This is a genomic window from Kaistella sp. CFF1-2 (assembly GCF_059509915.1).
The window spans coordinates 634,386-691,864 of the sequence record NZ_JCAKLF010000002.1 but is presented as its reverse complement, the minus strand read 5'-3'; the positions used below and the strand labels follow the sequence as shown (position 1 = coordinate 691,864).

The 57,479-nt window shown below is 36.5% G+C and carries 58 protein-coding genes, 2 tRNA genes and 1 pseudogene (2 of these 61 cut by a window edge); 32 read left to right on the top strand and 29 right to left on the bottom strand.

Annotated elements, in window-relative coordinates; genetic code table 11:
* The 3 genes from AC5XHR_RS08365 to AC5XHR_RS08355 form a co-directional block, all read left to right on the top strand.
* Positions 1-380, top strand: partial view of a SprT-like domain-containing protein gene (locus AC5XHR_RS08365; RefSeq protein ID WP_495950321.1) — the 3' portion only. The gene continues 226 nt to the left of window position 1, outside the view; only the last 380 of its 606 coding nucleotides appear in the window; its start codon lies off the left edge, out of view; it ends in the stop codon at positions 378-380.
* Positions 367-1,449 (top strand): mannose-1-phosphate guanylyltransferase, encoded by a 1,083-nt coding sequence (locus AC5XHR_RS08360; RefSeq protein ID WP_495950320.1) that lies wholly within the window; start codon positions 367-369, stop codon positions 1,447-1,449. The genes AC5XHR_RS08365 and AC5XHR_RS08360 overlap by 14 nt, the downstream gene beginning before the upstream one ends.
* A 72-nt stretch (positions 1,450-1,521) precedes the next feature.
* Positions 1,522-3,054, top strand: coding sequence for a YifB family Mg chelatase-like AAA ATPase (locus AC5XHR_RS08355; RefSeq protein ID WP_495950319.1), 1,533 nt, complete (start codon positions 1,522-1,524; stop codon positions 3,052-3,054).
* Positions 3,055-3,098: 44 nt separating this feature from the next.
* Here AC5XHR_RS08355 and AC5XHR_RS08350 read toward each other — a convergent pair whose 3' ends face one another.
* Together AC5XHR_RS08350 and AC5XHR_RS08345 are read right to left on the bottom strand one after the other, a co-directional pair.
* Positions 3,099-4,019, bottom strand: a complete 921-nt coding sequence (locus tag AC5XHR_RS08350) for a DUF3078 domain-containing protein (protein ID WP_495950318.1) — start codon at positions 4,017-4,019, stop codon at positions 3,099-3,101.
* 61 nt (positions 4,020-4,080) lie between these two features.
* Positions 4,081-5,199, bottom strand: a complete 1,119-nt coding sequence (locus AC5XHR_RS08345) for a DUF3078 domain-containing protein (RefSeq protein WP_495950317.1) — start codon at positions 5,197-5,199, stop codon at positions 4,081-4,083.
* Between the two features lie 162 nt (positions 5,200-5,361).
* Here AC5XHR_RS08345 and AC5XHR_RS08340 point away from each other — a divergent pair, with 162 nt between their 5' ends.
* The 3 genes from AC5XHR_RS08340 (at position 5,362) to gdhA (ending at position 8,817) form a co-directional block, all read left to right on the top strand.
* Positions 5,362-6,126, top strand: a complete 765-nt coding sequence (locus tag AC5XHR_RS08340; protein ID WP_495950316.1) for a rhomboid family intramembrane serine protease — start codon at positions 5,362-5,364, stop codon at positions 6,124-6,126.
* A 32-nt stretch (positions 6,127-6,158) separates the two neighbouring features.
* On the top strand, positions 6,159-7,265 hold the full coding sequence (dprA, locus tag AC5XHR_RS08335) for a DNA-processing protein DprA (RefSeq protein ID WP_495950315.1): 1,107 nt from the start codon (positions 6,159-6,161) through the stop codon (positions 7,263-7,265).
* Positions 7,266-7,458: 193 nt separating this feature from the next.
* Complete coding sequence (gdhA, locus tag AC5XHR_RS08330) at positions 7,459-8,817, top strand: NADP-specific glutamate dehydrogenase (RefSeq protein WP_495950314.1); 1,359 nt, start codon at positions 7,459-7,461, stop codon at positions 8,815-8,817.
* Positions 8,818-8,864: 47 nt separating this feature from the next.
* On the opposite strand, the gene AC5XHR_RS08325 is transcribed toward gdhA, so the two are convergent.
* Complete coding sequence (locus AC5XHR_RS08325) at positions 8,865-9,353, bottom strand: YkgJ family cysteine cluster protein (RefSeq protein WP_495950313.1); 489 nt, start codon at positions 9,351-9,353, stop codon at positions 8,865-8,867.
* Positions 9,354-9,447: 94 nt separating this feature from the next.
* Here AC5XHR_RS08325 and AC5XHR_RS08320 point away from each other — a divergent pair, with 94 nt between their 5' ends.
* Positions 9,448-9,837: a group III truncated hemoglobin gene (locus AC5XHR_RS08320; RefSeq protein ID WP_495950312.1), complete on the top strand. Its 390-nt coding sequence runs from the start codon at positions 9,448-9,450 to the stop codon at positions 9,835-9,837.
* Positions 9,838-9,950: 113 nt separating this feature from the next.
* Here the strand turns inward: AC5XHR_RS08320 and AC5XHR_RS08315 are convergent, their stop codons facing one another.
* The 5 genes from AC5XHR_RS08315 to AC5XHR_RS08295 all read right to left on the bottom strand — a co-directional run bounded on the left by AC5XHR_RS08315 (position 9,951) and on the right by AC5XHR_RS08295 (position 15,051).
* Positions 9,951-11,027, bottom strand: a complete 1,077-nt coding sequence (locus tag AC5XHR_RS08315) for a calcium:cation antiporter (RefSeq protein ID WP_495950311.1) — start codon at positions 11,025-11,027, stop codon at positions 9,951-9,953.
* 35 nt (positions 11,028-11,062) lie between these two features.
* Complete coding sequence (locus AC5XHR_RS08310; protein ID WP_495950310.1) at positions 11,063-11,779, bottom strand: DNA alkylation repair protein; 717 nt, start codon at positions 11,777-11,779, stop codon at positions 11,063-11,065.
* Position 11,780: 1 nt separating this feature from the next.
* On the bottom strand, positions 11,781-13,052 hold the full coding sequence (locus tag AC5XHR_RS08305; protein WP_495950309.1) for a cation:proton antiporter: 1,272 nt from the start codon (positions 13,050-13,052) through the stop codon (positions 11,781-11,783).
* A 208-nt stretch (positions 13,053-13,260) separates the two neighbouring features.
* The gene (gene hflX, locus AC5XHR_RS08300) at positions 13,261-14,487 is read right to left on the bottom strand and encodes a GTPase HflX (protein WP_495950308.1); all 1,227 of its coding nucleotides are present in this window, start codon (positions 14,485-14,487) and stop codon (positions 13,261-13,263) included.
* Between the two features lie 138 nt (positions 14,488-14,625).
* Positions 14,626-15,051 (bottom strand): hypothetical protein, encoded by a 426-nt coding sequence (locus tag AC5XHR_RS08295; protein ID WP_495950307.1) that lies wholly within the window; start codon positions 15,049-15,051, stop codon positions 14,626-14,628.
* 86 nt (positions 15,052-15,137) lie between these two features.
* Between AC5XHR_RS08295 and AC5XHR_RS08290 the strand changes: the two genes are divergently transcribed.
* From AC5XHR_RS08290 to AC5XHR_RS08280, 3 genes are all read left to right on the top strand, one after another.
* Entirely contained in the window at positions 15,138-17,279 is a 2,142-nt protein-coding gene (locus AC5XHR_RS08290; RefSeq protein ID WP_495950306.1) for a S46 family peptidase, read from the top strand.
* 76 nt (positions 17,280-17,355) lie between these two features.
* Positions 17,356-17,868, top strand: a complete 513-nt coding sequence (locus AC5XHR_RS08285; protein WP_495950305.1) for a GNAT family N-acetyltransferase — start codon at positions 17,356-17,358, stop codon at positions 17,866-17,868.
* A 135-nt stretch (positions 17,869-18,003) separates the two neighbouring features.
* Complete coding sequence (locus tag AC5XHR_RS08280) at positions 18,004-18,180, top strand: BF3379 family histone-like protein (protein WP_495950304.1); 177 nt, start codon at positions 18,004-18,006, stop codon at positions 18,178-18,180.
* A gap of 47 nt (positions 18,181-18,227) precedes the next feature.
* Here AC5XHR_RS08280 and bcp read toward each other — a convergent pair whose 3' ends face one another.
* On the bottom strand, positions 18,228-18,674 hold the full coding sequence (gene bcp, locus AC5XHR_RS08275) for a thioredoxin-dependent thiol peroxidase (protein ID WP_495950303.1): 447 nt from the start codon (positions 18,672-18,674) through the stop codon (positions 18,228-18,230).
* 32 nt (positions 18,675-18,706) lie between these two features.
* Here bcp and nth point away from each other — a divergent pair, with 32 nt between their 5' ends.
* Positions 18,707-19,327: an endonuclease III gene (nth, locus tag AC5XHR_RS08270; RefSeq protein ID WP_495950302.1), complete on the top strand. Its 621-nt coding sequence runs from the start codon at positions 18,707-18,709 to the stop codon at positions 19,325-19,327.
* 1 nt (position 19,328) lies between these two features.
* Here nth and AC5XHR_RS08265 read toward each other — a convergent pair.
* The 7 genes and pseudogenes from AC5XHR_RS08265 to AC5XHR_RS08235 form a co-directional block, all read right to left on the bottom strand.
* Positions 19,329-19,562 (bottom strand): annotated as a pseudogene (locus AC5XHR_RS08265) (hypothetical protein); the annotation flags it as partial.
* Between the two features lie 236 nt (positions 19,563-19,798).
* Positions 19,799-20,485, bottom strand: coding sequence for a response regulator transcription factor (locus tag AC5XHR_RS08260; RefSeq protein WP_495950301.1), 687 nt, complete (start codon positions 20,483-20,485; stop codon positions 19,799-19,801).
* A 25-nt stretch (positions 20,486-20,510) separates the two neighbouring features.
* Entirely contained in the window at positions 20,511-22,061 is a 1,551-nt protein-coding gene (locus tag AC5XHR_RS08255) for a sensor histidine kinase (RefSeq protein WP_495950300.1), read from the bottom strand.
* A 114-nt stretch (positions 22,062-22,175) separates the two neighbouring features.
* Positions 22,176-22,547, bottom strand: coding sequence for a hypothetical protein (locus AC5XHR_RS08250; protein WP_495950299.1), 372 nt, complete (start codon positions 22,545-22,547; stop codon positions 22,176-22,178).
* The gene (locus AC5XHR_RS08245; protein ID WP_495950298.1) at positions 22,544-24,601 is read right to left on the bottom strand and encodes a S9 family peptidase; all 2,058 of its coding nucleotides are present in this window, start codon (positions 24,599-24,601) and stop codon (positions 22,544-22,546) included. Before AC5XHR_RS08245 ends, AC5XHR_RS08250 begins: the two co-directional genes overlap by 4 nt.
* Before the next feature lie 82 nt (positions 24,602-24,683).
* A complete protein-coding gene (locus AC5XHR_RS08240) occupies positions 24,684-25,424 on the bottom strand; it encodes a uroporphyrinogen-III synthase (protein WP_495950297.1) in 741 nt (246 codons plus the stop codon).
* Between the two features lie 9 nt (positions 25,425-25,433).
* Positions 25,434-26,078, bottom strand: coding sequence for a DUF4271 domain-containing protein (locus tag AC5XHR_RS08235; protein WP_495950296.1), 645 nt, complete (start codon positions 26,076-26,078; stop codon positions 25,434-25,436).
* 84 nt (positions 26,079-26,162) lie between these two features.
* On the opposite strand from AC5XHR_RS08235, the gene AC5XHR_RS08230 reads away from it, so the two are divergent.
* From AC5XHR_RS08230 to AC5XHR_RS08215, 4 genes are read left to right on the top strand one after another with little or no spacing between them, the layout of a single operon-like run.
* Positions 26,163-26,885, top strand: a complete 723-nt coding sequence (locus AC5XHR_RS08230; protein ID WP_495950295.1) for a polyprenol monophosphomannose synthase — start codon at positions 26,163-26,165, stop codon at positions 26,883-26,885.
* A complete protein-coding gene (locus AC5XHR_RS08225) occupies positions 26,882-27,262 on the top strand; it encodes a DUF4296 domain-containing protein (protein ID WP_495950294.1) in 381 nt (126 codons plus the stop codon). Before AC5XHR_RS08230 ends, AC5XHR_RS08225 begins: the two co-directional genes overlap by 4 nt.
* A gap of 1 nt (position 27,263) precedes the next feature.
* A complete protein-coding gene (gene tgt / locus AC5XHR_RS08220; protein WP_495950293.1) occupies positions 27,264-28,400 on the top strand; it encodes a tRNA guanosine(34) transglycosylase Tgt in 1,137 nt (378 codons plus the stop codon).
* Between the two features lie 6 nt (positions 28,401-28,406).
* Positions 28,407-29,501, top strand: a complete 1,095-nt coding sequence (locus AC5XHR_RS08215) for an LptF/LptG family permease (protein ID WP_495950292.1) — start codon at positions 28,407-28,409, stop codon at positions 29,499-29,501.
* Here the strand turns inward: AC5XHR_RS08215 and AC5XHR_RS08210 are convergent.
* Positions 29,495-30,205: a biotin--[acetyl-CoA-carboxylase] ligase gene (locus AC5XHR_RS08210; RefSeq protein ID WP_495950291.1), complete on the bottom strand. Its 711-nt coding sequence runs from the start codon at positions 30,203-30,205 to the stop codon at positions 29,495-29,497. The genes AC5XHR_RS08215 and AC5XHR_RS08210 overlap by 7 nt on opposite strands.
* 84 nt (positions 30,206-30,289) lie before the next feature.
* Between AC5XHR_RS08210 and rsfS the strand changes: the two genes are divergently transcribed.
* From rsfS to AC5XHR_RS08185, 5 genes are all read left to right on the top strand, one after another.
* Complete coding sequence (gene rsfS, locus AC5XHR_RS08205; RefSeq protein ID WP_495950290.1) at positions 30,290-30,658, top strand: ribosome silencing factor; 369 nt, start codon at positions 30,290-30,292, stop codon at positions 30,656-30,658.
* Positions 30,659-30,698: 40 nt separating this feature from the next.
* On the top strand, positions 30,699-32,684 hold the full coding sequence (gene ftsH, locus AC5XHR_RS08200; protein WP_495950289.1) for an ATP-dependent zinc metalloprotease FtsH: 1,986 nt from the start codon (positions 30,699-30,701) through the stop codon (positions 32,682-32,684).
* A 107-nt stretch (positions 32,685-32,791) separates the two neighbouring features.
* Positions 32,792-33,373: an LUD domain-containing protein gene (locus AC5XHR_RS08195; RefSeq protein WP_495950288.1), complete on the top strand. Its 582-nt coding sequence runs from the start codon at positions 32,792-32,794 to the stop codon at positions 33,371-33,373.
* Positions 33,374-33,384: 11 nt separating this feature from the next.
* The gene (locus AC5XHR_RS08190) at positions 33,385-34,251 is read left to right on the top strand and encodes a phosphatidate cytidylyltransferase (protein ID WP_495950287.1); all 867 of its coding nucleotides are present in this window, start codon (positions 33,385-33,387) and stop codon (positions 34,249-34,251) included.
* Entirely contained in the window at positions 34,251-34,904 is a 654-nt protein-coding gene (locus AC5XHR_RS08185; RefSeq protein WP_495950286.1) for a phosphatidylserine decarboxylase family protein, read from the top strand. Before AC5XHR_RS08190 ends, AC5XHR_RS08185 begins: the two co-directional genes overlap by 1 nt.
* A 45-nt stretch (positions 34,905-34,949) precedes the next feature.
* On the opposite strand, the gene AC5XHR_RS08180 is transcribed toward AC5XHR_RS08185, so the two are convergent.
* The 3 genes from AC5XHR_RS08180 to AC5XHR_RS08170 all read right to left on the bottom strand — a co-directional run bounded on the left by AC5XHR_RS08180 (position 34,950) and on the right by AC5XHR_RS08170 (position 37,724).
* Positions 34,950-35,294 carry a DUF1801 domain-containing protein gene (locus AC5XHR_RS08180; RefSeq protein ID WP_495950285.1) on the bottom strand — a complete coding sequence of 115 codons (345 nt, stop codon included), beginning with the start codon at positions 35,292-35,294 and terminating at the stop codon, positions 34,950-34,952.
* 54 nt (positions 35,295-35,348) lie between these two features.
* A complete protein-coding gene (locus AC5XHR_RS08175; protein WP_495950284.1) occupies positions 35,349-37,187 on the bottom strand; it encodes an ABC transporter ATP-binding protein in 1,839 nt (612 codons plus the stop codon).
* Between the two features lie 147 nt (positions 37,188-37,334).
* Positions 37,335-37,724, bottom strand: coding sequence for a DUF4293 family protein (locus AC5XHR_RS08170; RefSeq protein ID WP_495950283.1), 390 nt, complete (start codon positions 37,722-37,724; stop codon positions 37,335-37,337).
* 144 nt (positions 37,725-37,868) lie between these two features.
* Here AC5XHR_RS08170 and rho point away from each other — a divergent pair, with 144 nt between their 5' ends.
* Together rho and AC5XHR_RS08160 are read left to right on the top strand one after the other, a co-directional pair.
* A complete protein-coding gene (gene rho, locus AC5XHR_RS08165) occupies positions 37,869-39,671 on the top strand; it encodes a transcription termination factor Rho (RefSeq protein ID WP_495950282.1) in 1,803 nt (600 codons plus the stop codon).
* Positions 39,672-39,830: 159 nt separating this feature from the next.
* Positions 39,831-40,427 carry a superoxide dismutase gene (locus AC5XHR_RS08160; RefSeq protein ID WP_495950281.1) on the top strand — a complete coding sequence of 199 codons (597 nt, stop codon included), beginning with the start codon at positions 39,831-39,833 and terminating at the stop codon, positions 40,425-40,427.
* A gap of 71 nt (positions 40,428-40,498) precedes the next feature.
* On the opposite strand, the gene AC5XHR_RS08155 is transcribed toward AC5XHR_RS08160, so the two are convergent.
* Positions 40,499-42,292, bottom strand: a complete 1,794-nt coding sequence (locus AC5XHR_RS08155; RefSeq protein ID WP_495950280.1) for a DUF885 domain-containing protein — start codon at positions 42,290-42,292, stop codon at positions 40,499-40,501.
* A gap of 169 nt (positions 42,293-42,461) precedes the next feature.
* On the opposite strand from AC5XHR_RS08155, the gene AC5XHR_RS08150 reads away from it, so the two are divergent.
* The 7 genes from AC5XHR_RS08150 (at position 42,462) to AC5XHR_RS08120 (ending at position 46,518) form a co-directional block, all read left to right on the top strand.
* On the top strand, positions 42,462-42,923 hold the full coding sequence (locus tag AC5XHR_RS08150) for a hypothetical protein (protein ID WP_495950279.1): 462 nt from the start codon (positions 42,462-42,464) through the stop codon (positions 42,921-42,923).
* 121 nt (positions 42,924-43,044) lie between these two features.
* On the top strand, positions 43,045-43,728 hold the full coding sequence (locus tag AC5XHR_RS08145; protein ID WP_495950278.1) for a MotA/TolQ/ExbB proton channel family protein: 684 nt from the start codon (positions 43,045-43,047) through the stop codon (positions 43,726-43,728).
* A 7-nt stretch (positions 43,729-43,735) separates the two neighbouring features.
* On the top strand, positions 43,736-44,134 hold the full coding sequence (locus AC5XHR_RS08140; RefSeq protein WP_495950277.1) for an ExbD/TolR family protein: 399 nt from the start codon (positions 43,736-43,738) through the stop codon (positions 44,132-44,134).
* Between the two features lie 5 nt (positions 44,135-44,139).
* On the top strand, positions 44,140-45,027 hold the full coding sequence (locus AC5XHR_RS08135) for a ferric siderophore ABC transporter substrate-binding protein (RefSeq protein WP_495950276.1): 888 nt from the start codon (positions 44,140-44,142) through the stop codon (positions 45,025-45,027).
* Between the two features lie 21 nt (positions 45,028-45,048).
* Positions 45,049-46,293: a bifunctional folylpolyglutamate synthase/dihydrofolate synthase gene (locus AC5XHR_RS08130; protein WP_495950275.1), complete on the top strand. Its 1,245-nt coding sequence runs from the start codon at positions 45,049-45,051 to the stop codon at positions 46,291-46,293.
* 44 nt (positions 46,294-46,337) lie between these two features.
* Positions 46,338-46,412, top strand: a tRNA-Val gene (locus tag AC5XHR_RS08125).
* Between the two features lie 31 nt (positions 46,413-46,443).
* A tRNA-Val gene (locus AC5XHR_RS08120) sits at positions 46,444-46,518 on the top strand.
* A 31-nt stretch (positions 46,519-46,549) separates the two neighbouring features.
* Here AC5XHR_RS08120 and AC5XHR_RS08115 read toward each other — a convergent pair.
* From AC5XHR_RS08115 to AC5XHR_RS08095, 5 genes are read right to left on the bottom strand one after another with little or no spacing between them, the layout of a single operon-like run.
* Entirely contained in the window at positions 46,550-47,446 is an 897-nt protein-coding gene (locus AC5XHR_RS08115; protein ID WP_495950274.1) for a glycosyltransferase family 2 protein, read from the bottom strand.
* 3 nt (positions 47,447-47,449) lie between these two features.
* Entirely contained in the window at positions 47,450-48,412 is a 963-nt protein-coding gene (locus AC5XHR_RS08110) for a glycosyltransferase family 9 protein (RefSeq protein ID WP_495950503.1), read from the bottom strand.
* Positions 48,412-48,831 (bottom strand): SufE family protein, encoded by a 420-nt coding sequence (locus AC5XHR_RS08105; protein WP_495950273.1) that lies wholly within the window; start codon positions 48,829-48,831, stop codon positions 48,412-48,414. The genes AC5XHR_RS08110 and AC5XHR_RS08105 overlap by 1 nt, the downstream gene beginning before the upstream one ends.
* A 29-nt stretch (positions 48,832-48,860) precedes the next feature.
* The gene (locus tag AC5XHR_RS08100; RefSeq protein ID WP_495950272.1) at positions 48,861-49,970 is read right to left on the bottom strand and encodes a glycosyltransferase; all 1,110 of its coding nucleotides are present in this window, start codon (positions 49,968-49,970) and stop codon (positions 48,861-48,863) included.
* A 1-nt stretch (position 49,971) separates the two neighbouring features.
* A complete protein-coding gene (locus tag AC5XHR_RS08095) occupies positions 49,972-50,190 on the bottom strand; it encodes a uroporphyrinogen decarboxylase (RefSeq protein ID WP_495950271.1) in 219 nt (72 codons plus the stop codon).
* A gap of 163 nt (positions 50,191-50,353) precedes the next feature.
* Here AC5XHR_RS08095 and AC5XHR_RS08090 point away from each other — a divergent pair, with 163 nt between their 5' ends.
* Together AC5XHR_RS08090 and AC5XHR_RS08085 are read left to right on the top strand one after the other, a co-directional pair.
* Positions 50,354-52,879, top strand: coding sequence for an ATP-dependent Clp protease ATP-binding subunit (locus tag AC5XHR_RS08090; protein ID WP_495950270.1), 2,526 nt, complete (start codon positions 50,354-50,356; stop codon positions 52,877-52,879).
* Positions 52,880-52,994: 115 nt separating this feature from the next.
* Entirely contained in the window at positions 52,995-53,939 is a 945-nt protein-coding gene (locus tag AC5XHR_RS08085) for a Gfo/Idh/MocA family protein (RefSeq protein ID WP_495950269.1), read from the top strand.
* Positions 53,940-53,980: 41 nt separating this feature from the next.
* On the opposite strand, the gene AC5XHR_RS08080 is transcribed toward AC5XHR_RS08085, so the two are convergent.
* Positions 53,981-54,931, bottom strand: coding sequence for an isopenicillin N synthase family dioxygenase (locus AC5XHR_RS08080; protein ID WP_495950268.1), 951 nt, complete (start codon positions 54,929-54,931; stop codon positions 53,981-53,983).
* 146 nt (positions 54,932-55,077) lie between these two features.
* On the opposite strand from AC5XHR_RS08080, the gene menD reads away from it, so the two are divergent.
* On the top strand, positions 55,078-56,748 hold the full coding sequence (gene menD / locus AC5XHR_RS08075; protein WP_495950267.1) for a 2-succinyl-5-enolpyruvyl-6-hydroxy-3-cyclohexene-1-carboxylic-acid synthase: 1,671 nt from the start codon (positions 55,078-55,080) through the stop codon (positions 56,746-56,748).
* Between the two features lie 29 nt (positions 56,749-56,777).
* Here the strand turns inward: menD and AC5XHR_RS08070 are convergent, their stop codons facing one another.
* Positions 56,778-57,407 carry an aminotransferase class IV gene (locus AC5XHR_RS08070; protein WP_495950266.1) on the bottom strand — a complete coding sequence of 210 codons (630 nt, stop codon included), beginning with the start codon at positions 57,405-57,407 and terminating at the stop codon, positions 56,778-56,780.
* Positions 57,391-57,479: the end of an aminodeoxychorismate synthase component I gene (locus AC5XHR_RS08065; protein WP_495950265.1), read on the bottom strand. It continues 886 nt past the right edge of the window; only the last 89 of its 975 coding nucleotides appear in the window; the start codon falls outside the window, past its right edge; its stop codon occupies positions 57,391-57,393. Before AC5XHR_RS08065 ends, AC5XHR_RS08070 begins: the two co-directional genes overlap by 17 nt.

Genomic DNA, 57,479 nt, shown 5'->3' with positions numbered 1-57,479 from the left:
CTTTTCATCAATACGGATTCCGCATTCCACCGCATGGAACAGAATGGAAAATGGTGTTTCGAAATATGCTTCTTGAAAGCCTAGATGTGTATTCTACAGAATTACAGCAGATTCTCCTTCGGTTTTCTAAATCACCAAAAGCCAATTTTATGGCGAGTGAAGAACTGGTTCGTTATTTTCATCGAGACGAAGGCAATGAGCGTCAAACTTTTGTAGAAAATTTGGATCAAGGTGAGACTTTTGTCTATCGAAAGAAGACCTACGAGTACCAAAAGAAACTTAAAAAAAACTATCTTTGTAAGGAACTGAACAGCGGAAAAACCTATCTTTTCAAAGCGTTGGTTCAAGTTGAAAAACAAAGACTACATGACGACAAATAATAACTATTGTGTAATTATGGCGGGTGGCATCGGAAGTAGATTCTGGCCCTTGAGTACGCAAAAATTTCCGAAACAATTTCAAGACATTTTAGGAACGGGTTCTACGATGATACAGCAAACGTATCAACGAATTTCGGATACCATTCCTAACGAAAATATCTTTGTGATTACCAACAAAGAATATACGGACCTTTGTCGATCTCAACTTCCTCTGGTTCCTGCGGAAAACATCGTTGGCGAACCCATGATGAAGAACACAGCTGCATGCAATTTGTACATGATCAATAAAATTGCAGCGCAAAATCCAGAAGCCAATATTATCGTTCTACCAGCAGATCATTTGATTTTAAATGAAAAACGATTCACTGAAAAAATTGAATTAGCGTTAGAACTTGCCAAGGAAAATGATTATTTGGTTACATTAGGAATTACGCCAACGCGTCCCGATACCGGTTACGGCTATATTCAATATTTGCCGACGAAGAAAGCGCAGTATTATAAAGTAAAAACGTTCACGGAGAAACCTAATTTAGAAATTGCAAAAACCTTTCTAGAAAGTGGCGATTTCTTGTGGAATGCCGGAATTTTTATTTGGAACGTAAAAAGTATTTTAAAATGCTTCAACAAATACCTTCCGGATATGGTTCAACAATTCAATTCGTGTGAATACAATTCAAATAGGGAGGAAGAATGTATTGAGTTAATTTATCCAAAACTTTCTAAAATATCCATCGATAACGGAATTATGGAAAAAGCGGATAACGTGTATGTTATTCCTGCGGATTTAGGTTGGAGCGACCTTGGAACGTGGACTTCCGTTTATGACAATGCAGAAAAAAACGAACTGAATAACGCAATCAATTCTAAAAATATTCTTTCCTACAACAGTACGGGAAATATCGTTTTGGTAAAGAATAAAAACAAAGCGGCTGTCATTGATGGTTTAGAAAACTACATCATTGTAGACACTGATAAAGCCTTACTTATTTGCCCGCGCGACAACGATCAAATGATAAAAGAATACGTAAACGATCTTCGAAACATCAAGCGAGGCGAACGATTTATGTAAATTCAATACAAATCAAATACAAAAAAAATCTGCTTACTCGAGCAGATTTTTTTTTATCTTTAAAATAAAAACATGTTGGTAAAAGTCTATGGAAGTGCAACTTATGGAGTGAGTGCCCAAACCATCACCATTGAGGTTAATGTAGACCCAGGTGTGGGATACCATTTGGTAGGCTTGCCCGATAATGCAATTAAAGAAAGTAGCTACCGAATTTCGGCGGCGCTAAAAAATAACGGGTACAAACTTCCCGGCAAGAAAATCACCATTAATATGGCTCCTGCCGATATGCGAAAAGAAGGTTCTTCCTACGATTTGAGTATCGCTATCGGTATTTTGGCGGCTTCGGGTCAGTTAAAACCTGATTTTATTTCGGAGTATATCATCATTGGTGAGCTATCTTTAGATGGAACGCTTCAACCTATTAAAGGCGGTTTGTCCATTGCGACACAAGCAGCAGCCGAAGGTTTTAAAGGCATTATCTTACCGAAACAAAATGTAAAAGAAGCCGCAATTGTTAGTGAGTTGGATGTTTACGGTGTTGATAGTATTCTAGAAGTCGTTAAGTTTTTCGATGGAGAGCAAGAACTTCAAAAAACAACCATCGATATTGGATTAGAATTTGAAGCAAAATCATCTTCTTTTCCGTTTGATTTTTCCGAAGTGAAAGGTCAGGAATCAGCAAAACGAGCGATGGAAGTCGCTGCGGCAGGTGGACATAATATTATTTTGATTGGTCCGCCCGGCAGTGGAAAAACGATGCTTGCGAAACGTATTCCAAGTATTTTGCCTCCATTAAGTATTGGTGAAGCATTGGAAACAACAAAAATTCACTCTGTTGCTGGAAAAATCGGAACTGAAACATCACTAATGACGATTCGTCCTTTTCGGTCACCTCATCACACAATTTCGGATGTTGCACTTGTTGGCGGTGGAACTTATCCCCAACCTGGTGAAATTTCATTGGCTCACAACGGCGTTTTGTTCTTGGATGAAATGCCTGAATTCAAAAGAAGTGTTTTAGAAGTGATGCGTCAACCGTTGGAAGATCGAACTGTAACAATTTCTAGAGCAAAATTTACGATTAACTATCCCGCAAGTTTTATGTTGGTGGCGAGCATGAATCCTAGTCCAAGTGGATTTTTTCCTGATGATCCAAACAATACGAGTTCACCTTCGGAAATGCAACGATATCTCAATAAATTATCTGGACCACTACTCGATCGTATTGATATTCATATCGAAGTTCCTAAAGTGGAGTTTGAGCAATTATCCGATAAACGACATGGTGAAACAAGTTCAGAAATTCGAAATCGAGTTCTTAGCGCTCGTAAAATTCAAGAAGAACGTTTCCAAGAATCAGATATTTTCTACAACGCCCAAATGGGACGAAAGGATATTGAAAATTATTGCGCTTTAGATTCAAATTCGGAACAGCTACTTAAAAACGCCATGGAAAAACTAAATCTTTCGGCAAGAGCCTACGATCGAATTTTAAAAGTAGCAAGAACAATTGCGGATTTATCCAATTCAGACCAAATTCAATCAGCTCACATCGCCGAAGCAATTCAGTACAGAAGCCTTGATAGAGAGTTTTGGAACGCATAAAAAAACCACCTCGAAAGGTGGCTCATATTACTTAAACTAAAAAATTAGTTTTTCCAAGTTTTATGCTCTTTAGCCTCAGTTCTTTTAACTCCGTTGTTTAAGTTATATGCAAAACCTACTCCTAAAGTTTGTTTCAGCTGAGTTCTTTTAATTTGGTTATGATCGTAAAGTAAATCTAACGTAATTACGGAAGAAACGTACTTGTTAATTTTCAAATTCAAGATTCCGCCATACGATAAAACCAAACGTTCTGGGTGATCTAAATAGTTAGAAAATACAGAGGCGTTGTTTACCAACGTAATGTTTTCCATCAACTTCACTTTATACGTTGCTGTTCCCAAGAAACCGAATTGAAATAATGAAGAATCACCATCATTTTTCAATCCATAAGTTCCTGCCGTTTGCAAATCTTTATCTAAAACAAATGTCCATCTTGCGTTTGCGGGACGAAGCGTCATCGTGAAGTTATCATTCGGTCTGTATGTAAAACCTGCACCAATATTTAGGTATCCTGGTGCCATGAAGTTCGAAATTTTAGCTGCATCAGGATTGTTCCCATCTTCGTAACCCGCTGCAAATTGCGATTGCAAACCAGCTCCTGCAGATACATACCAATTATCTGAAATTTTTCTACCATAATTCGTCGAAAGATTAATCGCGTCTTGCGTTTTTCTTGTTCCGATTCCTTTCGTATTGTTCTGTCCGTAGCCTAAAACAATGACGTTTTCCCAAAGATCTTTATCTTTTTGATAGGTCATATTGTAATTAACACCCGCTAACCAACCTACGTTGTTGGCTCCACCACCAACCCAGTTAGAGAAAGCAGCTTGGTTAAGCATTAAGGTATGTTGACCTTCGATAGACCAATTTTTTACAGTGTCTGAAACAGCAACAGGTTCTGTAGCTTCCTGTGCGAAAGCATGAACGCCTGTCATTGCAAGAAGTGCAAAGAATAATTTTTTCATTAGTGCATTTTTAAATTTTCGGGTGCAAAAATAAGCAAATTATCCTAAATACTCTTTTCCTTTATTTTACAAATGGTTTTAGGAGTTTTGAGTTGGAACTTTTATTAGCTTCCAACCCCATATTATAGATTAAGCCAATTCCCAATGTTTGTTTACGTTGAAGTTTCTGAATCTGGTCGTGATCGTAAATTAAATCTATACTCACATTCGCCGTAATGTATTTGTTGAATTTCATATTCAAAGCACCCGAATACATAATATCAACCCGCTCCATATGAGAAAGATAGTTGGTAAAAAAGTTTAACTGGCTGGTGTAATTCATGTCCTTCATGATTTTCAATCGATGAAGAATATTCAACCTCGCACCAAGCTCCGAACGCACACTTTGACCATCTTTCGTTAAACCGTATTTGCCGGCTTTTTGCAAAAGCGGATCCGTCACAAAAGTAAACTGACCGTTGATTGGCCTAAAAATAATCTGTAAATTTTCTTTAGGATTGTATGAAAAACCGAGACCGAGATTTAAATATCCCGGAGCCATAAATTTCGATATGCGATTTATTGGCGTGGGATCTGGTGTTGCCGAATAATTATATCCTAACGTAAACTGTGAAATAAACTGAACTCCCGTTGATAAATAAAGGTTTCTGTCCAATTCATAACCGTAGTTCAAACTTACATTAATAACGTCCTCGGTTTTTCGTGTACTCTGCCCTTCTTGAGCCACAAAACCATAACCTAATTGAACAATATTTTCGAAATAATGCTTGTAGTTTTTATACGTTAAGTTGTAATTAACCTTGCCTAAAACGCCAATATTATTGTTTCCACCGGCATTCCAATTACTAAATGAAGCTTGGTTAAAAACCAATGAGTTTTGACCAAAGAAAAACCATCGTCTTAAGCTTTCCTTATCTTGTAAAAAGTTATAAGGTGTAATCGGTACTTGCTCATCAAGAAGATGTACCTGAACTACTTTTTCCTTAATATAAACTGTATCATTCAGTTTTTTATCAATTTTTTCAAAAACAGGATTATCCAAACTATCCAAATCAATAGCAACGCGATCCCATTTCTTCTGAGAAATAGAGTCAATTTGTCTTAAAATTTCCTTGTTTTTCTGAGCAAAAAGAAGTTGTGATGCTCCTAGTAAAATGATAGCAATAGTTTTGTTCCTCATAATCACCGTAAATCTCTTCAAAATTACAAATAACAAAAATACTAATTTGTTTGTAACCAAATCTACTGACAAAGATGTAAATTAACCCAAACAAAAAGCCAAAGGGTTTACGCCATATTTTCCGATAAAAAACATTGGCAGTCCTTTTGTAAAAGACATGGAATGATAAAAAAGTTTCTCGTAAGAAGATCGGTTTTATACCCGATCGTTATGCTCATCCTAATGTGGTTGGGTTTTGCGTTGCAACTTTCAGGCGTAGTCACTTCTTGTGATGGCGCCTTAATTCCATTTACACCAGAAGGTTTGGATGGTATTTTATTCAGTCCGTTACTTCATGGAAGTTGGGAACATTTATTGAGTAATTCGGTTCCTATTGGCGTTTTGTTATTTTTATTATTTCAGTTTTATCCGGAAATAGCACCCAAAGTTTTTTTTAGAGGCTGGCTTTTTACAGGATTATTGGTTTGGTTAATGCCTCCTTCTGTATTTTTCGATGGACGGTTAACGTGCATCATTGGAGCGAGTGGAATCGTTTATATGCTGGCGTTCTTTCTGTTTTTTAGTGGTGTATTCCGTTGGAATATGAAGTTGCTTACAATCTCTCTCCTAGTTGTCCTTTATTATGGAAGTTTAATTTGGGGAATGTTACCCGAAGAGCTCTTTTCCGAACTTCAAGAACCTAGCAATATTTCATGGCAAGCCCATTTAGGTGGTGCTGTTGTGGGAAGCGCTTTGGCTTTTATGTATAAAAAGGCAGGCGAAAAAAAGAAAAAATTCATCTGGGAATTTCCTAATTATTATAGCGAAAAAGACGATGTCATTTGGCAGGAATACGTTCGCAATAATCCTGAACATTTTGAAGAACTTCCTCATAAAAAAGAAGATAACCTTTGGGACTATTTGGAAGAAATCCGTAAACGAAAATAAAATTTCGCTACATTTGAGTAAAACACAAAACCATGTTTTCGGAAGAACATTTGTACGCAATTGCACTTCGTAGATGTGCTCACATTGGGGATATTCATTTTAGAAAACTCACTCAAGCATTTGGTTCTGCAGAAACCGTCTGGAAAGAATGCAAAATGATCTTATCCAAGATTGAAGGTTTAAAGCAAAATCGACTTTCCGAAATTGGTAAAAAAGAACATCTTGATTTTGCTGAAAAAGAACTAAAATTTTGTGCGCAGAACAACATTCAAATTCTTTTACGACATCAAAACGAGCTTCCTTATTTTCTTGATGAATGTTCTGATGCACCCGCAATTCTGTATCAAAAAGGAACAATTCACCCAAATCTAACGCCTATAAGTTTAGTTGGGACTCGAAATATGACCGCTTACGGAAAAGGATTCCTAGAAGAGTTTCATAAAAAAGCGCCAAAAAAGCAAATAATAACAGTAAGTGGTTTGGCTCACGGTGTTGATACGCAAACTCACATTTCTTCCTTACAAAATACGATTCCTACAATTGCTGTTCTAGCACATGGTTTTCACACCTTGTATCCCGCTGTGAACAAAAAGCTTGCTCAGGAAATTTTGGAAAATGATGGCGCTTTGTTGACGGAATTTAACTCTTCCCAAAAGCCAGATCGCGAAAATTTTCTTCAAAGAAACCGAATCATTGCAGGGCTTTCTCGAAATCTAATCATTGTAGAAACCGCTTTTGGTGGTGGCTCGATAAGCACAGCAACATTTGCGAATGGCTACAACCGTGATGTTTACGCACTTCCGGGAAAAATCATCGATAAGTACAGCCAAGGTTGCAATCATCTAATTTTTCAAAATAAAGCCGCTGCAATTAGCAATTTTAAAGATTTGTATCAAAATTTAGGATTAAGTTCTTCTAAAAAACAAGCGGAATTATTTCCTGAAGAAACAAAAACTCCGACGCTTTCGGATTCAGAATTGGAAGTGTATACAACCATCAAAAAAACGCCCCTAATTTCACTAGACGAATTGGCCTTAGAAATCGACAGACCTGTCTTTGAGATCTTGCCCATTTTGCTCGAATTGGAAATCAAACAATACATTAAAACCCATTCTGGACGTCAATTTTCCGTAAAATAAATTTTTATTTATTATCAAATCAAAATTATTTTTCTTAAAAATATCATTTTTTAATATTTTTTATCATTCTTTCATAAACTATTAAAAATCAATTTAAACATTTGATTCTATTTTGCGAATACGTAAAATAAATATTGTGTCGTTTGAAAAAAAAATTAAATTTGATTGAATTAAATGAATTCATCACTAACGTATGGAACAACACAATATCGACCAAAAAATCCAGGATTTTATCGCTAGAATTGAAGCAAAAAATCCCAACGAACCCGAATTCTTACAAGCTGTAAAAGAAGTTGCTGCAACAGTAATTCCTTTTATCGCTTCGAAGAAAGAATACAGCGGAATGAAACTTCTTGAAAGAATGGCTGAGCCAGAAAGAGTAATTATTTTTCGTGTTGCTTGGGTTAATGACAAAGGAGAAATCCAAGTAAACAGAGGGTTCCGTATCCAAATGAACTCTGCAATTGGACCATACAAAGGAGGAATTCGTTTCCATCCAACAGTGAATTTGTCTGTTCTTAAATTCTTAGCTTTCGAGCAAGTTTTCAAAAACTCACTAACGACACTTCCGATGGGTGGTGGTAAAGGTGGAGCTGATTTTGACCCAAGTGGAAAATCAGACATGGAAATCATGAGATTCTGCCAAGCGTTTATGACAGAACTTTGCAAACACATCGGTCCAGAAACGGACGTTCCTGCGGGAGACATCGGTGTTGGAGCAAAAGAAATTGGATATTTATTCGGTCAATATAAGAGAATCCGTAATGAATTTACCGGAGTACTTACGGGTAAAGGATTAGCTTACGGAGGATCATTAATTCGTCCTGAAGCAACAGGTTATGGCGTTGTTTACTTTTCAGAGCAAATGTTAAAAACCATCAACCAAGATCTTAAAGGTAAAACAGCATCGGTTTCAGGTTTCGGTAACGTAGCTTGGGGTGTTGTAAAAAAATTGGATGAATTAGGTGCAAAAGTCATTACGATTTCTGGTCCAGACGGTTACATCTACGATAAAGACGGGATTTCTGGTGAGAAAATTGAATATATGCTTGAGCTTCGTGCCTCTGGAAACAACAGAGCGGAAGATTATGCGAAGAAATTTCCATCTGCTGAATTCCACGCTGGAAAGAGACCTTGGGAAGTGAAATGTGATTTGGCATTCCCTTGCGCCACTCAAAATGAACTGGATTTAGACGATGCTAAAAAATTGGTTGCTAACGGAACTATTTGTGTTACCGAAGCGGCAAACATGCCTTCGACTTTAGATGCGATTAATTATTTCTTGGATAACAAAGTATTATTCTCTCCAGGAAAAGCCTCTAACGCAGGTGGTGTAGCAACTTCTGGTCTTGAAATGACGCAAAACTCTATTCGTTTGAACTGGACTTCAGAAGAAGTTGACGCTCGTTTGAAGGAAATCATGATCGGAATTCACAAAGCGTGTAAAGAATACGGCAAAGAAGACGACGGTTATGTAAACTACGTAAAAGGAGCTAATATTGCTGGTTTTGTGAAAGTTGCGGAAGCCATGCTTGCACAAGGAGTTGTATAAAACCAACTTGATAAAAATAGAAAAGCATCGAAATTTCGATGCTTTTTTTATGGTTGAATTTTCTTTTTCAAACTTTCTAGGAACTCAAAAGTTGCTGGGCAAATCGATGCATTTTTAATGGTTAAATGATTGATTTGATAAATCTTTTTTCGATCGGTATGTGGATATTCTCGACACGCTTTTGGCCGAACTTCGTAGATAGAACACGTGTTATCGTCATTCAAGAAGAAACAAGGAAGGTTCTGTAAAACCTTGTCGCCGTCCTCATCGGTCCGTAGAAATTTAGCTTCAAAATCAGATGCTTTTAGGCGAAAATGTTTGGAAATTCGCTCAATATCTTTTTCGGTATAAAGTGGCCCTGTCGTTTTGCAACAGCGCGCACATTGCAAGCAATCAATCTTTTCAAAAACCTCATCATGCGTTTCCTGAACCACATAGTCTAAATTTTTCGGCGGTTTTTTCTTCAACCCATCCAAAAATTTTTTATGTTCCTTTTGTTTCTGCTTTGCTTGGTCTTGATACCATTCCAAATTCATTTTGCAAAAATAAAATATTTCCATTGATCAACCTATGGATATTAATCATTTGAAATTATTTGACAATCAACTATATAATTTCTAATTTCGAAGAATGAAAGACATTCAAACCCAAGAGGACATTCAAAAATTGGTGGATTCTTTTTATCTGAAGGTTCAAAAAGACGAAACCATTGGTCATTATTTCACCTCCATTGCAAAAGTAGATTGGAGTCATCATTTACCAAAAATGTATCAGTTTTGGGAAACGTTATTGTTTGGAAATGTCTCCTACAAAGGAAACCCAATGGCGGTTCACTTTCCAATCAATGCGATTAAATCAATTGAAAAACGACATTTTGAACACTGGATTTCACTTTGGACACAAAGCGTCCATGAAAATTTTGAAGGCGAAATCGCCGATCTAGCCCTTTATAAAGCAAAAAACATAGCTAATCTAATGGCGTATAAAATGGAAACCGCGACGAAACTTAGAGAAGGATAGTAAATTCAAGGCTGTCAATTCGAATAAAAATCAACCAGTTTTCGATACAATTTTCTACGAAAATCACTCAAACTGACGGAGTTTCGTTTTTATAGCATCAGAATAATTTTCACCTACGGAAAAATCACATAAAAAATATACGCTGCGAGATTGACTAACAAAACGACTCCGTATAGCACATTCGTTTTTCCGCGGCTTAGTGAAAGCATTACCGTAAAAATGGATAAGGATAAAAGAATAATGGATTTTTTATCTAAACCTAAAACGAGCGGAATATCAAAAACAATACACACTACGGAAACCACTGGAATGGTCAATCCAATACTTGCCAGCGCCGAACCTAAGGCCAAATTCAACGAAGATTGAATTCGATCATTTTTAGCAGCACGAATCGCAGCCAAGCCTTCAGGAAGCAGAACGACGGCTGCAATAATCACCCCGACTAAACTTTGTGGCGCACCAAAATCTTGGACAATCTCTTCGATGGTTGGTGATAATGATTTTGCCATAAAAACGACGATTGCTAAGCAAATCACCAAAAAAAGCAAACTAATCGCTGTTTGCGAATTGGATGGCGGATCGGCCTCATGATCAGCTTCTAAATCACCTTTTACAATAAAATAATTACGATGCCGTACCGTTTGCACCATTAAAAAGGCAGAATAAATAATCAAACAAGCCAATGAGACAAAAATAAGCTGGGTATTGGTGTAGAAAGGCCCCGCATGACTGGTGGTATAATTGGGTAAAATTAAAGTCATTATTAAGATAGCAACCAAACAAATTAATGAAGTCGTGGCTGAACTTCGAGCAAATATTTGTTCGAAGTATTTGACACCACCAATCAAAATACAAATCCCAATAATCCCGTTCAAGATGAGCATAATTGCTGCAAAAACGGTATCTCGAGCATAAGTCATGGCATTTTCGCCACCAGCAATCATCAAAGAAACAATCAACGAAACTTCTAAAATCGTAATACAAACGGCTAAGATTATGGTTCCGAAAGGTTCGCCTACTTTATGCGCAACAACTTCTGCATGATGAACTGAAGAAATTACACTTCCGATTAACAAAAGCGCGCCAATACTCGTCATCAAGCCGCTGTCGTCTATCAGTCCAGAAAAATAAAATAAACCCGATAAAATCGGAACGAGGATTGTCCAGTGTAGCAAATGTTTTAATTTCATCGGTTTATCTATTTAATTTTTGGATACATATTCTTTTAGATCCTGCCTTTCAAAAAACCCTGCCTTACATCTTCATCCAGCTTTTCAATTGCGTATCGCAAAGACGTCCGTGGCATGGATTGATAATGGACTTTTAAGAAGTCGAGTAATTCTTTTTCGTTTTTATTTCCCATTTCTCGTAGCAACCAACCATTGGCTTTATGCATCAAATCATGAGGATGTTGCAAATTATTTAGCGCCATTTTCTTTGTTAATTCGTACTGTCCTTTTTTGATATAATGCATGGTTGCAACAACAGCAATTCGTTTACTCCAAAGGTTTTCTTCATCTGAAAGTTCATGTAAAATAGATGCATCTTGAGTTTCAAAACAATGACGACCTAAAATTTTATAACATGAACTATCTACTAAATCCCAATTATTTATGAACTCTTTATGTTTCAAATAAAAATCAACAATCGCCTGTTTCTCATCCTCTTTTTTTGATTTTTCATATTTGGAAACTAGCATCAACAACGCTAAATGACGATGTTCATGAACGGGAGACGACAAAAGTTCCGCAAGCTCATTTAAAGAAATTTTATTCCAATATTCCTTTCCAACCGCACGCTGATCTGGAACCGTAACACCTATAAACAAATCACCTTCGGCATATTCACCCTTTCCCGCTTTAAAAAAACGAGGGTAAAACGCTTTTTTTTCGGGCAAAGCCAGCGTTTCTAAAGCCAGTTTTATTTCATCAACTATTCTCATATTAATCGGTATAGGCTTTTTCGTCTTCTTGCTCAACAATTTTAGTTGGATTAGCCACTTTTGCAATCGCTAGCCCTTGAACTACAATTGAAAAAACGACAACACAATACGTCAAACTGATAATAACATCCGAATAATCATTCTTAGGAATGGACAACGCCAAAGCGATGGAAACGCCTCCACGAATTCCTCCCCAAACCAAAACCTTGATCGTTTGCGGTGCAAAACGATGTTTGTACGCCATAAACTTGGTCGGAATAAAAATGGAAACCCATCTTGCAAATAGCACAATCAAAATACAAATTGCGCCACCCCAAATATAATCTTCTAAATTTTTGATAATCAACAATTCTAAACCGATAAAAAGGAATAAAACAGCATTCATAATTTCATCAATCAACTCCCAAAATTTCAATAAATAATCTTGAGTTTCGGACTTCATTTTGAACTTAATATTGAAATTCCCCATGAACAATCCTGCTGCAACCATCGTAAGCGGACTCGAAAGATGCATGGAATGCGCAATTAAATAACCCCCCATCACCACAGATAACGTTACCAAAACGGAAAGAATGTAGTCGTTGACATTACGCATCGCACGAGAAGCAATAAAACCGAGAACCACACCTAGTAAAATTCCGCCGCCGGCTTCTTTCAATAAAATTCCACCGATGTTTTCAATCGTTAAATCCACATTTTTACCTGTTGCTAGCTGAAGCAATACGGCAAAAACCACAACGCCCATACCGTCATTAAACAAGGATTCTCCCGCAACTTTCGTCTCCAATTCTTTAGAAACATTGGCTTTCTTTAAAACACTTAGAACCGCAACAGGATCGGTTGGTGAAATAAGCGCACCAAAAACCATACACCATAAAAACGGAATTTTCAAGCCTAAAATAGGCATAATGTAATACGTTGCGACTCCCACAACAATGGTTGAAATAATCACACCAATAGTCGCAAAGAGCATTACGGGGCCCATTTGTTCCTTTAAATCTTTGATATTAACCCGAATGGCACCTGCAAAAAGTAAAAAATTAAGCATAGCGCCCATTAGAACTTCGGTAAAATCAAAACTTCCTAAAAGTTCGTGAACATGCTCTGTCGTTTTTGGCAACAGCGATTCTCCAAAAAATATCAAAACAACAGAAACGCAAATCGCAATAATCATAATCCCAATCGTACTTGGAAGCTTGAGCAATCGATGGTTGATGTACTCAAAAATTGTTGCCAAAACGATAAGAACCGAAAATGAATAATATAATTCCATAAAGACCTCTACATAAATAGTTTAAATGTAATTTTCATGATTAAAAATTACCAGAAAAGCAAGTTTAAAACATTTTCCTTACAAAGTTCTGAATTTTTATAGGTTTCTGAAAACGAAAACGCAATTATTTTTACTAAAAATATAGTTAAAAAAGCAAAAAAAAGACCTAAAACGATGTTTAGGTCTTGTTATTATTTTATTTTTGGATTTATTCAGAAACACTTTCGTCTTCGTCATTATCAAAATATTCAAATAGAAAATCGTTGTACGGAAATCTTGAAATGTGTATTCTCATGACTTCGTCGTAAATCATTTTCTTCATTTCTGGGAAGTTTTCCTTCGTTAACGCCGAAATAAAAACCGTTGGATGTTTTGACTTTGCCATCCACGTTTTCTTCCATTCCTCCAGCGAAATATTTTCTTTTGATGATGGTGTAAGATCATCCTCGTCCTTCTTCACATACGAGAAGTCGTCAATCTTGTTAAACACCATAATCACGGGTTTTTGGTGCGCATCAATTTCTTGTAAAATCTGATTCACCGACGCAATATGATCTTCGAAGCTTTCGTGCGAAATATCAACAACGTGAATCAACAAATCGGCTTCACGAACCTCATCCAAAGTTGATTTAAAGGATTCTACCAACTGTGTTGGTAATTTTCTGATAAACCCTACCGTATCAGTCAATAAGAAAGGTAAATTTCCAATCACGACTTTACGAACAGTTGTATCTAAAGTTGCAAAAAGCTTGTTTTCTGCAAAAACCTCGGACTTCGACAACGCATTCATCAAAGTTGATTTCCCAACATTGGTATAGCCCACCAAAGCCACTCGAACCATCTTTCCACGGTTGTTTCGTTGGGTTGCCATTTGCTTGTCTATGGTTTTCAATTTTTCTTTCAGCAAGGAAATTCGGTCACGGATGATCCTTCTATCGGTTTCAATTTCCGTTTCACCAGGACCACGCATCCCAATTCCCCCACGTTGACGCTCCAAGTGCGTCCACATTCGAGTCAAGCGAGGGAGTAAATATTCGTATTGGGCTAATTCTACTTGAGTTCTCGCATAAGAAGTTTGTGCTCTTTGGGCGAAAATATCAAGAATCAAATTAGTTCTGTCAAGGATTTTCACTTCCATCTCGCGCTCCAAATTCTTAAGCTGCGAGGGAGAAAGTTCATCATCAAAAATTACCGTTCCTATTTCGTGTTCTTTGATATAATTTTTGATTTCTTCAGCTTTTCCGCTTCCTACAAAGGTTTTAGAGTCGGGCTGTGAAAGCTTTTGCACAAAACGTTTATCCACTGTAGCTCCGGCTGTATAAGCCAAAAACTCCAGTTCGTCCATATATTCTTTAAGCTTATCCTCATCCTGATCTCGGGTAACCAAACCTACTAAGACCGCCTTTTCGTATTGATGTTCTTTTTTCTCTAACATTCAGTAAGTATCATTTTTTACAAGATATTCATTTCTTGTTTCGGCCACAAAATTAGGTGTAATTTTTCTTAAAAGCAGAAACTTAGACTTGAAAAAGCTTGATTTTTTTATGGTTTATAATTTGATTTTAGCTTCCAATTAATCCCAATCCGCTGCTACAAACTTGATTTTTGAACCGTCAGCGTTGTATAATGTTAAAAAGTGACCTTCTACCAAATATGCTTTAGTTCCTTTTAAAAACCCATTAAGTTTGAGCCTCAAATTTCCATTAATTTCCCCCGAACAGGATTCAACAGGATTAGGATTCACCCAGATTTTCACTTTATTTTCGGATTTTACAACAAAAGAAATTTGCTGCGATTTACAACCTACATAAACAACGGTATGTTTTTGTGCAAGATCCATTCCCACATTGTACTGCATAAGCAGTTGTTTATTAAAATCTGAAAACTCAATAAGTTTCCAGTCTCTTTTTAATTTTGGATCCAATCTTTTCTGTGATGAACACGAAAGAATTATAAAACATAAAACAAAGAGACCACTGGTTACAACTAATTTCCTCATAATTTCTAGATATCATTAAATTTTTAACCCTCAATAGAATAGGTATTATGCCTAAAATTACTAAATTGCGGCTAAAATTTTACTCAATGAAACGAATATTTTTAGCACTTACCTTCTTATTGAGCTTTTTCCAATTGAAAGCTGATGAAGGAATGTGGCTGTTAATGCTTATCAAAAGACTAAACGGTGTTGATATGCAGAAAGAAGGCCTAAAACTTACTCCAGAAGAAATCTACTCTGTAAACAACTCTAGTGTAAAAGACGCTATTGTACAATTCGGAGGTGGATGTACTGCCGAGATGGTTTCGGAACAAGGTTTATTATTCACCAACCACCACTGTGGATATGGTAATATCGCTGCTTTATCTACACCAGAAAAAGATTATTTAACAAACGGATTTTGGGCAATGAAAAAAGATCAGGAACTTCCTGCTCCAGGTCTTAGCGTACGTTTCTTAGTTCGTATGGATGATGTTACAGCGCGTATCAACGGAAAGTTGAACAACTCAATGACATCAGAAGATCGTAACAAAACGATTGCTGCAGAATACAAAGCAATCCAAACGGAAAATGCTGAAAACGGAAAATATACGGTTGTCGTTCGTGATTTCTTCAACGGAAATGAATTCTACTATTTTGTATATCAAGATTTTAAAGATGTTAGATTAGTTGGTACGCCGCCAAATTCTTTAGGAAAATACGGAGGTGATACAGATAACTGGGAGTGGCCAAGACATACAGCAGACTTCTCTGTATTCAGAGTTTATGCGGATGCCAACGGTAACCCTGCAGAATATTCTCCGAACAACGTTCCGATGAAGCCTAAACATTCGTTGCCAATTTCTTTGAAAGGATATGAAAAAGATAGCTTCACAATGATCTTAGGGTTCCCAGGAAGAACAAACAGATATTTGACTTCTTACGGAATTGATCAAATGGTTAATAGAGATTATCCAGCTTGGGTAGAATCTTCTAAAATGGCTATGGACGTGATGAAGAAGTACATGGACAAAGACCAAGCGACTAAACTAAACTACGCTTCTCAATACGCAAGTGTTGCCAACTATTGGAAAAACAGACAAGGAACAATTGACGCTGTTTTGAAGAATGGAACCATTACAGACAAGCAAGCTGTAGAAAAAACATTCCAAAATTGGGCTGTACAAGGTGCTAATGATGCTATTTATGGCGGGGCACTTGGAAATATTGAAGGGTATTACAAGCAAACTTCCAACAGAAATGTTGAAAGAAACTACAGTTCTCAATTGCAAAGAAATGCGAAATATATTTCTGCTGCTTATAACTTAGGTGCTGCTTTGAAAACGTATGCGGATCAAGATGCGGCTGGACAAGCGGGAATGAAAGAAAAGTTGGTTAAAAACGTAACTAACTTCTATGAAAAATTCAACACGCAGCTAGAAGGCGAAATGCTTACGCAAATGATTGCACTTTACCAAAGAAAAGTGAACTCGGACGTAGCATCTCCAACATTAGCGAAAGTTGATGCAAATACAGTTTCTAACGTTGCAATGTCTTCAATTTTTGCCAACAAAGAATCTGTAATGAACTTCATTAACAATCCTGATCGATTGAAAATTGATGCAGATCCATTAAAGAAAATCGCTGACGGATATATTAATGATCAAAAATTATTGGGTGAACGATTCGTGAAAATCGACGATAAATTCCAAGATAACACACGTTTGTTCTTGAATGGTTTAATGAAATCTCAGCCGAACAAAAGCTTCTACCCAGATGCTAACTCTACAATGAGATTAACATACGGAAAAGTAACGACGCTTCCTGAGCGTTCTGACAGACAGTACTACGGTATTTCTGAGAAAAACAACTACTACACTGACGTAAGAGGTATGGTTGCTAAATATAAGAAAGGTGATGAAGAATTCGATCTTCCTCAACAATTCTTGGACATGATGAAGAAAAAAGATTACGGAATGTATGCGGACAAGAAAACGAAACAGCTTCACGTAAACTTCCTTTCTGATAACGACATCACGGGTGGTAACTCGGGTTCTCCAATCTTGGATGCACACGGAAACCTTCTAGGTCTTGCTTTCGACGGTAATTCTGAAGCACTAAGTGGTGACATCGTTTTCGAACCAGAATGGCAAAAAACAATCAACGTTGACGTTCGTTTTGTTCTTTGGACAATCGAAAAATACGGTAAAGCTGGTCACTTAATCAGTGAAATGAAATTGGTAAAATAAGAACCAATTTACATCATACAAAACCGCAGAATAATCTGCGGTTTTTTTTATTTTCGTTAGTAAGATTTTGAACAGAATGAAACCTATAGAAACCGAACGCCTACTCATTCGACATGTAAATTTGGATGATGCTGAATTTATTTTGAAGCTATACAACGATCCCTTGTTTATTCGAAATATCGGCGATCGGAACATGAAAACAATAGACGATGCAAAAGCCTATATTGAAAACCGATTTTTTCCTCAAATTGAAGAAAAAGGCTACGGAAATTGCACCATAATTCTGAAAGAAACCAACGAAAAAATAGGCGGTGTGGGGATTTTTCATCGACCTGAATTTGAAATTCCAGATATTGGCTTTTCATTGCTTCCCGAATTCCACGGAAAAGGATTGGCTTTTGAAGCAGCTTCTGCATTGCTAGAGAATACGAAAGACGAATTTAATATCAAAGCAATTTCTGCAATTACAACCAATGAAAACCAAGCTTCTCAAAATCTGATTGAACGTCTTGGATTGGTGTATCTAAGAGATGAACTTTTCCCTGAAACCAACGAAATATTGCGTTACTACGAAGCACATTTTGGCTAAAAAAGGGCTTGAAAGACGTAAAATGCCGATTTTTTAAGAAATTTAACAGAAAAATAAGATAATTTTTACATGAAATAGTTGCACAAATCGTCTATTCATCTATATTTGCATTACATTTTATAACAATTATCAACAATGAAAGAATTAATCGAAAAAATCAACGCAGAATTTGAAACATTTAGTTCAGAAGCAAACGCTCAAGCTGAAAAAGGAAACAAAGCAGCTGGAACAAGAGCTAGAAAAGCAGCTTTAGAGTTAAGCAAACTATTCAAAGAATTCAGAAAAGTATCTGTAGAAGAAGCTAAAAAATAATTCTTCGCAAATCGAAATACAAAAAAGCCCGAATTATCGGGCTTTTTTTATTCTAATATTTGGGCGGCGTGATCTTTGGTTTTTACTTTCGAAATCACTTCGCTACAAACACCGTTTTCATCAAAAATAAACGTTGTTCTTACAATTCCCATAAATTCCCTACCCATAAACTTCTTCAGCTGCCATACGCCAAATTTATCAATGATATCATGCGATTCGTCAGAAATCAAATCGTAATTCAACTCATTTTTGGTATGAAAATTTTTCTGACGTTTCACCGAATCAGCACTTGCGCCAATAACCCGAAACCCTTTTTTCTTCAGAACTGAAAAATTATCTCGAATGTTGCATACTTCCGCAGTACAACCCGGCGTACTTGCTTTTGGATAAAAAAACACCACCAATTTCTTCCCTTTCAACGTTTCCGATTTTATTATTTTTCCGTCCTGATTAAGTCCTTCAAACTCGGGAAGTTGATCTCCTACTTCTAGCATATTTCGTATTTTTACACAAATTTAGCATTAAAATGACCAAGAAACAAAGAGCGCAAATTGTGATGGACGAATTAGAACGATTGTATCCCGTGATTCCCGTCCCTTTAAATCATAAAGATCCGTTTACGCTTTTAGTTGCTGTGGCCTTGTCTGCACAAACCACGGATAAAAAAGTGAATGAAAAAACGCCTGCTTTATTCGAAGTAGCTGATACTCCCGAAAAAATGGCAGCGATGGAAGTTGCCGAAATTAAAGAGTACATCAAAGAAATTGGCCTCGCGAATCAAAAGGCTAAAAATTTAAAAGGAATGGCTCAAATGCTTTTGGACAAGCATCAAGGTGAGGTTCCTGAATCTTTTGAATTGATGGAAGAACTTCCTGGCGTAGGTCACAAAACTGCTTCTGTAGTGATGAGTCAAGCTTTTGGTCACCCTGCATTTCCTGTAGATACACACATCCACCGATTGATGAAACAATGGAAACTTTCCGAGGGAAAAAATGTGGTTCAGGTTGAGAATGATGCAAAAAAAATATTCCCTAAAGAACGATGGAACAGATTGCATCTGCAAATCATCTTCTATGGAAGGGAATATTCTCCTGCTCGAGGAAATCAATCAAACGATTTTATCACCCCGATGGTTTTATCTAAATAAATTAGCTCAAAGGCGATCCCTCAGGGATATCACAACGGTGTCCCGGTTCTCCATGCGGTGGGTTCATTCCTGGCGCTGTCACTGTAGTAGCTTCTGTTTGCTGAGGAATAACTTGAGGTTGTTGAATAACTTGTGGTGCTGGTTGCTGAACAGGTTGTTGTGCCGGCGCACTGTTCAATGGTGCTCCTACCGGAATATCACAACGGTGTCCTGGAAGCCCATGCTCGGGATTCATTCCTGCAAGGGCAGCATTTGGTGTTGCTCCCGAAGGAGCCGTTACTACCGATGGATTCGCAACTGAAATTGTTGAATCAGTAGTTGCTACCTTTCCAGAATCAGAAACAGCAGTTTCATTCTCCAAAATCGTTGCCGATTGATCTTTCTTTGCACACGATACCACAAATAATGAAATGGCTAAAGGTGCGATGTATTTAAAGCTCATCAAAAATGGGTTTTAAAATTCAAAAAAAATTAGTTTTTCACCAATAAACGGAAACCTTCTCCATGTACGTTGATGATTTCTAAACCTTCATCGTCTTTCAATAGCTTTCTCAATTTCGCAATATAAACGTCCATACTTCTTGCTGTAAAGTAGTTTTCTTTTTTCCAAATTTTGCGCAAAGCAAGATCTCTAGGCATAAAATCGTTTCTGTGAAGGCAAAGAAGTTTCAACAATTCATTTTCTTTTGGTGAAAGTTTGTACTCATTATCCCCTACTTTCAATTGTCTAAGCATAGAATCAAAATAGATATTACTGATTTTGAACTGCTCTTGATCTTCATTTTCAAGCGTTGCACTACGTTGAAGAATCGCTTTAATTTTGTACAACAAAAGCTCCGTATCAAAAGGTTTTGTAATATAATCATCTGCCCCAATTTGATATCCTTTCAAAATATCTTCACGCATATTTCTTGCTGTTAAGAAGATAATTGGCGTGTTTTTATCCATTTTTTTCACGTCTTCAGCCAAAGAAAAACCATCTTTTTTAGGCATCATCACGTCGAAAATACAAATGTCAAATTCGTTTTCTGTAAACTCTTTTAATCCTTGTTCACCATCTGTAGCCAAGGTTACTTCAAAGTTATTAATGGTTAAGTAATCTTTTAAAACCGCTCCAAAACTTTGGTCGTCTTCTACTAGTAAGATTCTATTGCTCATATTTTTTGATTTTTAATTTTGTTCTTTAAAGATTCATCGGAAGTTTTACGGTAAACACCGATCCATTTCCTTTAGACGAATCCACACTTATCTGACCTTTATGTAGCTCGATAATTCGTTTTACATAGGATAGTCCCAATCCTTGTCCTTTTACATTATGGATATTTCCGGTTTCTTCACGGAAGAACTTTTCGAAAATTCGACCTTTATTTTCCGTATCCAAGCCCATTCCCTTATCGGAAACCTGAATCACGTACCAATTTCCTTCATTCGAAGTTTTAATAAGAATTTCTGGCGTTTCTGGCGAATACTTATTGGCGTTATCCAAAAGATTCACCAAGGCATTCGAAATATGGAATTCATCCAATTTGAAATTGTATTTACTCGCTGTAAATTCTTTTGTTAATGTTCCTTTTCTTTCATTCACGATGAGTTGGAAAGATTCTGAAATCTTGTTTATCATTTCTCGAACGTTGGTTTCCTTCAAAAACAATTCCACTTCGTTACGTTCCAATTTCGACATATTCAGAACGTTTTCCACTTGCTTTTTCATTCTCAAATTCTCTTGTTTGATGAGCTGAGAATAGTATTTTACTTTATCTGGATTTGTTGCGATAAGATCATTTGCCAATGAATCCGTCGCCACCGAAATCGTAGCTAAAGGGGTCTTAAACTCATGCGACATATTGTTGATGAAATCCGTCTTAACATCAGCAATTTTCTTTTGCTTCATCATGTAATTAATGGAAACGATGTAAATTCCTAAAATCGTAAGCAACGAAAGGAATGTTCCCAAAAGCATTGGAAGATTATCTTTGAAAAGCGACGTGTTTTTTCTTGGAAAAACCACGGCTAGTGAAAACAACGTTTTATCTTCTCCGTCCGAAAACAAAGCGTGTTTATAGTTGAAATTATCCTTATTCTCCTTGTAAGCCTCCGTCGTTATCGAAGTTATTTTATTGTGCTTATCAAACACTCCAAAACCAAAACGCGTATCAACACCATTGGCTTTCAATTCTTGCGCAAGGATGGATTCTATCGTTTTTTTGTCAACTCGTTTTTCTATGGGGAGATTGGTTGCATTCACACGTACAAATTCCTTCATTTGATATTCTCCAGAACCTAAAGTTGAATTGAGATCGCTGGTTAAAATTTCTGGTGTTAAACCACCGCCTTTAATCTTCAGCAAACCTTCATCCGTATACATTTTCGTACGGATTAAGCTATCGCCTTGATTGGAAATAGGAACATCTTGATTTTGTAGAATACTTTTATGATACGAGATCACGCTCTGCGAAGCGGAATCTTCTTTCTGCTGAATCGTCGTTAAAGTAGGTTGTTTACTATTTGCCACAACCGTTTTTCCGAAGTTTTTATAGTCTTCGTTTAAATATTTGTAAACCTCAGCTTCTGATATTTTCTTCACCGACTCGTCTAAAGCCGTGCTTACCTTATTGGAAAAATCCTGATCTAGAGCACCATAATATTCTTTCAGCCACTTAATCTGCAAAGTGACGAAAATGATCAGGGACACCGACATTAAAAAGGAAATAATAGGAATAAACCTTTTATTCATAACATATTTTCTGTTTCAAATGTTAAAATTAATGCATTTAAGAATATTAAAACAAAAAAAGACACAAAAAATTGCGTCTTTTATATTAAAATTTGGAATTTTAACAAATTTTTATCAATCCAATTGATTTAAAATCGCTTCTGGAAAAAGCATTTCATCAATAAAATAATGAATCACTGCTTTTTTCATTAAAACCGATTGTTCGTTGGGTTTTAATTCCGGAAGTTCTTCAAGCTCTTCAAAATGCGGAAAGCCACCCTCATCATAATGCGTAAACTTGTAGTACCCAAATGGCTCCAGCAATCGACAAACAGCGATATGAATTAAATTTACTTTATCGTCTTTTGTATAATCTTGACTTCCGCTACCCAATTCTTGAACACCAATTAAAAACAAAATTGTCTCTATGCTGACGTTTTTTTCGGTATCAAATCGTTCTTGAAAAAAATGTTCTACTTCCGTCCAAAGTTCTCCTTCTGTAATCATATCTCGTTATTTTTTCCTTCTAATTTTAGTAAAAATGCATATTCTAAAGCGTCTTCCTTCAAACTTTCAAAGCGTCCGCTAGCGCCACCATGTCCCGAACTCATATCTGTTTTAAAAAGTAAAAGATTAGAATCTGTTTTCAAATCTCGCAATCTTGCCACCCATTTTGCTGGTTCCCAATACTGCACTTGCGAATCATGAAATCCCGTTGTTACCAATAAATTAGGATAGTCTTTCGCCTCCACATTATCGTATGGCGAATAAGATTTCATATACTGATAATATTCTTCATCATTGGGATTCCCCCACTCATCGTATTCTCCCGTCGTTAGAGGAATCGTTTCGTCCAACATTGTTGTCACCACATCTACAAACGGAACTTGTGAGATAATTCCATTGAAAAGACTTGGTTCCATATTCATTACAGCGCCAACGAGTAAACCTCCAGCGCTTCCGCCCATCGCATATAAATGCTTTTCCGATGTATATTTTTGTTGAACCAAAAACGCTCCGGCATCAATAAAATCGTAGAATGTATTTTTTTTATCCAACATTTTACCATCTTCATACCAATCACGGCCTAAATATTCACCACCACGGATATGTGCAATTGCGTATATAAATCCGCGATCCAAAAGTGACAATCTCAAGCTTGAAAAACTCGCATCCACGGTATGTCCATAACTTCCATATCCGTACAACAATAAAGGGGTGTCGCTATTTTTCGGCGTGTCTTTATGATACACCAACGAAATCGGAACATGCTCAACTCCATCGCGAGACGGCGCCCAAATCCGTTCGGAAATATAGTTTTCTGAAACAAACTTTCCTCCAAGAACCTCTTGTTGTTTTAAAACAGTCGTTGTTTTGCTATTCATATCATACTCAAACGTCGTACTTGGCGTCGTTAATGAAGAATATCCAAAACGTAATTTATCGGTGTCAAATTCTAAATTCAACCCAATATATGCTGTATATGTTGGATCGTGGAATGGAATTTCGTGTTCTTCGTCGGAAATGGTATCGATGATTCGAATTTGCAGCAAACCACGTTCGCGCTCTTCAATCACCAAATAGTTTTTAAAAATTTCAAAACCTTCCAATAAAACCTCTTCACGATGCGGAATTAGTTCCTTCCAGTATTCTTTCGAACATTGGTTAACTTTTGCGGTTACGATTTTAAAATTCGTAGCTTCACCTTCATTAGTAATAATGTAAAATTCGTCTTGATAATGCTCCACCGCATATTCTAAATCTTCTTCACGCGGTTGAAGAATCGTCCATTCTGCATGAATATCAGACGACGGAATAAAACGGTGCTCATCCGAAATGGTACTCGAGGACGAAATAAAAATATAATCTAAGGATTTCGATTTGTAAACATTAACATCAAATGATTCGTCTTCCTCATGAAAAATCAAAACATCCTCCGAAGAATCGGTTCCCATTTGATGACGATATACTTGAAATGCACGTAACGACTCGTCTTTTCTGATGTAAAAAACATGCTGATTATCGTTTGCCCAAACCACTTTTCCGGTAGTATTTTCTATTTGATCTTTTAAAACATCACCTGTTGCGATGTTTTTAAAATTCAATGTATAAATTCGGCGTCCTTGTTCATCGGAAGAAAAACAAGCCAATTCGTTATTAACGCTCGTAGATACACTTCCAACCTCGAAAAACGATTTTCCTTCAGCTAAAATATTAACATCCAAAATCAGTTCTTCTGCATTATCCAACGATTCTGGTTTTCGAAAAAACAATGGATATTCCTTCCCTTCTTCATATTTTACGATATACCAATATCCATTAAAAAAATACGGCAATGATTGATCATCCTTTTTATAACGAGCTTTCATTTCTTCAAAAAGAAAATTCTGCAAGTCCTCGGTGTCTTTCATCATGGCATCGGTGTACGCATTTTCTTCTTCCAAATAGGCAACAACCTCCGGATTTTCACGCTCGTTCATCCAATAATATGGGTCGATTCGCGTATCGTTATGTTTTACAAGAAGATGTTCTTGTTTTTTTGCTTTAGGAGCTAGCTTCATGAGCTAAAATTTATTTTTTTAATAAAAAACCATCTTATCCGAGAGGAAAAGACGGTTTTCTAAATGTATTTTTTGTTTTCTCTTACTTAGATAAGTTGCGAATGTATTTCTCGATAGCCATTGTCATAGAAGGAGTTTCTTTTGACGGAGCCATGATATCTACTCTCAATTTTGCTTCTTCAGCTGCATTCTGAGTCGTTGTTCCAAAAACCGCAATTTTCGTATCGTCTTGTTTGAAATCTTTAAAATTCAACAATAACGATTTAATACCTTGTGGGCTGAAAAACACCAGCATTTCATAATCTTTGATGCTGATATCACTCAAATCCGAACATACAGTTTTGTACATAATTGCTCTTGTCCACTCTACTTTAGAAGCATCTAGCGTTCTAGTAATATCTGGACTCAACACATCAGATGACGGCAATAAATATTTCTCGTTTGGATATTTTTTGAAAATAGGAGCCAAATCTGAAAACGTTTTTTCACCAAAACTGATCTTTCTTTTTCTGTAAACAATATGTTTTTGAAGATAGTTAGCAATTGCCTCCGATTGGCAAATGTAACGCATGGTATCCGGCACTTGAAAGCGCATTTCCTCCGCTAGACGGAAATAATGATCGATCGCATTTTTACTTGTAAAGATGACACCCGTAAATTGGGTAAGATCAATTTTCTGCGTTCTTAATTCCTTTGCATCAACTCCTTCAACATGGATAAATGGCCGAAAATCTATTTTTATCTTTTCTTTTTTGGCCATCTCCAGATAGGGAGACGATTCATTAGGAGCGGGTTGAGATACCAAAATAGATTTAATTTTCATCACTAATTTTTATATATAAAACAACAGTTTCCAAATAGCCAAAATTGGTATTATTTGAAGCGTGCAAATATACAAAAATTTATAATACCATTCTTTGGGCATTGTTTTATTTTTACTAAACAAATAAAGAAATAACTTGAAAAGTAAAACTATTCCTAGAAAAACAAGCAAATAATACAATAAATTCGATTTTTCACTAAGAAAATAATAATTTAGAAAAACCAACACCATAAGCACTAAACTCAGCACAAAATAAAATCGTGAAGCCGTGAAAAACAGATTGTTAAAACGCTTTACTTGATTGACAGATGAGAAAAACAAAAATGTAAGCGACGTTTTTATCAAATAAAAACCACCGACAATTAAAGAAGTATAACCTATCTTATTTAATGAATATCCAAATAAACTCAACTTCTCAACGGGTTTAGGAAGAATCGGGACAAATTGCGATAACAGAACCGAAAGCAGCCAGCAATACACCACAGAAACCACCACCCACGATAGAAAAACGTTGGACGCATCCTCCGTTTTTTGCGTAAGATATTCGCGAATAGTCGCTTCGCGATTAAGTGATAAAAAACTTAATACCAACGCTACAATACAAACAAAAAGACTAATAGCGACCCAGTCTTGGTTTTCAACGAACCTAATCAAAGTATAATTTTTTGCAAAATTATAGAATATTTTAACGTGAAAAAATGCAAATAATTAGATTATCTTTGCAGTTCGAAAAAATATATGAAAAAACTCGTCATTATACCTACCTACAATGAAAAGGAAAACGTAGAAGCCATTATACGGGCTGTTTTTTCTTTGGAAGAAGGTTTTCATATTTTGGTAGTTGACGATTCTTCGCCAGACGGCACGGCTGATATTGTTCGAAAATTACAAACCGAGTTTCCCGCTTTTTTGCATTTAACGATTCGAAAAATAAAAGACGGACTTGGAAAAGCGTATATCCATGGTTTTAAATGGGCACTTGAAAATCAGTATGACTATATTTTCGAAATGGATGCCGACTTTTCGCATAATCCTAAAGATTTAATTCGTCTTTACGAAGCTTGCGAAAAACAAAACGCTGATATGGCCGTTGGTTCTCGATATTCGCAGGGCGTAAACGTTGTGAATTGGCCAATGGGAAGAGTTTTGCTTTCCTATTTTGCATCAAAATACGTTCGCTTTATTTTAGGTATTCCAGTGGATGACACCACGGCTGGTTTTGCTTGTTTCAAAAGTGAAACGTTGCGTAAAATTGGTCTAGATCGAGTGAAATTAAAAGGCTACGGTTTCCAAGTGGAAATGAAATACCGCGTCTTTAAAAAAGGTCTGAAAATTGTAGAAGTTCCCATCATATTCACCAATCGTCTTCTTGGCGAAAGCAAAATGAATGGCGGAATCATTGGTGAAGCGATCATCGGAATTATCAACCTTCGATGGAAAGCCTTAATTGGAAAATTATGAGAAAAGTACTTCTTTTTTTGTCTTTTGCACTTGTTGTTTCGTGTTCAGATTTAGTGAATAAGCCTCAAAATCTTGTTGATGAAGACACGATGGCGAAACTTATTGCCGAATTTGCCATCAATGATCAATTAGGCGCATTAAACCAAAAAGGAAGTATGGAAGAAAGTTCAAAATATATTTTGAGCCAATATAAAGTTTCGGGAAAAGCGTTTACAGAAAGTTATACCTATTACACATCCAAACCTCAAAAACTAGAGCGTATCTACAATAAGGCTCAAGAAAATTTAATGGATCGAAATCCGGAAGCAAAGAAATTCATTAAAGAAAAATTAGAAAAAAATAAAATCCCAAGTCTGGAAACTGCAGCAGAAAGATAAAATGAATACTCCATTCTTTGAAATAAAACAAAAAACAACCGGAAAAGCAAGAGCCGGAATCATCACAACCGACCACGGAACCATTGAAACACCTATTTTCATGCCTGTGGGAACGGTAGCGTCGGTAAAAACCGTGCACCAAAGGGAATTGCGTGAAGATATCAACGCGCAAATTATTTTAGGAAATACGTACCACCTTTATCTTCGTCCTAAAATGGACATCATGCAAGCTGCGGGTGGTTTGCATAAATTCATGAATTGGGATCGTCCAATTTTAACCGATTCTGGAGGCTATCAAGTTTTTTCACTTTCAAAATCTCGTAAATTAACAGAAGAAGGAGCTAAATTCAAATCCCACATCGACGGAAGTTATCATTTTATTTCACCAGAAAAATCGATGGAAATCCAAAGACAAATTGGTGGTGATATTTTTATGGCCTTTGACGAATGTACACCCTATCCATGCGACTACAACCAAGCGAAAGAGTCTATGGAAATGACACATCGTTGGTTGAAAAGATGCATCAATTGGTGTGATGAAAATCCAGAGATCTACGATCACAAACAACGTTTGTTCCCCATCGTTCAAGGGTCTACATATTCGGATTTACGAAAAGCTTCGGCAGAGTTTATCAGCGAACAAAACGCACAAGGAAACGCCATTGGTGGACTTTCCGTTGGTGAACCTGAAGAAGAAATGTATCGAATTACCGATGAAGTAACGGACATTTTACCCGTTGACAAACCAAGATATTTAATGGGCGTGGGAACACCTTGGAATATTTTAGAAAGTATTGGTCTTGGAATTGATATGATGGACTGTGTGATGCCAACGCGTAACGCACGAAATGCCATGCTTTTCACTTGGCAAGGCGTTATCAATATGAAAAACAAAAAGTGGGAAAGTGATTTTTCGCCTTTAGACGAATTCGGAACAAGCTTCGTAGATCATGAATATTCGAGAGCGTATGTTCGTCACCTTTTTGTCGCTAAAGAATATTTAGCAAAACAAATTGCATCTATTCATAACTTAGCTTTCTATTTGGATTTGGTGAGAACGGCTAGAAAACATATTTTGGCTGGCGATTTCTACGAGTGGAAAGAAAGCGTAATCCCTGTTTTAAAGCAAAGACTCTAGTTTTTTATGAAAATTATTGATCGTTATATTATCAAGAAGTTTTTTGGAACCCTCGGTTTCATGCTCTTGCTATTGTCGATCATTGTTGTTGTAATTGATGTACAGCAAAAAGCACCAAGAATTGAAAGCAACGGATTCGAAGTCAGCTATTTCCTAATCAATTATTATCCATATTGGATGGTGTATCTCATCATCACCTTTATGTCGATTTTGGTTTTCATTTCGGTGATTTTCTTTACTTCCCGAATGGCAAACAATACCGAAATTGTTGCGATTATCAGTAGTGGCGCGAGTTTTCATCGTTTTGCAAAACCCTATCTTATTTCATCTTCGATTATCGCTCTTTTAGCACTGGGAATCAACCATTTTGCGCTTCCTTGGGCGAACATTCAGAAGACGAAATTAGAGCCATATACCTTTAACTCGACGAAAAAAGAAGAAATTACTGGAAGCGTTCAGATTGCGACAAAGCTTTCACCGACAGAATACATTTTCATTAATTCATACAATCGAGCGGAAAAGCGTGGTTCGAGTTTTAAATATCAAAAATTTGACAAAAAACAAAAGTTGATTCATCAAGTTTTGTCAAGTGACATTCGTTGGGATGAAAAGAAAAAAGTGTTTGTAATCAACAGTTATCTGGAGAAAAAAGCCACCAAAAAACATGTTGAAATCATTGAAAGTGGTGACGAGAAAACGCTGAATTACGGTCATCCACCAGAAGAACTTTTCCCAGACGAATTACTCGGTCAAACGAAAACTACGCCTGAACTTTTAAAGTTAATAGAACAAGAAAAAGCCAAAGGAAATAAAAACTTGAATTCCTTTGAAAACGAGCTTTATGCGCGTACAGCAATGCCTGTTTCCATTATTATTCTTTCGATGTTGGCGTTGTCGTTGGCTTCCGAAAAAAAACGTGGTGGAATTGGAATTAACTTAGCAATCGGGATTGCACTAGCTTTTGCTTTCGTTTTCTCATTTGAAGCCTTGAAAGTGGTTTCCGAAAACAACACATTAACACCTTTGGTAGCGATGTGGCTCCCAAATATTATTTTTACTCCAATTGCTTTTTTATTGTATTGGCGCAGAGCGAATCAATAATGCATCTGAATTTCTTTGTAGAAGAACTTCTGCAGACCGTCCTGTTCTAAATCAACCCAAAGAAAACCGTTTTCATCGACTTGTTGAATGATGCCATTTTGTCGTGTCCCATTAATTTCGAAAAGAGCAACCGATTTCCGATTAAAAAGGTGTTGATTGTAGGTTTCTAAAACACGATTTTCATCAATACTTTGCAATCCTTGAATTAAATTTTCGTGCAGCGTTTCGGCAAATTCTGTTAGATTAATTTCCACTCCAGTTTGGCTTAACAACGAGCCAGCCTTGGATAGTTCACCAAAATCATTTTGCAAAACATTAATTCCAATTCCAATAATCCAATAGAAATCCGAATTCCATTTTTTCTTTTCAATTAAAATTCCGCCTACTTTTTTTCGGTGAATGATAAGGTCGTTCGGCCATTTCACAAAAACCTCATTTTGGGTCAAATTGGCAAGAAAAGTACGCACCGTACTCGCGGTACAAAAATTGATCAAAATATCTTTGATAGGGAAAACATCTTCGCGTAAGGCTAATGTATAAGCAAGATTTTGGTTTTTTGCAATTCGCCATTGGTTTCCGTATTGCCCGCGACCATTTGTTTGGTTGAAGGTGTACAAACCCAAACCAGAATTTAAAGTATTTAGGTGTTTTAATACGTCATCATTAGTAGAAGTACTTTCATTTTGAAAAACAAGTGGGTACATTTAAGAAACTTTAAGAGTTGAGTGGCCAAAACCTATCGTAAAAACCAATAAAAAACAATAAATTTGCAGTTATACTAATTTTGAATGAGTAAAAGTACAGAAAAACAATTATTAATTGACACTATCGTAGACGCTATACAAGATACTAAAGGAGAAAATATTAAGATTTTTGACCTTGGAGGTATTGAAAACTCTGTAGCCGAAACATTTATTATTTGCAGTGGTAACTCCAACACGCAGGTGTCATCTATCGCAGGAAACATCGAGAAAAAAGTGCGTAACGAGATTCAGGATCGTCCTTGGCATGTAGAAGGTGCCGAAAACTCTTTGTGGGTTTTAATGGATTACGTTTCTGTTGTTGTGCATATCTTCCAAAAAGAAACTCGTGAGTTCTATGATATTGAAGAGCTTTGGGGTGATGCAAAAATCACTGTAATCGAAGATATTAACTAATCCGAAAAGCGCCAAGCGCATTCAGTAAGTAAAAAAAAGAATGAACAATAAAGGTTTTAACTGGTTTTTCCCAATCGTTATCGTAGCATTGTTATTTTTCTTCATGCAACCTCTTTTAGGTTCAAGTGAAGGAAAAAACATCGGTGAAGACGAGTTTTATCAGCTGGTAAAACAAGGAAAAGTACAGAAAGTTGTGGTATATCGAGATACCTACAATGCAGATGTTTTTTTAACGGCTGCAGCAAAAAAAGAACTCGTTAAAAAAAGTGAATCGTCTAATCCTCTTGAAGGGTTGAGCGCGAAACAATCTCCAGATTTTTCATTTACCTACGGAGATTTGAAATATTTCCAAGAACGCTACAATCAGCTAAAGCAGGAAAATCCAAAGTTAGCAACGTCTATGGACTTTACCATGGGTAAAAATCCACTTTCGGAAATGCTAATCACCATATTCATTTGGGTTGCTGTTTTAGGCTTGTTCTATTTCTTCTTGTTTAGAAAAATGGGAAGCGGCGGCGGTCCTGGGGGGCAAATTTTCTCAATTGGAAAATCAAGAGCAAAACTATTTGACGAGAAGGAAAAAATTAACGTAACATTTAAAGATGTTGCAGGTCTAGAAGGTGCAAAAGAGGAAGTTCAAGAAGTTGTTGATTTCTTGAAAAACTCAGAAAAATACACCAAGTTAGGTGGTAAAATCCCGAAAGGAGTGTTATTAGTTGGCCCTCCAGGAACAGGTAAAACATTATTGGCAAAAGCCGTTGCTGGCGAAGCTCAAGTGCCGTTTTTCTCGCTTTCAGGTTCTGATTTTGTGGAAATGTTTGTGGGAGTTGGGGCTTCAAGAGTACGAGATTTATTCGCTCAGGCGAAAGCAAAATCACCAGCCATTATCTTCATTGATGAGATTGATGCCATTGGTAGAGCTCGTGGTGGAAAAAATATTACGGGTGGAAACGACGAACGTGAAAACACGCTAAACCAACTTCTTACGGAAATGGATGGTTTTGGCACCGATACGAACGTTATTATCATGGCCGCAACCAACAGAGCTGATATTTTAGATAAAGCCTTGTTAAGAGCTGGACGTTTCGATAGATCAATTTATGTGGATCTTCCAGAATTGCACGAAAGAAGACAAATCTTCGATGTTCATTTGAAAAAAATTAAATTGGACGAAGGAGTTGATAGAGACTTTTTAGCAAAACAAACGCCAGGATTTAGCGGGGCTGACATTGCAAATCTTTGTAACGAAGCGGCTTTAATCGCTGCTAGAAACAGTCACGAATCCGTAACAAAACAAGATTTCTTGGATGCAGTTGATAGAATCATTGGAGGTCTTGAAAAGAAAAACAAAGCAATAAAGCCTTCGGAGAAGAAAAGAATTGCTTTCCACGAAGCAGGTCATGCAACCGTTTCTTGGTTAACAGAACATGCAGCGCCATTATTAAAAGTAACGATTGTTCCTAGAGGTCGTTCATTAGGAGCAGCTTGGTATCTTCCAGAAGAAAGACAAATTACGACAACAGAACAAATGTTGGACGAAATGTGTTCTTTACTTGGTGGCCGTGCTGCAGAACAAGTAGCTTTGGGAAACTACTCTACAGGAGCTCAAAATGACCTTGAACGAGCGTATAAACAAGCTAATGCAATGGTTACCATCTACGGTTTGAGCGACAAGATTGGGCACGTTTCGTATTATGATAGTTCGGGTCAAAACGAATATGCGTTCTCAAAACCATATTCTGAGAAAACAGCCGAAATTATTGACGAAGAAATTAAAGAAATTGTAGAAAATCAGTATAACAGAGCAATTCAAATATTATCTGAAAATCAGGATAAATTAACCGCTTTGGCTAATAAGCTTTTAGAAAAAGAAGTTATTTTTAGAGAAGATTTAGAAGAAGTATTTGGAAAAAGAGCGTGGGATCCCGAATTAACGGAAACGCCTCTTAACAGCACTATTGCTGAAGTAGAACCAGAGAAAGTAGAAGAACAAACTGTTCAACCAGAGTCTGGATCACAACTATAAAAACAAGAAAATCCCAGAAAAAGAGTATTTTTTTTCTGGGATTCTTTTATTTATAACATAGTTACCAAAAAATTTCTATTTTTGTATATTAATCGATCGCGTTAACATTGAGTTTATTTAAAAAAATAGTTGGGAAAATATTAAACCAACCAGAATCTGAGGAAGAAACGGACATTGTAAAATTGGGAGATCAGCTGAAAAATGCTGACTTAGATTACAAGTTCGCGCAGCTTTTTACACACTCTGGAGGGTTTTTTAATTATTGCTCGGACGAATCGGAAGCGTTACAAACCTTGAATCAAATTATTAAGATTGAAGGCATACAGTCTATGTTCTGTTACGACGAAGACCTTACCAACTTTTTGGACGTTATCAAAACTCCTTATACACCTCAACTAGAACTTGCGAACGATGCTGCTTTAATTACGTGTGAGTATTTAATTGCTTATGATGGTAGAATTATGCTGTCGGCAAATAATATCTTGCATTATCATTCGTCTCGATTGCCACAAACAATCATTATAATGGCGAATGTTTCTCAAATTGTATCCAATCTTAACGACGCCATGATGAAGGTAAAACGTAGAGGAAACCTTAAAAATCTAACGTCCATAAGCGGAAATCAATCAAAAATAGATAGTCCAAACAGAGAAAACACGAAGCTTTTCTTACTTTTATTAGAAGATTAAATCGGATTATTTTGGATAAAAATCTTATACAAAGGCTCATTTTTGGTGCATTGTACGGCGCAGTAGTTATTTTCTGCACCCATCCTATTGGCTCTTCCCTACTACAAAACATTTTCCCAGATCTAAAACAATTTCATTTGTATTTTGGGATGATTACATTTTTCATGATGGTTGGTTTATGGGAATGCATCAAAATAATGAAATTCGGAAAAGGCTGGGAAAAATTTGCAGTTTTACCAATCGCAGTTCTTGTTCTTTATCGTTTTTCAACTAAATATTTTAATCACGGATTTTCCTATAATTTTAGTTTATCTGAAATTTTGGGATTGTCTTTAATTTTAATAGCCGTTGTCACGTTATTCCGATTCAAAGATGAATTGTATTTCGATAGTGGAAAACTCATTTTCAGTGTTATTTATTCGGGTTTAACCTTTGGATATGCTTTATGGCTTCCCTATTTTAATCAAGCCAATGATTTTACATTAGAACCATTTTTCCTTTTCGTTTTGATTTGGAGTAGCGATTCTTTCGCCTATTTCAGTGGACGATTATTCGGAAAACATAAAATGGCACCAACTATTTCACCAAAGAAAACATGGGAGGGCTTTATTGGTGGCGTAATTTTAACACTTGTTTTCGCCTATTTCATTGAGAAAAACTTTGGAGACCTTCGAGGAAATTGGATGATTGTAGGTTTTCTAGTTTCAGTTTTTGCACCGCTTGGAGATTTGGTAGAAAGCCAATTGAAAAGAAGTTTTGGGGTGAAAGATAGCGGAAACATCATTCCAGGACATGGCGGCATCTTAGATCGCCTAGATAGTTTTATTATCTGCGCTCCTGTTGTATATTTGTATTTTATAATTGATAAACTTTTGTAATGAAACTACACCGTGAAAGTAAAGGAACAATCTTAGTAGCAACCGTTGCTATTGCCATCATCAGCTTTTTAGCGGTGTATTGGATGGGAAATTGGTCGCTTTTAATCATTATTCCTCTATTGGTAGTCTATGGCTTGGTATTTTGGTTTTTCCGTGTTCCGTATCGCGAGATCGAAGATCATAAAGAAAACGTTATCGCGCCTGTTGATGGAAAAGTCGTGATGATTAAAGAAGTGGAAGAGACTGAATTTCTAAAAGAAAAGGCTATTCAGGTTTCTATTTTCATGTCACCGTTGAATGTCCATATTTGTCGTTATCCTGTTTCTGGTGAAGTAATTTACAAAAAATACCATCCGGGAAAATATTTGGTTGCTTGGCATGAAAAATCATCCACAGATAACGAAAGAACAACCGTTGCTGTAAAAAGCTTAACCAATCATAATGTGGTTTTCAGACAAATCGCGGGTTACGTAGCAAGACGTATTGTTTTCTATTGTAATGTGAAAGACGAGGCGAAAGCGGGACACGAATTCGGTTTTATTAAATTCGGTTCTCGTATGGATATTTTCCTTCCGATAGATTCCGAAATCATCTGTAAAATTGGTGATAAAACGAAAGGCGGAATTGATGTTATCGCAAAAATGAAAGAATAAATTTCAACCAAAATAAACGAAAAAGGACTCTATTAGAGTCCTTTTTTATTTGGTCATTTTCTTGACTTGATTCACAAAATCCATAATTAAATCAATTGGAATATCTTCATCAGGATTTAGCAAAAGTATTTTAAATTTCTTCCTGCCTTCCGAAAGCAAAAGCGGATGTTGAAGTCGATCTCCATGATAAAAACTCAAATAATAGCGCTTATGCTTCTTGGAATAATGAAAAAAACAAAGCATTTTTCCTTTGTATTTCAAAAAAGGAAGCTGAAAGCTAAACGTTTCCGACATCAGTTCGCCAGAGTGTAAAATCTTATCTCGAATGTAAAGCAACATGCTTTGCTCCGGCTCCGGAATCTTTAGAAAGTAGTCTTGAATTGGATTCATAAAAAAGGATTCTCAAAAATAGAAAATCCTTTGATATAAATTAGAATTGATTGTTTATTCGAAATTCTGTAAGTCAACCAATTTCTTGTACATTCCGCCTTTTTCGATGAGTTCGTGATGCGTTCCTTGCTCAATAATTTCGCCTCGATCCATTACGACAATCATATCCGCTTTTTGAATCGTTGAAAGTCTGTGTGCGATAATCAAAGACGTTCGGTTTTCCATCATCTTCTCCAGCGCATCTTGAACCATACGTTCTGATTCCGTATCCAAAGCCGAAGTCGCTTCATCTAAAATCATAATTGGTGGATTTTTAAGCACGGCACGTGAAATGGAAACCCGTTGTTTCTGCCCACCCGAAAGTTTATTTCCATCATCTCCAATATTGGTATTGTAACCCTCTGGAAGCAACTTAATAAATTGATCGGCGTTAGCAATTTTCGCAGCATTGGTGATTTCTTCTTCTGTTGCATCTGGTTTACCCATTCGGATATTTTCGTAAACGCTATCGTTGAATAGAACCGATTCTTGCGTTACCATACCCAAAAGTTTACGATACTGAACCAAATTTAGGTTTTTAACATCAACGCCGTCAATCAAAATCTGACCTTCATTGGCATCATAAAAACGAGCCAAAAGATTCGCAATCGTTGTTTTTCCGCTTCCGGATTGACCAACTAAAGCAACCGTTTTCCCTTTAGGAATTGTTAAATTGAAGTTTTTCAAAATAACATTATCCTTATCGTAGTAGAAACCAATATTTTTAAATTCAATTTTCGAATTCAAATCTGAAATCGGCTCGGGATTCGCAATTTCAGACACTTTAATATCGTAATCTAAAACCTCTGAAACACGATCTAAACTTGCCAAACCTCCTTGAATATTAGAAACAGCACTCGAAACTTTCTTAGCTGGATCTAAAATTTGAAAAAACAAACCTATAAAAACCAAAAATATTTCTGGCGACATGGATTGTTCTTCCAAAATCTGAACTCCAGCAAACCAAGTAATCAACAACATCGTTATCGATCCTAGAAATTCACTCATTGGAGAAGCCATTTCACGTCTTCTACTGAAGCCAATAGCATGTTTTTGCCACGCATTCGTCACGCGATCAAAACGTTTTTGCAAAACAACATCAGCGTTAAAAATCTTAATAACCTTAGACGATTTCAAAGTTTCATCAACTAAAGAGAACATATTTCCCAATTCCTCTTGCGCAGAACGCGCTTGCTTCTTTAGTTTCTTACCAATAGCCGAAATTAACCAACCCATGATTGGGAAAACCAATAACGAAAACAACGTTAGATTTGGTGACAGAAAAAACAAGGCTATCAATGACGAAATAATCATAAAAGGAGCATTCACAACATCTACCAAACTTCCCATGATTCCGCTTTCTACAGAACCGATATCATTAGAAATTCGAGACATCATATCTCCCTTACGTTGTTCCGTAAAAAAAGAAACCGGAAGTTGCAAAAACTTCTTGTACATTGCCGTTCGCAAATCTTTTGTAATTCCTACACGGTAATTCACCAACAAGAAAGCGCCGATGTATCTAAAAATATTTCGCAATAAAAAAGCAACACCAGTTACGGCACAAAGAATCGCTAAAATCTTCACAGCTCCATGCTGATCAATACTTAACTGAATATTATAATACGCCAAATCCTTCAAATAACCGAAGTATTCGGATAATTCTCCGTCCCACAAAGGTTTTTTAGTGGTATCTATTTTTTCTACAGTCCCAAACATCAATCCCAAAATAGGCATCATGGTTCCTACCGAAGCGATATTCAGTAAAGAATACAGAATATTGAAGACAATACTACCGTATAGATACTTTTGGTGAGGTTTGGCAAAATGTAAAATTCGTTGAAGTGGTTTCATTGACTAGAATTGAGTTGCAAAAATACGTAAAAATGCGCATCCTAGGTTATAGACGATTTTAAGAGCAAAAACCTTTAAAAGACACCTAAAAAAAGCAGTCTCGGAAAACCGAAACTGCCACACTCAAAAATTAAAATCGTTGTAAGCTTATCGAAGTCTATCTACAGATTTTACGAGCTTCTCGTCCTTACGAATGTAGATGTTTGCAATAAACAAACAAATCACCGCAATACTTGGAAAGATCGGCTCAATACCCTTCTCAGGAAACTGAATTCCTCCGGATAAATTTTGTAACCAGAAAATCAATAACGCAATCAACAAAGCGTTTATAATTATGCTGATGGTGTTCAGCAATAACTGTCTTTTTCTATTCTTATAACTAAAAAGGCTAAAAGCGCCTACAAGTACAAGAACAACACATACAATAGAAACTAAACTTGGAACTCCCAAAGCCTCAACATCTTGTCCTGTAATAAATAAAAATACAGCCGCAAGTACGGATAATAGGATAAAGATGGTTTGTATTCTTTGTAACATAGAGTTGCAAAAGTACTAAAATTTTGCGTATTTCAAAAATTAGTGTAGCTTTGCAATGAAGAATTCTTTTTTTCACAAGGTCGCCTGACCTTGGTTTTTCCAAATAATTTACAACTTAAGAAAATTACATAACATCACATTTGTATGTTTAATATTGAAACATTAAAGTCAAAGTCCGCTCCGGAACTGACTAAAATTTTGGGTGGTTTAGGTATTAAAACGGCTAAAAATAGCAATGAAAACGATAAGATTTTCGCTATTTTAGATTTTCAAGCTTCGAATCCTAAAATCGCCAAAGACTATTATAACGAAACGGAAGTTTCTGCACCTGCTGCTTCAACGGAAGCGCCAACCGATGCAGAAGCTAAACCGAAAAAACCAGCTCCGAAAAGGAAGCCCAAAACGGTAGAAGCAAAAGCAGAACCTGTAGTTGCAGAACAAGAAAAGGTTGAAGAGCCTACAGAACAACCAACAACAGAAGACGCTTCAGCAGAAAAATCGAAAAGAAAACGAATTACTGCAAAACCAAAAACTCAAGAAGAGCCAACAACTTCTACTCCTACCGAAACGACTTCTACTTCGGAAACTACACAAGAAACAAGCGTTGCAACTCCACAAACTGAGCAACCGAAACCGGCACAACAGCCCAATCCTCAGAACAACAATCAACAACGCAATCACAAAAATCAGAAGAACCAAAACGGTCCTCATCCAAATCAAAATAGAAATCAGCAAAACCAAAATAATCAGCACAACAACCAAAATCAAAACGGTTCTAAAGCTGACGAAAATGGAAACAACGACGCAGTTGATGCGAAACCAAGTTTCAATTTTGATGGTTTAGTTACCATTGAAGGAGTTTTAGAAATCCTTCCTGATAACTATGGATTCTTACGATCTTCGGACTTCTCGTATATTTCTTCACCAGATGACGTGTATGTATCAACAGCACAAATCCGTAATTACGGTTTAAAAACGGGTGATACTGTACGAGGAATTGTTCGTTTGCCGAAAGAAGGAGAAAAATATTTCTCACTTCAAAAACCGACGGAAGTTAACGGACGAGATTTAGCATTTATTAAAGACCGTGTTGCCTTTGAATATTTAACACCTTTATTTCCAGAAGAAAAATTCAATTTAGCAGGAAAGGGATCGACAACCTCAACTCGAATTGTTGATTTATTTGCACCAATTGGAAAAGGACAAAGAGCGATGTTGGTTGCCCAACCAAAAACGGGTAAAACGATGTTGCTAAAAGATATCGCCAATGCTATTTCAGCTAATCATCCAGAAGCCTACATGATGGTTCTTTTAATTGATGAAAGACCGGAAGAAGTTACGGATATGGAACGTAGTGTTAATGCGGAAGTTATCGCTTCAACATTTGACGAATCTGCAGAAAAGCATGTTAAAGTAGCGAATCTTGTTCTTGCAAAAGCACAAAGAATGGTAGAATGTGGTCACGATGTGGTGATCCTTTTAGATTCTATTACGCGTTTGGCTAGAGCGTACAACACCGTAACTCCAGCATCTGGAAAAATTCTTTCGGGTGGTGTTGATGCCAATGCATTGCACAAGCCAAAACGTTTCTTCGGTGCTGCTCGTAATATTGAAGGCGGTGGTTCATTAACGATTATTGGGACAGCATTAATTGATACCGGTTCTAAAATGGACGAAGTGATCTTTGAAGAATTTAAAGGAACGGGGAACATGGAACTCCAATTGGATCGTAAAATTGCAAACAAACGTGTTTATCCTGCGATTGATTTGGTGGCTTCGAGCACAAGACGTGACGATTTATTACTAGACGACGTTACCCAACAAAGAATGTGGATTTTGAGAAAATATCTTTCTGATATGAATCCGATTGAAGCAATGGAATTTGTTGAAAAAAATATGAAAGGAACCTTAAATAATGAAGAATTCTTAATGTCGATGAATCGATAGAAGAATCCTTTCCAAACCTTACTAAAAACCGCTTTTCGAGCGGTTTTTATTTTATCAATAAGCGTTATAAGTTATTTAATAAATTATATAATGCTTTTCAATTTCTTTATTCCTATTTTTGAGGAAAAGTTATCATTAATTTTAAAAATCAAAACTATTATGGCATTTGAATTACCAAAATTAGGTTATGCATATGACGCTTTAGAACCGACGATCGATGCAAAAACAATGGAAATCCATTATACAAAACACCACCAAGCGTATGTTGACAATTTGAACAAAGCGATTGCTGGAACGGATTTAGAAGGAAAAACTATTGAGGAAATCTGCAAATTAGGAACAGATAAGCCAGCTGTAAGAAATAACGCAGGTGGACACTTTAACCACTCTTTATGGTGGGAAATTTTAACGCCAGGTGGAAGCAAAGAGCCCGTAGGAAATGTAAAAGCAGCTATTGAAAACTACGGTGGCTTCGAAAAATTCAAAACTGATTTTTCAGAAGCAGCAAAAACAAGATTCGGATCTGGATGGGCTTGGTTATGCAAAAAAGAAGACGGATCTGTAGCGGTATGCTCAACTCCAAACCAAGACAACCCTTTAATGCCGGTTGCTGATTGCAAAGGAACTCCTGTGTTAGGATTAGATGTTTGGGAGCACGCGTATTACCTACATTATCAAAATAGAAGACCAGACTACGTTGGAGCTTTCTTCGATGTTGTAAACTGGGATAAAGTAGAAGAACTTTTCAACAAGTAATCTACCAACTTTTATACAATAAAAAAATCCGTCAAGCGACGGATTTTTTCATTTCATGTAGGAAAGCTAGCTTATTGCTTACTCGCCCATAATTTCATTTTACGATCTAAAACACTTAGCGGCAAACATCCTTGATTTAAGATTTCATCATGGAAATCGGCTAGTTTGAATTTAGCTCCCAAATCTTTTGAATACTGAGTACGAAGTTCAGAGAATTTCATTTGACCAATTTTATAGCTCAACGCTTGTCCCGGAATTGCCATATAACGTTCAATTTCAGCAGTTGCTCCTCCTTCATCGTAGGAAATATTCTTTAAAAAATACTGAATTGCTTGCTCACGATTCATTTGTCCGGTATGCAAACCTGTATCCACAACCAAACGGACGGCGCGTAACATTTGGTCACTCAAAGCGCCCATTTTCTGATACGGATCGGTGTACAAACCAAATTCTGGACCCAAAAATTCACAATAATGCGCCCATCCTTCTCCATACGCTCCATACCATCCAAAACGCATAAACTTCGGAATCTTCTTATTTTCTTGCTGCAACGAAACCTGATAATGATGCCCCGGAATGGCTTCATGAAGAAACAACGATTCCATACCACTTGTAATATTAAACTTGGCTGGATCAGGAAGCGGAATGTAAAAAATTCCTGGTCTTTTTCCATCTGGTGTTCCTTGAATATATTCCGCACTAGCAGACGCTTCTCGGAATTTTTCGGTTTGTCGAATTTCAAATGGCGTTATCGGCGTTACGTTGAACATCGTTTTCAACTTCGGAGTTATCTTCTTCAAAATCCCCTGAAACGCACCTAAAACTTCTTCTGAAGATTTGTAAGGCATCGCTTTAGGATCTTCTTTTACAAACGTTAAGAAACTTTCCAAAGATCCTTCGTAGCCAACTTGCTTTTTCACTTGCTCCATTTCGCCACGAATTCTTGCCACTTCTTGCAAGCCTAATTTGTTTATATCTTCCACTTTCATATCCGTGGTTGTCCAACTTTTCACATAATACTGGTAGATATTACTTCCATTAGGAATGGCATTGAGTCCATCCGTATCACGAGCTTTAGGATAATATTCTGTTTCTAGATAATCACCCATTCTTTGGTATGCTGGGATAATTTTCTGCATAATCGCATCACGGAATTGCTTGCTAAGTTTCTCTTTTGTTTTATCACTAAAATTGTCTGGAAAATTACGAATCGGTCCGTAGAAAATATTCAGTTCCATATTGGTTGTCGTGATTTCATCGGCACGCATTTGCGGAATCATCTTCATCACTAATTTTTTTGGAAGCACCATTTTGTTTTTAACTCCTTCATTAAAGTTTTCCTTGGCTGTTTCCATCCATAACGGGAACTGGTTCACACGCTTCAACCAATTTTCATAATCTTTTTCCGTTTTGAATGGTTGTCTTCCTTCTCCACTTCCTAACAAAGGAAAATCTAGCGGAAGACCTGCAAATTGAGTAAACGGAATGTACTCTGGGTGATACGCATAACGTTCTACCTTATCTTTCAAAGTAGCATCCAATACATCATAAACCACTTTTTTATCATCGGCAAGATCATCATATTTGATGTTTTCTAACTGCTTTTGAACCTTATTGTAAAATGCAATTTCACCCGAGATAAAATCTTTATCAATATCAATCGGTAATTGATCGTTATATCGTTCGTCTCCTTGAGCTGTTGCTTCTAATGGAAACAACTTCAAATATTCTTCATAATAACGAGCCGATATCGAGTCTAAATCAATAGGCGTAACCTTCGTTAAAGGGATATCTTTCTTTTTGCACGAAGCAAGAAAAAGCACAACTACGAAAATACCCAACGGTAAATGGCGGAAAAACTTCATAAAAATTTCTAATGATTGCTGCTAAATTACTTATTATTTAACGAACAGAAAATAATTGTAGTTAACAAAAAGGGAAAAAAAGACTAAAAAATTTTTCGCTTTCGATCTATTTTATATCTTTGTTTAATCAGTTTAACTATCAATTATTTACATTATTTCTTTTGAGGAAATGAAAGGGATTTTAAAAATTTATCACCCCGAGGAAACGCTTAAGTATCACATTAAAAGCACCTATTGCAAAGCGGTTTATAGCAATCAACAGCATTTTTTAGAACTCGAAATTATCACAGACGATGGTCTAGACCATGTGGATGATGATTCTCTACAGTACAATTTTCCTCAACTTTCGTTAAACATTGCCGATTTTCCTATGGAAAATGCAGAACTCGTAGGGCAGCAATTGTCTATTGACGATTCTGAGGAGGAAAGTTATACCGAAGTTGATCTTTTCGATGATGAAGATGCCTATATTTATGATAATCAGCTTTCTTTTGAAAACGATGAAAACGGGGAATTAGAATTGGTTTGGAAAGGAACAATTGATGATTTCTACACAGGTTCTGATGAACCAATTCCCTTCAAATTAAAGTGCCATTTCAGGCCCGATGAATTGGAAGTTGACGAAGACTAATTTCCGTTAAGATATCTTCAAAACACGATTATTACGACAATTTCAATTGGTTTTATACTAATTAAAATAGAATGTCGTTTAGTAACAAGACCTAATCCCAATTTGGGACTATATTTTTAATATGAGTTTATTACAAGCAGCTCCACAAGCGGTAGCAGAAGCAGTTACACACGAATTTTCTTTTTGGAACATCATGTTCCATGGTAATTTGTTCGCAAACATCGTTATGATAACCGTACTCCTTTTAGGGGTATTTTCTATGTATCTTTTCTTAGAAAGGTGGTTTTACATTAAACGAATGACAACGAGCCAAGATCCAAATTTCATCCGAAATGTTGAAGATCTTATTAAAGACGGAAGAATTGATGCCGCTCAAGAATATTGCATCCGACAAAATACGCCAGAAGGTCGAATTTTAGAAAAAGGAGTTTCTAGAATTGGAAGACCTGTTTCTGATATTATGAGCGCGATGGAAAACCAAGCACAAACAGAATTAGGAAATCTTGAAAAAAACCTAAACCTTCTAGCCGTGGTACCGAGTATTGCACCGATGTTGGGTCTATTAGGAACCGTAATCGGGATGATTATTGCCTTTTTTGATTTGGCCAATGTAGAAGGTGCTTTCTCACCAAAAACACTTTCTGAAGGTATTTATACCGCTTTGGGTCAAACAGCAACGGGTCTTGCGGTGGCAATTCCAGCGAATTTTTTCTACAATTTATTGTTGACGAAAATTGACAAGTTTGTATTGAAAATGCAGAATTTAACGTCTGATTTCTTAGATATTATTAACAAACCTTTGTAAGATCGCCATGAAACTGCAAAGAAGAAATAAAGCCCATCCGGATTTCAGTCTTGCCGCAATGACGGACGTTATCTTGTTGTTGTTAATCTTTTTCATGATTACTTCAGCAGCGTCTAATCAAAGCGCGATTGACGTGAAATTACCGAAAACAGAAACTGAATTAGCCAATATCCCCAACCCGCTTTCTGTAAGTGTGAAGGAAGACGGCACTTATTTTGTTGATGATAAACCGGTTGATCGCGTGCAATTGGAAGGTAAAATTGTTGAACGTTTGCAAGGAAATCCAAATCCGTCATTTACCATTAGAGCAGATCAGAATTCGATGCATAAAGACGTGGTTTTTGTGATGGAAATTGCCGAGAAACATAAATACAATATTGCGATTGCGACAACGCAGCAAGATTAAGAAAAATGAATTTTTACTCCATTAATAAACAGGAAGAAAACAAAGACCGCTTCAAAAGTCTCCTAATTTCATTAGGAATTTGGAGCGCTATTTTGGCTTTTGTTTTCTTTTATACCATTAAGAGTACCACAATAAAACATGAAGAGCCGGTTTCGGCAATGTTGATTAATTTTGGCGACAACCGAAATGGAAACGGCATCGAAGAACCTGCAAATCAAGAAGGTTCCTTAGCTTCTCAAGCAAATGCATCTTTAGAAGAGGCGATTTCTGAACCGATATCTAAACCTAAAGAAGAAACGCCAACACCAGAAACTCCCGTAAAAGTTGAAAAGAAAGCTCCAAAAGCTGAAAAAATACTTTCAGGAACTTCGACTAAAAATAAAGTTGCCGTAAAAGAATCCAAATCGGAAACCAAAAAAGCAGCGACACCAACGTCTTCTTCAACAAAAAAGACCGCATCAAAATCGAATACAGCCAATTCTACAACAGGAAGTGGTGATGGAAAAGGAACAGCGGCGATTGGAAACCTCATCAAAGGAAGAGGAACAAAAGCTGGAACTCAAGGAACCGGAGGAACGGTCGGTAACGCAGGTGATCCTCTTGGTGGCGACGGAAATGGAGATAGTAAAATTGGAGTTGACAGACGTTTGGTTGGTTATATCCCCGGAACGATGGGACGTGGAGGCGCTCAACCCACACATAATTGCTCAGCTTCGGGATCAATTAGCATTGCCTATACTGTTGACAAAGCAGGAAACGTTACCAGCGCAAGACGCTCAGGAGGTTCTTCTGACGCGTGCATTGTTAATACAACTGTTGCTTGGGTGAAAAAATACGTAAAGGCAGAAAAAGCCAACTTTTCCTCTACAGGAACGTACCGAATTACTTTTTAAAAAGATTTAAACAAAACTTTTATGAACGAATTGGAATATCAAAAAGCGATTGATTGGCTTTTTGTACAAGCTCCCAATTATCAAATAGATGGTCAAAAAGCCTATAAACCAGGTTTAGACAACATCAAAAAACTATGTGCTTTCTTTGGAAATCCTCAAGATAAAACCAAAACCATCCACATTGGCGGAACCAACGGTAAAGGCTCCACATCCAATATGGTTGCTTCTGTTTTACAAGAAGCGGGCTTCAAAGTAGGTTTGTATAACTCACCACACCTCATCGATTTCACGGAGCGAGTGAAAGTCAATGGAAAAAATGCAGACAAGGAATTTGTCTTTAATTTCATTCAAAAGCTAAAGGAACTTCCTTCGGATATTCAACCCTCTTTTTTTGAATATACAACGATTATGGCTTTTGAATATTTTAATCAGAAAAACGTTGATTTCGCCATTATAGAAGTTGGCTTGGGTGGAAGGTTAGATTCTACAAATATCATCAAGCCTTTAGTTTCTGCGATTACCAATGTGGATTTGGATCACATAAATATTTTAGGAAACGCCATTGCTGAAATAGCTCAAGAAAAAGCAGGTATCATCAAGGAAAACACACCTATAATTTGTGGAGACGATAGATTCGACGTTCAAAACGTCATTCAAAATAAAGCTAAAGAACTTTTTGCTCCGTATATTGCTGCTACTCAAATCCATGTAGACTATCAAACGGATTTAAAAGGAAATTATCAACAGAAAAACATCAAAGTTGCCCTTGCAATTTTTGATGAACTGAAAAAACTAGGTGTTGAAATACCAGAAGAAGCAATCAAAAATGGTCTTTTACATGTTCATCAAAATACAGGATTTATTGGGCGTTGGTTTCAATTTTCGGATAATCCATTAACCATTTGCGATACGGCACATAACAAGGCTGGTTTGGACTTGGTTTTCGACCAGTTAAATGCTATGCAAATGAAGAAACATGTAGTTTTAGGTTTTGTAAATGATAAAAAGATTGATGAAGTGTTGCAAGAGCTTCCAACAAATTCTGTTTTTTATTTTGTAAAACCTTCCATTCATCGTGGTCGAGACCCTAAAGACTATGAAGAAGAACTTAAAAATGCGAAAATTCCGTATCAAATTTTCACTTCGGTTCAGGATGGATATGAAGCTGCTTTACAACAGGTTAAAAACGGTGAAATGATATTTATTGGCGGGAGCAACTTTGTTGTAGGAGATTTTTTAGAAAAAAATTTGGAGATAACTCAATAAATTGTATATTTGCACCACTCAAAACGAGAATTTATTCTCTACGAGGGTTCTTAGCTCAGTTGGTTCAGAGCATCTGGTTTACACCCAGAGGGTCGGGGGTTCGAATCCCTCAGGACCCACAAAAGGTTCGAAAATCCTTTAAAAAATTTCGGGTTCTTAGCTCAGTTGGTTCAGAGCATCTGGTTTACACCCAGAGGGTCGGGGGTTCGAATCCCTCAGGACCCACAAAAAAATCTCAGTTTTCACTGAGATTTTTTTAATTTATATCCTTTTCTAAAGTACAGATATAACCTAGCCTATAAAGGTCAAACAAAAACAGATTAGGCTCATCACAAACTATTCTTTTTTTCAGATGTGGTTGAAATATTTTAAACGCAAACCCAACAATTTTTGTAAACCCAAATTGATGTAGCTTCTTGTAATAGTTAAGAAGTGGATTTACTTTTTCAATTTCAGATAAATTTTTCAAATAATCAAACCGACTTTTAACAGACAGCATCGACTTTTTGAAAAACACCTCGTTTTCATCTAAACCTTCATGTATAATAGGATTGTCAATATGTAAAATGGGTATTTTATTTATATAGAGTTGATACGAGAAAAAAATATCCATCCCGTATAGCTTTGTATCCTCCTTAAAATTACTCTCTAAAAAGGTATTCTTTTCAACAAGAATATTTCCAGAAAACACATATCCATAGGGTTTCGAGTTTCTAACTTCAGAAGAGGCTTCTTCCCTAGCTTTACCATAATTCCATCGGAATCCTCGCTCGGAACCCTTTATTTTACAATACGAATAACCTCCTAGAATTATTTTATACCCTGAATTAATTGAGTCTACATAGTTAACAATAAAATTTTCTGATACCGGAACAACATCCGCATCCAAAAACAAAATCCAATTTGACTTTGATAATTCGACCGCTTTCTTTCTCGTACTCGTTCTACCTAAATTAACCACATTTCGAATGAGCTGAACGTTATTTAATTTTGTTAGCTCCTCATTTTTAGTCAGAATTTCAAGTGAAGTTGAAGCGTCATCGACAATCAATATTTCATACTCAATTTCCGCTCTTACACATTGAGTGTGAATAGTATCAACTAATTTAAAAACATCAGTATTAAACGTCGGTATGCAAATAGAAAGTTGCATCGTTTAAAGTTTATCTAAAATGTGCTGAACAGAGAGTTCATTCAAACAGGCCCAATCACTACGGAAACACTCTTTGTCTCCAAAAACAGAGCAAGGTCGACACGTTAAATCGTCAACCTGTACAATATCGTCTTCACTTTGTCCATAACCTAAGAAACCGGCATAAGAATGGGTTTGTCCCCAAATAGAAATACAACGCGTTCCCACCAAACTCGCCAAATGCATATTCGCCGAATCCATTGAAATCATCACTTCCAAAGAAGCTATTTTTTGAAGTTCTTCTTTTAAAGACAATTTGCCTGCAAGACTCGTAGAATTTGGGATTTGTTCTTCCCATGATTTTAGAACTTCCGTCTCTGCTTTTCCACCGCCAAAAAAGAAAACAGGATGTTTTCCTGCGAGAATTTTTGCTAATTCAAAAGCATTTTCTTTGGGTAAGACTTTTCCTTTATGTTGCGCAAACGGAGCCAATCCAATTCCGGATTTTTCGGTTACAATTGGTTTCAACTTATTTTTTAGTTGAACCTGACATCCAATTTTTCGAAAAACTTCTGCATAACGTTCAATCGTTCTTCTTAAAGGTTTTTTATCAACATTCCAAATGTTAACCAAATGCTTTTTGTCCTTTTTTCCTTTATCAATTTGAAATACTTGAATTCCCTTCCAACGAAAAATCCAATTCAACGTATTGGTTCGTAAAACGTCGTGCATATCTGCAACAACGTCAAATTCAATATCACTTTTTAATTGATTGGCTAGCGAATAAAGTCCGGTTATTCCTTTAAAGTCATCCAAGTTGATTCCTTTAAATTTCAACCGTTCAATTCCAACAAAAAGATCTTCAAAGTTTTTTCGAGAAACCATGGTGATTTCCAACTCAGGATTCTGTTCCAATATTTCTTTAAATACCGGAACTAACATGGCAACATCTCCAAACGCCGAAAATCGATATGCTAAAACTTTGATCAAGATTTTATTTGAAAAGCTACTGCGTAGAATTTGATTTGTTTAGTCATCGCCATCAAACCGTTTGCACGAGAGGGAGAAAGAAATTCTTGCAACCCAATTTCTTCAATGAATTTAAAATCAGAATCTAGAATTTCTTGAGTTGAATGTCCACTATAAATTGATGAAAGCATGGAAACAATTCCTTTTGGAAGAATTCCGTCAGAATCCACATCAAAATATAATTTCCCATCTTTAAATTCAGCATCGATCCAAACTTTAGATTGACAACCTTTTATCAAGTTCTCATCTGTTTTTTTATCATCAGGAATGCCTTTCAACTCCTTTCCAAGGTCGATAATGTACTCGTATTTTTGTTCCCAATCTTCTAGAAACTCAAAATCGTTAACAATTTCTTGTTGTTTTTCTTTGATGGTCATTCTTTGAATTTATATTGGAACAAAGTTAATCAATTCGATGCAGAATAGGATAATGCACGCTCAACCAATCCAAGAATTTTCTTTTCTTCGTTCTCCCAACAATAGACTTCAGCAGCTTTTGAAAGTTCACTTTCATAAGACGCTCGTCCTTTTTCTAAAACGGACTTCAAAGCTTCTGCAATTACTTTTGGATCATGACTTTCCACCACTTCACCAATATTAAATTGCTTTTTAATACGCATCATTTCGGGGAAGTTAATCATAACCAAAGGAACTCGACTTTGAATATAGTCGCCGACTTTATTAGGTAAGGAATACAAATAACTTACACCATTATTCTCTTCTAAACTAATTCCAACATCTGCTGTCTTGGTGAATTCGCGAAGTTTCTCAGGCATCAGTTTCCCAATAAACTTTACTTTATTTTCTACTTGTTCCGCTTTAACAAAGTCTTCCAATTCTTTTTTCAAGGGTCCAGCTCCAGCAATTTGAAATTCTGCATTTTCAATTAATTTCATGGCTAAAATTGTTTGCTTCAAACCTCGCGACTGATTGATTGCACCTTGATAAATGATTTTCTTCGGCGTGTTCTTTGGAAATGAAGGTGTTTCGTAAATTCGACGTGGTAAGTTTCCAACAACAACAGCTTCTACTCCATATTTTTCTTGAAACCAATCCGCATAACTTTGACTTTCCGTCATCATCAGTTTAATGCTTGGCATGAGTTTCTTTTCCAAAAAACGCCAAATTTTCTGCGTAAAACGCCCTTCAACAGAGGGTAATTCGGTGAAAATTTCATGACTGTCGTACACCAAAGGAATTCTTAATTTCTGTGAAATTCGATAACTCGGATATAAAGCGTCTAAATCATTTGCCCACAAAATAGAATTCTGATCTGCATTCTTTTTCAGCCACGTGTAGAGCTTGGCATTGAATTCAAAATATGCGGTTTTCAATGATTTTGAACGAATTTTAATCCGTGAATAGGAATACGGACGATCTAAAACTTCGTTTCCTCCCCAATCGTTTCCGATAAGATGAACTTCATAACCGTTTTCATGAAGCGTTCTACAAACCTTCTCAATTCGCTGATCGGTAGTCAAGCTACTGAAGGCGGAAATGAGTATTTTTTTTGACATTTTATTTCTTTAGTAAATAATAAACTTGAATCCCACACAAAATCGCATTCGGAATTATTACGGGCCAAAGCGGCACTTCATTATAAAACCCATAGACCACGAAGCAAATGCATCCTATTAAATTGACGATTCTAATTTTACGCAAGTCTTTTAAAGCGAAACTCAAGACAATAAATAAAGACGCGGCATAGCCCACATAGGTTGCGACTTCTGGACTCATAATTTCCGATTTTTTGGGAAAGTAAACCTACGTAAAATCTATGGAAATTTAAAATTAATTCTGCCATAAAGTCCGTATTCTATTTTGGTAAAGTATTTGCAATTTTTATAAAAATTTTAAGGAGAAAATCCTTACATTTAATTTATTATTGAGGTATAAGATTATGGATTATAAATTTTCAGACGGTCTTAGCAAGGTTTTTAAGCAAAGTAGAAGCGAAGCAAAAAGGCTCAAAAGTGAGTTCTTAAATACGGAGCATTTATTATTAGGGATCATCAAGACCGATAACTCGGCGAAGGAAATTCTTCAGAATTTAAATGCCGATTTGACACAAATCAGAAGAAAAATTGAAACGCTAAATGCAGCGACTTTGAATCCAATGGCAGAAGAGGTTACAAAAATTTCCTTTACAAAATTGGCTGATCAGGCGGTAAAACGTGCCGAATTGGAATGCAGACAATACCAAAGTACGGAAGTGAATACGGTACATCTTCTTTTGGGTATTTTATACAAACAAGAAGACCCAACAACCAATATTTTGGACGCATACGATATTAATTACGAAAAGGTATCGAATGAATATTTGACTCTTTTGAAAAATTCGGGTCAGTCTTCACCAAAAATGAGCGCGTATGACGATGATGAAGAGCGTGAGGATTTCGGCCAAATGCGTAAACCATCGGGTTCTGTAGGAACGGGAAAAAGTAAAACGCCAACTTTAGATAATTTTGGCAGAGATCTTACGTCTTTAGCAAAAGATGGAAAGCTCGATCCCGTAATTGGTCGTGAAAAAGAAATCGAGCGTGTTTCTCAAATTCTATCTCGTAGAAAGAAAAACAACCCGTTGCTTATTGGTGAGCCTGGAGTTGGTAAGTCAGCTATTGCAGAAGGTTTAGCACTGCGTATTCATCAGAAAAAAGTATCTCGTGTATTGTACGGAAAACGTGTAATCACGTTGGATTTAGCAAGTTTGGTTGCTGGAACAAAATACCGTGGTCAGTTTGAAGAACGTATGAAAGCCATCATGACGGAATTGGAGAAAAACCGTGATGTCATTTTGTTTATTGACGAGTTACACACCATCGTCGGTGCTGGGAGTTCTACAGGAAGTTTAGATGCTTCGAATATGTTCAAACCAGCTTTAGCACGAGGTGAAATTCAATGTATTGGTGCCACAACTTTAGATGAGTACAGACAGTATATTGAAAAAGATGGTGCTTTAGAAAGACGATTCCAAAAGGTAATGGTAGAGCCAACTTCCGTTGAAGAAACCATTTTGATTTTGAATCAAATTAAAGATAAATACGAAGATCACCACAACGTTATTTACACACCAGAAGCGATTGCGGCTTGTGTTAATTTAACGTCGCGATATATCACAGATCGTTTCCTACCGGACAAAGCGATCGATGCGATGGACGAAGCGGGTTCTCGAGTGTATATTAAGAACATGAAAGTTCCTACGATTATTATCGATCACGAATCGAAAATCGAGGAAATCAAAGATTTAAAACAAAAAGCAGTTAAGGCTCAAGATTATTTGGAAGCTCGTAAATTGAAAGATGAAGAAGAGCGCTTACAAAGAGAACTAGCTGTTGCACAAGAAGATTGGGACAAGGAAGTTAAAGAAAAGAAAGAAACCGTTACCGAGGAAAATGTTGCCGAAGTGGTTTCGATGATGAGTGGAGTTCCAGTGACCAAAGTAGGCAAAAACGAATTGGAGAAATTGGCTCAAATGGACGATAAACTGAATGGAAAAGTTATCGGTCAAGAAGATGCCGTGAAAAAAGTGGTGAAAGCCATCCAAAGAAATCGTGCTGGCTTGAAAGACCCAAACAGACCCATTGGAACCTTTATTTTCTTAGGAACAACGGGTGTTGGTAAAACCGAATTAGCTAAAGTCATGGCTCGTGAATTATTTGATTCGGATGAAGCATTGATTCGAATTGACATGAGTGAGTATATGGAGAAATTTGCGGTTTCAAGATTGGTTGGTGCGCCTCCAGGATACGTTGGCTATGAAGAAGGCGGTCAATTAACAGAAGCGGTACGCAGAAAACCCTATGCAGTAGTGCTTTTAGACGAAATTGAAAAGGCGCATCCTGATGTATTCAACATTTTATTGCAAATTTTGGACGAAGGCCACGTTACGGATTCACTGGGAAGAAAAATTGATTTTAGAAATACCATTATCATTTTGACTTCCAACATTGGAACTCGAGATCTGAAAGATTTCGGAGACGGTGTCGGATTCGGAACTTCAGCGAAAAAATCAACGTCAGATACACGTGCAAGAAGTACGATCGAAAGCGCATTGAAAAAAGCTTTCGCACCAGAATTCTTGAACAGAATTGATGATATTATTATCTTCAACTCACTTGAACAAACGGATATTAGACAAATCATTAATTTAGAATTGTCAAAACTTTACGGAAGATTAGAAAAATTGGGTTACAAAGTAGAACTTACAGACGAGGCCAAGAACTTCATCTCCGAAAAAGGTTGGGACAAAGATTTTGGAGCAAGACCTCTAAAAAGAGCCATCCAAAAATATATTGAAGATTTATTAGCAGAAATGCTGGTAAACAAGCAATTTTCAGAAGGAGAAATGGTTGTTTTAGATGTTAATGAAGCTAAAGATGCTTTGGAAGGAAAAACTCAAAAACCAACAAAAGAAAAGGTAAAATAAACCGAAACATACCAAAGAAAAGCCGCACTTGTGCGGCTCTTTTTGTTTTTACAAGACCCAACATCTCCCTGATTTCTCAAAATTTTGGTATTTTTACGATTCAAAACTATATTCTATGAAAATTGCCATTCTGGGAATGGGCTTTATGGGAAAAAAACATAAAGCGATTCTTAACACATTTCCTGATGTCGAAATCGTTGCTGAAATTGATCCTGAACTGATGGATGATGCTTCTTCGGACGCTTTAGATTCTTTTTTTGCCCAAAACATCAATTGCGACTTGGTCGTTATTGCAACCCCGAATCATCTTCATTTTCCACAAGCGATGCGTTTGCTTCAAAAGGGGTATTCTATTTTAATTGAAAAGCCGTTCTGCTTTAGTCTTCGCGAAGCAGGAACTTTGGAGGAAATTAGCGCTCGAAATCAATGCAACGTTTATGTTGTAGCGCAAAACAGATATGCGCCAGCGGCTCAACTTTTAAAAGAAATTATTTCAGAAAACAAACTCGGAAAACTCTATAATTTGCAGTTTAATGCATTTTGGAACCGTGATCAACGCTACTACCACCCCGAATCTTGGAAAGGAAAAAAGGAAAAAGATGGTGGAATTCTTTGGACGCAGTTTTCACATTTAATTGATTTACTTTTCTTCATTCTTGAAGAAGATTTGCATATTCAATACAAAGATTTACGCACCTATCGAAATTTTGAAATTACCGAAATTGAAGATCAAGCGATTGTTGTTTTGCGAAGCGCTTCGGGAACATCGATTATATTAAATTTCACAACAGCGGTTTTTGAGCGAAATCAAGAAACAGCGTTAAATATTATTGGCGAATTAGGAACGCTGAAAATCTCAGGTCAGTATTTTGATGAAGTTCAGTTTCAACATATTTTCGGAGTTGAAGAAAACTACAAAATTGCTTCACAATCCAATGAGGACAATTTGAAAGCAATGTATCAAGATATATTCAACAGCTTGAATCACATTGAAAATCAATCAATAAGCATCGAAAAAGGAAAACCATTAATTGGACTTTTAGAAAAATTGAATTTCTGAAAATAGAAACCAAAAAAAAGCGAACCGAAGTCCGCTTTTTTTTATTTCTTAATCAAACCTAATTCAATTAATCGTTCGGTAAGAAACTCCCCTGCTGTTGTATCAGGATACAATTTTGGATTGTTTTCATCAACCGTTCCTTCCAATGCATTTAGCGGCATTTCGCTCACCGGATGCATAAAAAACGGAATCGAATATCGAGAAGACCCCCACATTTCTCTAGGCGGGTTCACCACTCTATGAATCGTTGATTTCAATTTGTTGTTGGTATGTCTAGAAAGCATATCGCCAACGTTAATCATCAATTCATCAGGTTCCGCGATCGCATCAATCCATTCTCCATTATGATTTTGAACTTGCAATCCTTTTCCTTGAGCGCCCATTAAAAGAGTGATTAAATTAATATCACCATGAGCCGCTGCACGAACGGCATCATCTGGTTCTTCTGTGATTGGCGGATAGTGAATCGGTCTCAAAATCGAGTTTCCTTCTTGAACATATTTGTCAAAATAAAACTCATCCAAACCTAAATGCAACGCCAAAGCTCTAAGAACGTAAACGCCCGTTTTTTCAAGCATTTGATAGGTTTTCTTACCTACTGCATTAAAGTTTTCAACTTCAGCGACATCCACATTGTCTGGATAAACAGAAGCGTATTTTGAACCTTCATTCAAATACTGTCCGAAATGCCAAAACTCCTTCAAATCGCCTCTTTTGAAGCCTTTTGCTGTTTCTTTTCCGAAGCCAACATATCCACGTTGCCCTCCTATTCCTTCAATCTCGTACTGCTTTTTTGTTTCTACAGGGAGATCAAAAAACGTTTTTACTTCACCATACAATTGTTCTACCAATTGATCGTCCAAAAAATGGCCTTTAAGCGCTACAAAACCAATTTCTTCGTATGCTTTTCCGATTTCATTTACAAATTTCTGTTTGCGTTCCGGGTTGTCCGAAAGGAAATCACGCAGGTCTACACTAGGGATTTTATCCATTGTTTCGTGAAATTTTGATTCGTACAAAAATACATAATTTTCAAATGGAAGTTTGAGAAATTCTCTCGTTGAAAAATCACGTTAATTACAAGTTTTTACATGCAATATAAATTCACGGATTGAGACAATTACACTAAATTTGTGATATGAAAAAATACTCTTCGAAAAGGAGCATCCAACTTTTGGCTCACGTGCTTACCGAATACGGAATACAGGATATGATTATCTCTCCGGGATCACGAAACGCACCGATTGCCATTCATTTTTCAGAATTAGATCAATTCAACGCCTACAGCATTGTAGATGAACGAAGTGCTGGTTTTGTCGCATTGGGAATGGCGAAAGCTACTAAAAAACCCGTTGCAGTAACGTGTACAAGCGGTTCAGCCGCAGCAAATTATTATCCATCTGTGACTGAAGCGTTTTACCAAAACGTTCCTGTTTTATACATCACGGCAGATCGCCCGGTGGATTTTGTTGATTTATTTGATGGCCAAACCATTCGTCAGAAAAACTTGTTTCAACAGCATTCGTATGGTGATTTTGAACTGGTGGAAGATGGCGAAGAACATGCAGATGACTTGAATTTGGAAACCATAAAAAAAGCGGTAGAACTTTGTATCGAAAAACAAGGCCCCGTTCACATTAACGTTCCGCTTTCAGAGCCTTTATATAACTTGGTTGGAGAAATTCCTTTATTTCCTTCGATCGAGAAAACCATTCAAAAGAAGAGCTTTGAATTGACGCCAAACTTAATTGCAGAGTGGAATATTGCGAAACGTATTTTAATTTTGGTTGGAACGAAAGACTACAGCCCAGAACTTGAAAGTCAACTTTCGCAATTGGTGAAAAACCATTCTGTAGTCGTATTAACTGAAGTTACGTCCAATGTAAATCACGAAAAATTCTTTGCTCATATTGACCGGTATATTTTCACATTTACAGAAGAAGATTACAAAACCTACGCACCCGATTTGTTGATTACCGTTGGTCAAAATGTGGTTTCCAAGAAAGTAAAACAATTTTTACGCAAAGCTCAACCAGCCCAACATTGGCATATTGATCCTTTTTGGCAACCTGATACGTACCATAGTTTAACTCAAAAAATACAAACAACGCCAGAAATTTTCTTTGGAAAATTGTTGCAAAGTATTGCTTTGGAACCCAGACCGTATTTTAATCTTTGGGATAGCTTGAGAACAAAACGAGATGAAAAACACGAAAGTTATTTGCAACAATCTAGCTTTTCGGATTTTAATTTATTCTATCTTTTGAGTTTGAAAATACCTGAAAATTTTAATATTCATTTTTCAAATTCGTCTTCAATTAGATATGGACAACTATTTGATTTCCACAAACATCAAGTTTTTTGCAATCGTGGTACAAGTGGTATTGATGGTTCAACCTCAACAGCGATGGGCTACGCAATTAAAAGTTCAACTCCAACAGTTTTAGTAACGGGAGATTTGAGTTTCCTTTATGATATTAATGGGCTTTGGAATCAGTATATTCCTCCTTTTACTCGAATTGTTGTGGTAAATAATATGGAAGGAAATATCTTCAAAATCATTCCTGGACCAACGAAAGCGGATGAAAATACGGTGAATGAATTTATCGCAACGAAACATCATATGACGTGTGAAAACCTAGCAAAGCATTTTGGTTTTGGTTACGTCAAAGTGGAAGATGATCTCACATTAGAACGGGTTTTGGATAATTTCTTCAAACCTGATGATAAACCAAAAATCCTGGAAGTAATCACGAGTGAAATTCCTAATGCGGAAATCTTAAACTCCTACTTTGAGTACTTGAAATAACAAAAAAGCGGAATTGAGTTCCGCTTTTTTTATAGATAGTCATCGTTTGAGTCTTTGGGTAAATTGATGATTTTTGAAATGGGATAGATAAACATATCATCAAAATCATTCATCGCGTTAATTAATTGAAAGTGTGAATATTCTTTAAGTGTATCTAAAGCAATTTCTGCTTCCTTAATTTTCTTTTTTCGCAGTAAATCCTGTCGCATAACCCCATTCAGCAAATATGTTTTAGGAGTAAACCACTCTTTATTTTTCAAAAACAAAATATTGGAAAATGTGGTATCTGTAATACATCCATTTTGAACAATAATTACTTCTTCAGCGGGAGACTTTTCTTTTAGAGTTTGAAAACGTTTTCGATCTTCACTTTTGAAGTGATACTCTAAATCATTATCAATGACTAATTGAAAATCATCTGTTTCCGGAATTGCATACGGGATTAATTGTGTCTTATAATTTCGTTGAATATCGTAGGAAATTCGGAGTTTATATAATCCGTCTTCATCAATTTCCATTGCTTTAATAATCTCCGACAAATTTAGACTTGGAATATCTTCTCCGAAAGACGCAAACGTTTCGTCTACTCGTTTTTGATGAAGATCCAACAGAAAAACCTGCTGATCTTCAACTTTGATACTTTCAAAAAATTGGTACATAAATTTTATTTTTCATCTCTTTGTATTCACTTTCTAGCTGGCTTTGATGGGTAATTCCTCCACCACTTCGAA

Excerpts from the sequence above, each read along its gene's own strand:
- AC5XHR_RS08230 (WP_495950295.1), top strand. The coding sequence starts at position 26,163 with ATGAAAAAACTCGTCATTATACCTACCTACAATGAAAAGGAAAACGTA.
- AC5XHR_RS08145 (WP_495950278.1), top strand. The coding sequence starts at position 43,045 with ATGAGTTTATTACAAGCAGCTCCACAAGCGGTAGCAGAAGCAGTTACA.
- AC5XHR_RS08105 (WP_495950273.1), bottom strand. The coding sequence starts at position 48,831 with ATGACCATCAAAGAAAAACAACAAGAAATTGTTAACGATTTTGAGTTT.
- ftsH (WP_495950289.1), top strand. The coding sequence starts at position 30,699 with ATGAACAATAAAGGTTTTAACTGGTTTTTCCCAATCGTTATCGTAGCA.
- rsfS (WP_495950290.1), top strand. The coding sequence starts at position 30,290 with ATGAGTAAAAGTACAGAAAAACAATTATTAATTGACACTATCGTAGAC.
- AC5XHR_RS08225 (WP_495950294.1), top strand. The coding sequence starts at position 26,882 with ATGAGAAAAGTACTTCTTTTTTTGTCTTTTGCACTTGTTGTTTCGTGT.
- AC5XHR_RS08155 (WP_495950280.1), bottom strand. The coding sequence starts at position 42,292 with ATGAAGTTTTTCCGCCATTTACCGTTGGGTATTTTCGTAGTTGTGCTT.
- AC5XHR_RS08150 (WP_495950279.1), top strand. The coding sequence starts at position 42,462 with ATGAAAGGGATTTTAAAAATTTATCACCCCGAGGAAACGCTTAAGTAT.
- AC5XHR_RS08315 (WP_495950311.1), bottom strand. The coding sequence starts at position 11,027 with ATGAAATTAAAACATTTGCTACACTGGACAATCCTCGTTCCGATTTTA.
- rho (WP_495950282.1), top strand. The coding sequence starts at position 37,869 with ATGTTTAATATTGAAACATTAAAGTCAAAGTCCGCTCCGGAACTGACT.
- AC5XHR_RS08170 (WP_495950283.1), bottom strand. The coding sequence starts at position 37,724 with ATGTTACAAAGAATACAAACCATCTTTATCCTATTATCCGTACTTGCG.
- AC5XHR_RS08320 (WP_495950312.1), top strand. The coding sequence starts at position 9,448 with ATGAAAGACATTCAAACCCAAGAGGACATTCAAAAATTGGTGGATTCT.
- AC5XHR_RS08255 (WP_495950300.1), bottom strand. The coding sequence starts at position 22,061 with ATGAATAAAAGGTTTATTCCTATTATTTCCTTTTTAATGTCGGTGTCC.
- AC5XHR_RS08090 (WP_495950270.1), top strand. The coding sequence starts at position 50,354 with ATGGATTATAAATTTTCAGACGGTCTTAGCAAGGTTTTTAAGCAAAGT.
- AC5XHR_RS08295 (WP_495950307.1), bottom strand. The coding sequence starts at position 15,051 with ATGAGGAAATTAGTTGTAACCAGTGGTCTCTTTGTTTTATGTTTTATA.
- AC5XHR_RS08260 (WP_495950301.1), bottom strand. The coding sequence starts at position 20,485 with ATGAGCAATAGAATCTTACTAGTAGAAGACGACCAAAGTTTTGGAGCG.
- hflX (WP_495950308.1), bottom strand. The coding sequence starts at position 14,487 with ATGTTAGAGAAAAAAGAACATCAATACGAAAAGGCGGTCTTAGTAGGT.
- bcp (WP_495950303.1), bottom strand. The coding sequence starts at position 18,674 with ATGCTAGAAGTAGGAGATCAACTTCCCGAGTTTGAAGGACTTAATCAG.
- AC5XHR_RS08175 (WP_495950284.1), bottom strand. The coding sequence starts at position 37,187 with ATGAAACCACTTCAACGAATTTTACATTTTGCCAAACCTCACCAAAAG.
- nth (WP_495950302.1), top strand. The coding sequence starts at position 18,707 with ATGACCAAGAAACAAAGAGCGCAAATTGTGATGGACGAATTAGAACGA.
- AC5XHR_RS08345 (WP_495950317.1), bottom strand. The coding sequence starts at position 5,199 with ATGAGGAACAAAACTATTGCTATCATTTTACTAGGAGCATCACAACTT.
- AC5XHR_RS08185 (WP_495950286.1), top strand. The coding sequence starts at position 34,251 with ATGAAACTACACCGTGAAAGTAAAGGAACAATCTTAGTAGCAACCGTT.
- menD (WP_495950267.1), top strand. The coding sequence starts at position 55,078 with ATGAAAAAATACTCTTCGAAAAGGAGCATCCAACTTTTGGCTCACGTG.
- AC5XHR_RS08180 (WP_495950285.1), bottom strand. The coding sequence starts at position 35,294 with ATGAATCCAATTCAAGACTACTTTCTAAAGATTCCGGAGCCGGAGCAA.
- AC5XHR_RS08095 (WP_495950271.1), bottom strand. The coding sequence starts at position 50,190 with ATGAGTCCAGAAGTCGCAACCTATGTGGGCTATGCCGCGTCTTTATTT.
- tgt (WP_495950293.1), top strand. The coding sequence starts at position 27,264 with ATGAATACTCCATTCTTTGAAATAAAACAAAAAACAACCGGAAAAGCA.
- AC5XHR_RS08360 (WP_495950320.1), top strand. The coding sequence starts at position 367 with ATGACGACAAATAATAACTATTGTGTAATTATGGCGGGTGGCATCGGA.
- AC5XHR_RS08310 (WP_495950310.1), bottom strand. The coding sequence starts at position 11,779 with ATGAGAATAGTTGATGAAATAAAACTGGCTTTAGAAACGCTGGCTTTG.
- AC5XHR_RS08085 (WP_495950269.1), top strand. The coding sequence starts at position 52,995 with ATGAAAATTGCCATTCTGGGAATGGGCTTTATGGGAAAAAAACATAAA.
- AC5XHR_RS08160 (WP_495950281.1), top strand. The coding sequence starts at position 39,831 with ATGGCATTTGAATTACCAAAATTAGGTTATGCATATGACGCTTTAGAA.
- AC5XHR_RS08070 (WP_495950266.1), bottom strand. The coding sequence starts at position 57,407 with ATGTACCAATTTTTTGAAAGTATCAAAGTTGAAGATCAGCAGGTTTTT.
- AC5XHR_RS08100 (WP_495950272.1), bottom strand. The coding sequence starts at position 49,970 with ATGTCAAAAAAAATACTCATTTCCGCCTTCAGTAGCTTGACTACCGAT.
- AC5XHR_RS08285 (WP_495950305.1), top strand. The coding sequence starts at position 17,356 with ATGAAACCTATAGAAACCGAACGCCTACTCATTCGACATGTAAATTTG.
- AC5XHR_RS08240 (WP_495950297.1), bottom strand. The coding sequence starts at position 25,424 with ATGAAAATTAAATCTATTTTGGTATCTCAACCCGCTCCTAATGAATCG.
- AC5XHR_RS08140 (WP_495950277.1), top strand. The coding sequence starts at position 43,736 with ATGAAACTGCAAAGAAGAAATAAAGCCCATCCGGATTTCAGTCTTGCC.
- AC5XHR_RS08290 (WP_495950306.1), top strand. The coding sequence starts at position 15,138 with ATGAAACGAATATTTTTAGCACTTACCTTCTTATTGAGCTTTTTCCAA.
- dprA (WP_495950315.1), top strand. The coding sequence starts at position 6,159 with ATGTTTTCGGAAGAACATTTGTACGCAATTGCACTTCGTAGATGTGCT.
- AC5XHR_RS08115 (WP_495950274.1), bottom strand. The coding sequence starts at position 47,446 with ATGCAACTTTCTATTTGCATACCGACGTTTAATACTGATGTTTTTAAA.
- AC5XHR_RS08245 (WP_495950298.1), bottom strand. The coding sequence starts at position 24,601 with ATGAAGCTAGCTCCTAAAGCAAAAAAACAAGAACATCTTCTTGTAAAA.
- AC5XHR_RS08355 (WP_495950319.1), top strand. The coding sequence starts at position 1,522 with ATGTTGGTAAAAGTCTATGGAAGTGCAACTTATGGAGTGAGTGCCCAA.
- gdhA (WP_495950314.1), top strand. The coding sequence starts at position 7,459 with ATGGAACAACACAATATCGACCAAAAAATCCAGGATTTTATCGCTAGA.
- AC5XHR_RS08250 (WP_495950299.1), bottom strand. The coding sequence starts at position 22,547 with ATGATTACAGAAGGAGAACTTTGGACGGAAGTAGAACATTTTTTTCAA.
- AC5XHR_RS08350 (WP_495950318.1), bottom strand. The coding sequence starts at position 4,019 with ATGAAAAAATTATTCTTTGCACTTCTTGCAATGACAGGCGTTCATGCT.
- AC5XHR_RS08305 (WP_495950309.1), bottom strand. The coding sequence starts at position 13,052 with ATGGAATTATATTATTCATTTTCGGTTCTTATCGTTTTGGCAACAATT.
- AC5XHR_RS08215 (WP_495950292.1), top strand. The coding sequence starts at position 28,407 with ATGAAAATTATTGATCGTTATATTATCAAGAAGTTTTTTGGAACCCTC.
- AC5XHR_RS08130 (WP_495950275.1), top strand. The coding sequence starts at position 45,049 with ATGAACGAATTGGAATATCAAAAAGCGATTGATTGGCTTTTTGTACAA.
- AC5XHR_RS08210 (WP_495950291.1), bottom strand. The coding sequence starts at position 30,205 with ATGTACCCACTTGTTTTTCAAAATGAAAGTACTTCTACTAATGATGAC.
- AC5XHR_RS08340 (WP_495950316.1), top strand. The coding sequence starts at position 5,362 with ATGATAAAAAAGTTTCTCGTAAGAAGATCGGTTTTATACCCGATCGTT.
- AC5XHR_RS08080 (WP_495950268.1), bottom strand. The coding sequence starts at position 54,931 with ATGGATAAAATCCCTAGTGTAGACCTGCGTGATTTCCTTTCGGACAAC.
- AC5XHR_RS08325 (WP_495950313.1), bottom strand. The coding sequence starts at position 9,353 with ATGAATTTGGAATGGTATCAAGACCAAGCAAAGCAGAAACAAAAGGAA.
- AC5XHR_RS08280 (WP_495950304.1), top strand. The coding sequence starts at position 18,004 with ATGAAAGAATTAATCGAAAAAATCAACGCAGAATTTGAAACATTTAGT.
- AC5XHR_RS08135 (WP_495950276.1), top strand. The coding sequence starts at position 44,140 with ATGAATTTTTACTCCATTAATAAACAGGAAGAAAACAAAGACCGCTTC.